The following is a 55519-nucleotide window of genomic DNA, read 5'->3' on the forward strand; positions in this document are numbered from 1 at the left end:
AGCGGGAGCTGGATTTGAACCAACGACCTTCGGGTTATGAGCCCGACGAGCTACCAGACTGCTCCATCCCGCATCAAAAAACTGCTTGCACTCAACTTTCTGGTTCAAAGTTGGTGCGGAAGGGGGGACTTGAACCCCCACGCCCGAAGGCACTACCACCTCAAGGTAGCGTGTCTACCAATTCCACCACCACCGCAGCTTGTGGGACGCATTCTAGTCCTTCCCACTGCAAAAGGAAAGCCCTATTTCGAATTATTGACTCGATTTCGGTGCATTTGGTGAAGTTTCAGGCGATGTCGTTTGAACTGGCGCTGTCGTTTGTACAGTTTTCAAACTATATGCCTCAGTCGTCTGTTTTTTTGCGAAAACAGCGAGAGTTAAACTCGTCACAAAAAACAACGCTGTTAAGATAGCAGTAAGTCGAGTAAGGAAGTTCCCTGAACCTGAAGCACCGAATACAGTTGCTGCTCCGCCACCGCCGAAAGAAGCACCGGCATCAGCACCTTTACCGTGTTGCACTAGAATTAAGGCAATCATCAGTACCGCTAAAATAATATGTACGATCAGTACAAAAGAGTGCATACCCTATCCTCGTTATTTACTTTGTGCAAAGGCTTGTACAATTTGATAAAAAGATGCTGCATTTAACGAAGCACCGCCTACCAACGCACCATTAATATCTGGACATGCCGCTAATTCAACCGCATTTTCAGCTTTTACACTACCGCCATATAAAATCGCAATGTCTGAACCCGCTGAGGTAATCTGACTTAAACCTTCACGAATCTTAGCATGCATTGCCTGTGCATCTTGTGGAGAAGCAGTTTTACCTGTCCCAATTGCCCAGATTGGCTCATAAGCAATTACAATTTGCTTTTGCCACTGCTCAACAGTTACTACAGGAGCAATATCACAAATTTGTTGCAATACAACTTGTTCTGCCAAACCCTGTTCACGTTGTTCAAGACTTTCACCAACACAATAAATGACAGTCAAGCCCGCATTTAATGCATTTTGGAGTTTAGCTTTCAAAATTTCAACGTTATCGCCAAAAATATCGCGACGCTCAGAATGTCCAACAAGTACAAAATTAATTTGGCTATCTTTTAATAGTTCTGCGCTGACTTCGCCAGTATACGCGCCAGTACCCGCTACACGCGATACATCTTGTGCAACTGTATATACTGTTCTTGCAGCATCTTGCAATTGTGTTTGTACCATTGCAAGTGCAATAGAAACCGGAGCAACCCCTACATGACAGCTTTCATCTGCAATTTGGTTTTGTTGCAATAGTTGTTTAAATTCTTCTATAAGTTGTTTGGCATTGGCACGCATTGGGTTCATTTTCCAGTTGCCAACTACCCAAGGCGTAATCGTCGAACCCGACATACGGCTCACCTTTCATCAAAAATGCAGCACATTCTACACGCATTTATACAAATTTCAGATACTTTTCTTTAACGGCTTTGCCCATATCTTTTCTACTAATTGAAAACAGTTATAAAACTTTATTGAATCTAAAGAATCGTCTTTCAAAAATTAATGAATAAAAACTTCGACTAGTTCAAGCTTTGGCGAGTGGATCAAGACCAGAGCATCATTTTCTCAGGTAGTAATTTTAGATAACAAAAGTATAATTTTTTATATACCAATTATAAACATATGAGCACAGGTAGGCAGATGTCAGTCTTAAATACATCTCCAAAATTTTCGGGGTTTTTTCGGCGATTAGTCGAAGAAAAACATGTGTCGGCAGCGACCATGCAAACAGCATTAGATGCAGCAAAAAGAGCTAAACGGGATACGGTTGCGTACCTGATTGAAGAGGTTCATCTCTCCCCTTCTTTATTAGCAGAAACAATTTCTATTGAATTTGCTGAACCATATTTTGATCTGGATGTTTACGACACAAGCCAAATTCCCAAAGATTTGGTTGATCAGAAACTGATTTTAAAACATCGGGTCTTACCTCTTATACAAAGAGGACAGATTTTATATGTCGCGACCAGCAATCCAAGTAATATTGAAGCGATTGATGCCATTCGCTTTAATAGCAAGCTCATGGTTGAACCAGTTATTGTCGAGCACCATAAGCTTGAGAAAATTCTGGCGCAGCAATTTACCGAAGAAAGTAGCTTCGAATTTAGTGATGAAGAGTTTGATCTTGATGTAGATCTAGAAGCTCCACCCTCACAAGAGGATGAGGAAGAAACGCCTCAAGGCGATGAAGCACCTATTGTTAAATATATTAATAAATTACTCATCGATGCAATTCGTATGGGGGCTTCAGACTTACATTTTGAACCCTATGAGAAATCATATCGGGTCCGTTACCGAGTCGACGGCGTGTTGCGTCAGATTGCAAATCCGCCTTTGCAATTGGCTAACCGTTTAGCTTCTCGTTTAAAAGTCATGTCTCAAATGGATATTTCCGAAAAACGAGTGCCTCAAGATGGTCGTATCAAGCTTAAGTTATCAAAAACTAAAGCCATCGATTTTCGTGTGAACTCACTTCCAACTTTGTTTGGTGAAAAATTGGTTCTGCGTATTCTCGATCCATCTAGCGCAATGCTCGGCATTGATGCTCTAGGATATGAAGAAGATCAGAAAGCTCTTTTTTTAGAAGCACTCGATAAACCACAAGGTATGCTTTTAATTACAGGCCCTACAGGTTCTGGTAAAACGGTATCTTTATATACAGGCTTAAATATTTTAAATACTGAAAGCTCTAATATTTCCACTGCCGAAGATCCAGTCGAAATCAACCTTGAAGGTATTAATCAGGTTAACGTTAACCCAAAAGTAGGTCTTACTTTTTCGGCCGCACTGAAATCTTTTTTACGTCAGGATCCTGACATTATTATGGTCGGTGAGATTCGCGACTTAGAAACGGCTGAGATTGCGATTAAAGCTGCACAAACCGGTCACATGGTTATGTCCACACTGCATACCAATAGTGCTCCAGAAACACTTACACGCCTACGTAATATGGGTGTTCCATCCTTTAATATCGCAACGTCTGTCAATCTGGTGATTGCGCAACGTTTGGCGCGTCGGTTATGCCCGCAGTGTAAAATACCTGCCGACATTCCTAAACAGAGCCTAATAGAAATGGGCTTTACCGACCAAGATTTAACCCATCCCGATTTTCAAGTTTTTCAACCAGTAGGTTGTACTGAGTGTCGTGAAGGCTACAAAGGTCGAGTAGGTATTTACGAGGTGATGAAAGTTACACCTGAAATTTCCAAGATTATTATGGAAGATGGCAATGCTTTAGAAATCGCTGCTGCTTCTGAAAAACTGGGGTTTAATAATCTGCGTCGTTCAGGGTTAAAGAAAGTCATGCAAGGCGTCACTTCCTTACAAGAAGTCAACCGCGTGACTAGTGAATAAAAGACAATTTAAAATAAGGATAATTCATGACTGTCAAAAAGGCACAAATGATGCCGACTTTTGCTTATGAAGGGGTTGACCGTAAGGGCGTAAAAATTAAGGGCGAACTTCCAGCTAAGAATATGGCCTTAGCAAAAGTCACCCTACGCAAACAAGGTGTAACTATCCGTAACATTCGGGAAAAGCGTAAAAATATTCTTGAGGGTTTATTCAAGAAGAAAGTATCAACACTCGATATCACAATTTTTACTAGGCAACTTGCAACGATGATGAAAGCAGGTGTGCCACTGGTACAAGGCTTTGAAATTGTAGCGGAGGGTCTAGAAAACCCAGCCATGCGCGAGGTGGTACTCGGGATTAAAGGTGAAGTTGAAGGTGGTAGTACCTTTGCTTCAGCTTTAAGAAAGTATCCTCAACACTTCGATAACTTGTTTTGTTCTCTCGTAGAGTCTGGCGAACAATCTGGTGCGCTTGAAACCATGTTGGACCGTGTGGCAATTTACAAAGAAAAAAGTGAATTACTTAAGCAGAAAATTAAGAAGGCTATGAAATATCCAGCAACGGTTATCGTGGTTGCTGTGGTTGTTACCATTATTTTGATGGTTAAAGTAGTGCCTGTTTTCCAAGACCTATTTTCTTCTTTTGGTGCTGATTTACCAGCATTCACCCAAATGGTCGTGAACATGTCGAAATGGATGCAGGAATACTGGTTCATTATGATTATTGTGATTGGGGCAATTATTGCCGCATTTCTGGAAGCCAAGAAGCGTAGTAAAAAATTCCGTGATGGTTTAGACAAACTCACACTGAAACTACCTATCTTTGGTGATCTGGTTTATAAGGCGATTATTGCCCGTTATAGCCGTACTTTAGCCACTACGTTTGCGGCTGGTGTTCCGCTCATTGATGCGCTTGAGTCAACGGCTGGTGCAACCAATAATGTAATTTATGAAGAAGCCGTTATGAAAATTCGTGAAGATGTTGCTACTGGTCAACAACTCCAATTTGCAATGCGTGTTTCAAATCGTTTTCCATCTATGGCTATACAAATGGTCGCAATTGGTGAAGAATCTGGTGCACTAGACAGCATGCTCTATAAAGTTGCCACTTATTATGAAAATGAAGTTGATAATGCCGTTGATGGTTTAACTTCAATGATGGAACCTTTAATCATGGCAATTTTAGGGGTGCTCGTAGGCGGTCTAGTGATTGCGATGTACCTTCCAATTTTCCAAATGGGCTCAGTCATATAATGCAAGAAATTATTGCTTATTTTATTCAAAACTTAACTGCACTTTATATTGCAGTTGCACTATTGAGCCTATGTATTGGTAGTTTTTTGAATGTAGTGATTTATCGCACCCCGAAAATGATGGAACAAGATTGGCAGCAGGAATGTCAAATGTTGCTTAATCCCGAACAACCCATCATTGAGCATAAAAAGCTGACATTAAGTAAACCTGCTTCATCATGTCCAGAGTGTCATCAACCTATTCGTTGGTATCAAAATATTCCTGTCATAAGTTGGTTGATGTTAAGAGGAAAATGTGGCCATTGCCAACATCCTATTAGTATTCGTTATCCAGCGATTGAATTACTCACCATGCTATGTTCACTAGTCGTGGTTATGGTATTTGGCCCAACCCTACAAATGCTTTGGGGACTAGTGCTCACTTGGGTTCTGATTGCTTTGACATTTATAGACTTTGATACTCAGCTGCTACCCGACCGTTTCACTCTACCTTTGGCTGCTCTCGGTTTAGGTATTAATACCTTTAATATTTACACCTCGCCTAACTCAGCTATTTGGGGATATTTAATCGGCTTTTTATGTCTTTGGATTGTGTATTACTTATTTAAAGTGATTACAGGCAAAGAGGGTATGGGGTACGGCGACTTTAAATTACTTGCCGCATTAGGCGCGTGGATGGGGCCATTGATGCTGCCATTAATTGTGCTATTGTCATCTTTACTTGGTGCAATTATTGGCATCATTTTACTAAAATTACGTAATGATAATCAGCCTTTTGCCTTTGGACCATATATTGCCATTGCGGGTTGGGTTGCCTTTTTATGGGGTGATCAGATTATGAAAATTTATTTGGGAGGTTAAGATGGCTTTTATTCTGGGAGTCACAGGTGGTATTGGCAGTGGAAAATCTGCTGCAACACAATGGTTTGAATCCCAAGGAATCCAAGTCGTCGATGCCGATATTGTTGCTCGCGAAGTGGTTGAAAAAGGCCAACCCGCCCTCCAAAAAATCCAACAAACTTTTGGAGATTGGGTGCTTCAACCCGATGGCAATCTAGATCGTCGTGCCCTACGTGAATATATTTTTCAAAACCCTGAAGCAAGACAAACACTTGAGAAAATCACGCATCCAGCCATTCGCCAATCCATTATTCAACAGCTACAAAACCCAAAAAGTCCTTATGTGATTTTAGTTTCACCACTACTTTTTGAAACCAACCAGCATGAATTGGTTAATCACACTCTATTAGTTGATGCGAGTGAACAAACTCAAATTCAACGTGCAAGCCAACGTGATGGGCAAAATCAAGAACAAATCCAGAAAATTATTGCAGCTCAAATGCCGCGCGAGCGTAAACGTGAACTTGCCAATGACATTGTATTTAATGACGGATTACTCGAACATTTATATCAGCAATTAGAGCCTTTACATCAAAGCTATTTGAAGCGCGCCAACTAGTTTTGCTTATTTTGCTGCTGAATCTTTTGTGCCAAGCTATCTTGTCGAAACCAGCGCCAAGGTTGTAAGGCACCGATTCCCATTCCAACCAAGCCCACAACAATTGATGGACTTAATAACTCGCCAAGTAAAGGTACAGCTAAAATGGCAGCAATAAACGGCGCCAAAGTGACAATACTTCCCGTTTTAAAAGCACCAAGTCGCTGAATGGCTGCCACATAAGTCAAAGTTGCGATAATAACGACAAACACACCGTGGAAAATGCCCTGTATCGCTAAATGAACAGGACTCACTTCCATGAAGTGTTTAGGCAAAAATAACGCATAGATGGGTAAATAAATAATTGCAGACCAAATCGCAACACTTGCCATAGAGTGCCATGCAGAAAGTTTCCACTGTTTAAGTAATACAGTGAAAATGCCCCACCAAATCGCACTAATAAAAAGAAGCAAATCCCCCACACCAAAGGCCGAAGCATTACCTTGCAACATCAACACACTCATGAGAGCCAAGGCAGTAATCATAATTGCCAGACTCACCCATGTATGCTTATCAAATGGTTGTCTAAATAAAATGTATGCTGCAATTGCAGTACAAATTGGAATACAACCATTTAAAAAAATGGCAGCATGCGCAGCGGGAGCATAGAGAAATGCGGTGTAGACGGTAAGACAATAAATGACTCCACCAATAAGCGCCAAAATAACAGCGTGCTTACTCCACAAAAAAGCGAGATCTTTCTTATAGATCAGAATCGGCATCAAAATCAGGAAGGCGATAGCAAAGCGCAGTGCAGCAATGTCCCAAGCACTGATGTGCCACTGTGCATTTAAACGGGCAAAAAGTGTAAACCCGCCCCAAATGCACATGGTCACTAATACAAAAAAATAACCTTGCTTACGGGGAGACATATGAAGACTGCTTACAAAACTAGAAAGGCAGCTAGATTATACCTCAGAACGCTGACGACAAGCCTCATAAAGTGCCATACCCGTTGCCACACTCACATTTAGGCTTTGTAAATTTCCAGACATCGGAATATAAACTTTATGATCACACTGTGCCTGTGTAATTGGGCGTAAACCCGTATCTTCTGCTCCCATTACGATCACGACTGGACCAGAGAAATCACATTTTTGAATTGGCATTGCACTTTCATCAAGCATAGTGCCAATAACACGTGTATGAGTTGTCTCTTTGAGATGGGCTAATGTACGAGCCAAATTTGTTACTTGAATGAATTTAACTTTCTCAGCTCCACCCGCTGCAACTTTACGAGCTGTTGGGGTTAAACTTGCCGAACGATCACGAGGCACAATCACCGCTTGCACGCCCATTGCAGCAGCGGTACGAATGCAGGCTCCTAAGTTATGCGGGTCTGTTACCTGATCTAATGCCAGCAATAAAGAATCTGGAGTTTCAGCCAAAATCTGATCTAGATCTTTTTCATTTAAAGTCGGATGCGGACGTACTGCTGCAACCACGCCTTGATGAAACGGTAGACCTGCAAGCTTTTCGAGACTATCACGGCTTGCTTTTTGTACACTAATTCCAAAAGGCTCTGCCAATTGCAAAATCTTTTGCAAACGCTGGTCATCCCGTCCTTTTAAAGTAAACAGGGTTAGCACACGTTCCGGCTCAAGTTCTAACAATGACTCCACTGAATGAACGCCATAATAATATTCCGGTTTTGCCATGCATGACCTCTAACAACGTTTGAGCAAAAAAATAAAAATCCTGCAAAGCCAACTTCACAGGATTTCTTTGGGCATAGTGTACCCGATTTGAATAGGAATTTCTTAGCCTTCTAAATGGCACACGTAATCGAGCACTTCATCAGTTTCGATTTTAAAAAGACTATTACCAGGCACATAAAATGATTGGCCTGCACGGAACAACTCACTTTCATTACTGTCCGCAATTGTTACACGGCATTCACCTGAAATAATTTCCATACGCTCAGGAACATGAGTTTCAAAAGTTAAAGCTTGCTCAGTCGGCAAAATAACACCTAGTGTTTTCTTCGTTCCATCTTCAAATTGCACGGTATGGCTGATACATGCTCCACCAAAATAAACGTTTGATTTTTTGATGACCGTTACATGATCAAATTGGGTTGAACTCATGCACACTCTCCAGATAATGCCGTATTTATATAAATTATGATGAATGTAGTTTAATTGTGCCTAAATAACTAATCAATCAGTTTTCATACGGATAGACTTGTAATTTCCACTGCTGTGCCTGAATTTTTTTGGCAAAAGCATAAGGTAAGTTAATCTCAATATTTCGACTACTCGACACAATTGCATCGTATCTGCAAACTTCGACCTGATTTTCATCTAGGAGTATCCAACATACTCTTTGTGCAGTTGGATGGGCAACTGCTGTAGCAATTATTGGTGAACCGTCATTCATTCCTACATGAAAATTTTCACTGTCGTTTTGCATTAACGCCAGATCATAAGCAGGAAAATCGATAGCATCTGAATCAAATTGCTGACTATCGTGTATAAGCACACTTTGTTTTAAAGTCGGCCAAATACAATAGCGCAAATAATGTTGATCCATCACCCGATTATCCAGATAACGTCCGGTGGCAACATAATCCCTGATATGTGCTTCAATATTATGAAAAATCCCTGTACACCCGCCCCACATTCCAGCCAAAATTAACTCAGTATGAGAATAATTATCACGCATTAAGTGAAACCATTTATCACTCTTGAGCCACGCATCTACAGCTGCTTTTTCGCGGTGCGAGACAATGGAGTCGGCATCACGTATCAGAAAACGCTTAATTGTCGGATCATCCATTACCAAAAAGCGCCAGAACAGACCAGATAGCTGTTTTTGAGAATCTGTAACCTGAATAACTTGCGCACCCTTCTCTTTTAAACGCTGTTGCACCAGTACTGGCACCGTATCATCGACATAAAAGCGACACGTCCATTCAGGATAAATTTGTTTGGCTAACTGAATATTTAAAATAGAGGTTTCACAATAGCGAGGGTTTGCCCCAAACAAAGAAAAAGCAATAATATTTTCTTGAGGGTTTGCACTAAAGGTTGGTGGTACCTGATCTGGAATTGCCAAAACAGGTTCGCTCTTCGCTAGTTCTTTTTTGGTTGCAATTGCCAAACGTCCAAATTTGATTGTTTCTTCTTTTTTCTTTAAATGATGACAAACTTCTGTGAGTCCATCATATAAATTTGTATTTACGTTAGCTCCACTTGCTTGAATCGCTTGTAAATAATGTTGATGGGCATCGTTATAACGGCCTAAGCGCAATTCGGTATAAGCTAAATCTGATAAGGCACCAGCATGCTTGGGAACTAAATTAACAGCTTGTTTAACATGTTGATAAGCTTTGGCATAATCCCCTTGTGCTGCTGCCTGTTTAAATGCATTAAAATGCTGATTTAAAATTTTATTCATTTCCGCAGGATTATTTTTTTTATGGCGGTTGATCATCCCTATTGGTGGTTTCGGTAAGCTTAATGTTTTTTTCATTGTAAATATCCGCAATCTTGCTGTTCTATAATTTCAGTTAGAATAATAGATCACTTGTAGCAAATTCAAAACTTCTCTATCTTTAACCCATAATTTGGCGCGTTGGATGCGTTTATGCTCACACATTTAACTTTAATTAATTTTGCATTAGCTGATCATTTGGCTATTGATATAGAACAAGGATTTAATGTTCTAACAGGCGAAACAGGTGCCGGAAAATCATTATTACTGGATGCACTCTCTGCCTGCCTAGGGGAACGTACAGATACAAATTATGTCCGTTATGGTTCGGACAAAGCGGATATCACCGCTGTTTTTACCTATCAGAATAATAGTCCTGAAGCAAAATGGCTCCAAGACCACGAGCTAGATGATGATTCTGGGGAAATTCATTTACGTCGTGTGATTTTCGCAACTGGACGCAGCAAAGCATGGGTTAATGGTCGCCCGAGCAGTCTCTCTGAACTCAAAGAGTTAGGCCGTTTGCTGGTTCAACTCTATAGTCAGCACAGCCAGCAGCAGCTGCTTGAACCGCCTTATCCAAAGCATTGGCTAGACCGTTATAACAATTTTTATGCTGAAGCGAACGATGTACGTGAAGCCTATAGCACATGGCAACGTACCATCCGTTTGCATCAAGCAGCCTTAGATGCACAGGCAACCCGACTGCAACGTATTGGTACTTTAGAGCATCAAATTGAAGAACTCGAAGAGGTCATTCAAACTGACTATAAAGAAATTGAGCAAGAGTTCGATCGCCTCAGTCATCATGAACATATCATGCAAGACTGTAGCTACAGCTTAAATGTGTTAGATGAAGCTGAGCAAAACATTACTCAAGAAATGTCTTCGATTATTCGCAGATTAGAATCCCACGCGGGCCGCAGCGAACAACTTTCCGAGATTTATAATTCTTTATTGAATGCTCAAAGTGAAATAGATGATGCCACATCAAATTTACGTCAATTTATTGACCGTCAGAGTTTCGATCCTGAACGGATGGAAGAACTGAACTCCAAGCTAGAGGTTTTCCATCGACTTGCTCGTAAATACCGTACTCAACCAGAAACACTTAAAGAAGAGTACGAAACTTGGCAAAGTGAGCTTGAGCAATTACATAAGTTAGAAGACCCTGAAACTCTGGCTGAACAAGTAGAAAAGTCACATCAAGAATTTTTAGAAAAAGCCCAGCATTTAGACCATATTCGTCGTGAAGCTGCTGCCCCACTTGCTAAACAATTAACCGAACAAGTTAAACCTTTAGCGCTGCCAGAGGCACATTTCGAGTTTAAGTTTGAACCACTAGAGCAACCTACCGCTGAAGGCTTAAGCTTTATTCAACTATTATTTACTGCCAATAAGGGTATTCCTCCACAACCATTAGCACGAGTAGCTTCAGGTGGTGAACTTTCACGTATTGCACTTGTCATGCAAGTCATGAACGCTGAAAAAACAGAAGCAGAAGTTTTGGTATTTGACGAGATTGATGTCGGGATTAGTGGTGGAACCGCAGAAGTTGTGGGACGTTTACTTGCTGACCTAGCCCAACATGTTCAACTTTTATGTATTACTCACCAAGCACAAGTTGCTGCTCAGTCAGATCAGCATTTATTAGTGAAGAAACAACAAACTGATCCAGCCAGCAGTACCATTGTACAACTTGATGAAAATCAAATTATTTCTGAGTTAGCACGCATGTCAGGCGGTGTTGAAATTAATGAAACAACCTTGCAACACGCTAAACAATTACGCCAACTTAAATTTCAGGCTTCTTCAAATTAATAAAGAAAATGAGAGAAAAAGATTGGCGAAAACCGATTAACTCTTGTATGTTGATAAAAAGAACCTATATAGATAAAAGGGTCGAGAGACCCTCTAGTGACATTTTTTGAGGGAGAACCGCTTAGGTGACCAAACAATATCTGACTCACCGTTGTCTGATTGCCCCGCCAGAAATGGCAGATGACTTTTTCGCAAACACTGTAATTTATCTTGCCCGTCATGATGAAGAAGGTGCTCAAGGCATTATTATTAACCGCCCTTCCGGCATTCAAATTAAAGAATTACTCAATGATCTCGACATTGAAGCAGACAATGTAAATCCACATGTGGTTTTACAAGGTGGGCCATTACGTCCCGAGGCTGGATTCGTTCTTCATACTGGACAACCGACATGGCATTCATCTATCGCTGTAGGTGAAAATGTTTGTATTACCACCAGTAAAGATATTCTTGATGCGATTGCCCATAATGAAGGTGTTGGTCGATATCAAATTGCTTTAGGATATGCGAGCTGGGGTAAAAACCAGCTAGAAGATGAAATTACACGCGGTGACTGGCTCATTTGTGATGCCGATATGGATCTGATTTTTAACCTGCCTTATGACGATCGTTGGGATGCAGCTTATAAAAAGATCGGTGTAGATCGTGCATGGTTAGCATCTGAAATCGGACATGCTTAATGACCGAAACACAATCAAACTCGATTATGGCTTTTGACTTTGGTACTCAAAAAATGGGAATGGCGATTGGCCAGTCTTCAATTGAAAGTGCCAATCCTCTCCCTCTATTTGTGATGAAAGATGGTATTCCAAACTGGGATCAACTCTTAAAAATCGTGAAAGAATGGCAACCTGATCTATTTTTGGTTGGTTTGCCTTTGAATATGGATGATAGCGAGTCAGAACTTTCTACACGTGCTCGCAAATTTGCGAGACGTTTACGCCATCAAACCAATATTGAAACATTAATGGTAGATGAGCGTTTAACTACACGTGAAGCACGAGAAGAACTCGGTTTCTACCAAGAGCAAGGTCGAGCAAAAAAACTTTCTGCAGATAGTTTTGCAGCCGCCTTACTCATTCAGAGTTGGTATCGAAATCCGGTCGGTTTAACCCCTTAATATTAAAAAGGAAGGCTAAAGCCTTCCTTTTTTATTTTTCGATAATATGCACAGTTGCCGTACGTCCAGAAACAAAAGCAAGCTGGTTCTTTGGTGTTTCATCTAATACGATTTTCACAGGCACACGCTGCGCTAAACGAACCCAACTAAACGTTGGATTTACATTGGCAAGAAGTTTAGAGCTGCTTGAGCGTTCACGATCTTCAATACCCGATGCAATACCTTGTACATGGCCTTTAATTTTCTGGCTATCACCCATTAACTGTACACTGGCCTGATCACCAACATGAATACGGTTTAACTTCGTCTCTTCAAAATAGCCCACAACATAGAGTTGTTTACGGTCAAGTAGTGCTGCAACAGCCTGACCAACTTGAACATAGTTACCTGGGCGCATATCAAAGTTAGATAAAGTACCATCAGCTGGGGCAATTACCGCAGCACGATGCATATTAAGCTCAGCCAAATGCAAATTACTCGTTGCCGCCTCAATCAGAGCCTGTTGTTGCTTAACAGTTGCTTCCGCTTGTTGAATAGCAGCTTGGAGTTGCTCATGTTCAGCATGAGATTGATCACGAGTTGCGAAAACTTGATCTTGTTCTTGCTTAGAGATAGCGCCATCCATAAGGTTTGAATAGCGGCTTGCGTTTTTCTCGGCTAACTTAATATTCGTATCTGATTTAATCAGGTTCGCTTTTGCTTGTGCTAAACCAGCTTGCGCTTGGGCAAAAGCTGCATTTGCTTTTGCTAAATCAGATTTTGCCTGCTCTACATCTAAAGCTCGGCGAGAAACATCAATTTTAAAGAGCACCTGACCTTTTTTCACAGTCTGGTTATCTTGAACCAATACTTCTGTCACAAGCCCCGCAACATCCGAAGATACTTGAATAACGTCACCACGAACTCGACCGTCGCGTGTCCACGGCGCCGCATTATAGTAATTCCATAAATGCACAATGGTATAGACTGCCACCATTAATGCGACAATCAAAATTACTGGACGGATGACTTTTTTCAAATCCACCTGATTCATTTCACTCACCTAACTCAATCTTTAATTTCGCAAACATCTCTACGCACCGACCCCAACAAAAATTTGATGTATTACCAAAAGTAATAAGAGGTAAAAACACAAATTAAAAATACTAGGTAATGCAATCCAGCCTTGTGCAATCAACTTATTTGTTAAAGGACTTAACCCACGGAAACAGATATATGCCAAGAGTGCTTGAACGAGCAAAGAAGGCACATAAATACCATAAACATTAAACTCACCCATTTGCTGTGGCTCCTCTCAGGGTGCTGTTTTCATTCATTTGCTCTGATGAAACGTGGCACATGCTATAAGCAATATTGTTCAGTGAAATGAGTAGTCTTTGTCGCATAGTCATATCTTCAACATTTGAAGCAAGCTGTTTTAATTCAAATAACGCTCGGTAGATTCGCTCTACTAAAGCTGTCATATCATTTTCATCGTTTTCTTTAGCTCTAAACAACTCATCCAGATTTTGTTGCAAATCGCCAATATGCTGAGTGAGTTCGGATGTTTGAGGAAACTGATTGGCTAACTCTTGCAATCGGCTTAAATCAACAATACTACTCGACTCAATCAGAGCCTGATGAATTGAAGTTTTAATCTCGTCTGATTGCACCATTTTGCTGTTTAGAATCCCAATCCGATCTAGCATACTGCGTAGATGAACTTTAAAATCAAGACCATATGGCAGATAGATCGCTTGTCGCATGGCGCGATAATGCAAGGCTAAAATACGGCTTGCACTTGTATCTGGTGACATGGCGCGAACAACGTCAATGACAATCAAAGACACTAAAACACCTAAGATCATGGCAAATGAACTATCAAGATAAGACACTGCATCCATGCTATAAGCATTGTGCAGGTTTAGTCCCATCATGGTATTAATACCCAAAACCATACCTACTGGCATCAGCATCTGGTTAGCCATCATAGACACTGCGAATAAGAACATCGGTAATAAAACCAGTCCAAGTTCCCAAAAGGTGGTGACATGCGGGAAAATACCAAATGCATAAACAAAGACTAAAACTGCTGAAGCTATACTGCCCCAGATAAAAATACGCAGAACCGGAACAGGGTTGTCTAAGGCTGTTAAAATACAGGCGGTTACTGCGCCCATCTGTGCCATCATAAATCCAGCTTTCCACCCCGAAACAATCCAGACTCCAGTCACAATAAATGTAATAAGAACTGCACTAATACCGCCTCGTATCGCCACACCATGGTCACGGTGCAAACTTGGATATTTGGTCGTCATTGGGGTAATGTTGTCAGGAATTTCTTTATTACCTTGCTGAATTCGCTGCCACAAGACTTTAACGGCCAACACATTGCTAATGAAATGGCGCACATCCATTTTCATAGCTGCAACCAAAACTTGTTGATGTGTAGAAGCCGACTCCATCAAACTTGCAAAATCACTTTCAAACTCATCAGGCAACTGCAAAATATTTTCATCAATAATCAGATCTTTTTGCTCTAAAAACTGTACAACATGAGCTGAAAGCTGTTGCAGTTTTTCTGCATGAGTCTCGATGAATCGCAGTTCTTGGAGTTGCTTGATACGCTCAGATAAAGCGACTAGATTAGCGACCACCATTGAGATTTGATGAAGCATTTCCTGCAAGGGTTTGGTCATGCCATGCAGTTCACCCTTTTCATAACTCAAATGTACTGCCAAGGCATGAATATCTGTGGTGTCGCGAGTAATGGCAGCCAAGAGCTGAGTATTGTTCTGCTGCGAATCTGTATTTAATAAATTAGCAAACAGATTTTCTGTATCTTTTAGGGCTTTTATCACCCGCTGTTTAATTGCTGAGCCAATATGCATTGGAAGAATCGTGGCAGAAACCACTGCACTTGAAATCACGCCAATCGAAATTTCTATAACCCGAGCTAAAGCAATATCGAATATATTGTATTGATCAATATAGGTAATCGCATTGAAGACGATCATGGCTGTCGAGTAACCCGCCAGCATAAAAGCATAACTACGTGGAGTACGATCAAGTAACGACACATAAAGCGCAAAACCCACCCACAACGATAACACCACGGTAAATATCCAAGGTGTATTAATTAAATGTGGTGTTAGAGTTAAGGCAATCACAGCTCCACCAATTGTCCCTACCACCCGATAGACACATTTAGAGGACACCATTCCTGAATATGGATTGGCAATAATCAGGACCGTACCAATCGACCACATCGGATTAATCAGATCTAATTCAAATGAAACAAATAGTGCCAACATTCCGGCAATAAATGTTTTTAAGGCAAAGATCAGATCAAGCCTACTCGGGCGGAACGCCAGTATTTGCTTTAATAACATGAACTCATCTCAAATACAGATTTGAACTGATGAGCATGCCCTTCAATATTTGATTGTCTTTCTAAAGACAACACAACTTTGCCATTTGCCTCAAAGCAAATGATATGAGGAGCATCCTTCAATACAATGATTTTTCCACATCTCGCCTGATTGGCCGAGATGATTTCAGTTTGGGCGCCATTTAAACGGCCAAGCTTTGGAAAGAAGAGGTATCAAGAAATCAATTTGGAACCAACCAATTTCTCGATTAGATATTTTGTTTGCCAATTTTTTCAAAATAAAGCGATTTAGTCAACTAAAATATCTCTATTTGATAATTTGATATATTTTTTAATTATCGTATATGATGTATAAGCCAAGAGAAGTTTTCTCTTTGTCAGAGTAAAATACTCAAATCAGGCATTTATTTTAGAATTGAGACAAACCTTCTTTTTTTCTGTTATAAAAACTCAAAGATGACTCGTTGTTAAAGGATACGAACAAGACATTATGGCAATTTCAAGTTTTGGCAAAATTTTAACCGTACTGGATCTATTTTCAGTTTCGCGTCCAATCATTAATGTCGATATTATTTGCGAAGAACTTGGCTTGTCCAAACCAACGAGTTACCGTTACCTCAAAGAACTAGTATCGGCTGATCTATTAAAGCGTATTAATGGAACCTCTGGCGATTATACCTTAGGCTCAAAAATTGCTGTTCTTGACTATATATCCAGAACAACCGATCCATTAGTTCAGATCAGCACACCGTTTATGCGAAATATTGTAGAACGTACCGAACTGTGCTGTTTGCTTACCTATTTAAATGATGACTATTGCATTGACATACATCATGAAATATTTAAAGACACTGAGCTACTTTCATATGGCCGAGGCTGCCCAAGACCGATTTACGTTGGATCATCTCCAAAAACAATGGTTTCGCATTTAAGTAAACAACGCATGCAAGACTACTACCACCGTTACCAGCAAGAATTAAAACAATCAGGTTTTGCTGAAGATGAACCAAGCTTTATTCAGCGTATGCGTAAAATTAAAAAACAAGGGTTCTATTTCTCACAAGGTGAGATTGACCCAAATGTTTCAGGTCTAGCGGTTCCTGTTCGTTTTTCAAACAAAGAAGTACCTTTGGCTTTGACCTTAGTTGCCTCTAAAAATCGTTTTGATTTTTTAAATGTTGAAAAGCTCATCGAAATTTTGCAAGAAAATGCAGCACTTATTGAACAACGTTTTATGGAATTATCTGAAAAAGGGGAAATCTAAACCCCCACCTTATGATAATTTAAACTTTTCTTACACTTTAAAACATTGAATATATCACAATATTCTCATATTATGATTTTAGCTCCTATTGATGATTGTTTTCATCAGCAGCTCATTAGTAGAAGCATCCCCCTCAGAGGAATAAGCTCATGCTACCATCATGAGCTTTTTTCTTGCCCTATTTTTATAACAACTTAAATTGCCGAAAAGTAAGATTAATACGTGGTTGTAAAATCTTTGTTGAGCGATTTAAACGGTGTTGCCAATATTGTTGGGTCTCACCACGCATCACAATGAGTTGGCCTGGCTGTAGCCACAATTCAACTTTCTCTTTACTTTGAATATGCCTAAAAGAAAATTTACGGGTAGCACCAAAGCTTAAAGAAGCGATTGTTGTCGTTCTTGCCAAAGAAACATCCGAGTCACTGTGCCAAGCCATACCTTGAGTTCCATCTTCATAAAGATTTGCCAAACAAGAATTAAATTTTTCTGAAAGTATTTGCTCTACCTGTTGTTTTAGTTTGGCGAGTGCTTTGTCCCAAGGTAAAGAATCACGTGCGACACCCGAATATTTATATTGATAGTAGTCATCTCCATACCATGCAACTTTTCGAGCTGTAATAAAGTGCTTGCCATACAACTTAGCCTCGTCATGTTTCCATGCGAGGTGTTGGTAAAGATAATCAAAATATTGTTCAGCTTCTTCTGGGCTTAAAATACAACCATAGTCCTGAACTTCACCATCGTAGGGTAATAAATTCTCACAAGGCTCTGGAGAAAATAAATCCAAGGTCATACAGTTTCTCCGTGTTGCTTTGACATCTCCCAAGCTAACAATGCCAATTTACGCCCCTTTTGCCAATGATATTCTCCAACCATCCCTGTGGCACGGATCACTCGATGACAGGGAATCAGATATGCAATCGGATTTTGTCCAATTGCTGTAGCAACGGCTCTAACTGCTTTAGGCTTCCCGATTTGCTCTGCAATGTCTTGATAAGTACGCAATTGCCCTTCCGGAATGGTGAGCAAGGCCTCCCATACTTGTAGCTGAAATGGAGTTCCAGCCAAATTAAGAGGAAGTTTTTGCTGTAAATGTTCTGAAAAATCCTGTTCAAACCACTTTGCAATTTGTTGATGCCAAATCGGCGATTGATTTTTTAATTGAGCTTTAGGGAACTGCTGTTTAATTATTTCTTCGATATTCTCACGAGTATCGAGAAAGCGAACAGAACATATTCCCTTTTCGCTGCTTATAACCAACAACTCACCAAATGGGCTTGCCTCAATCGAATAATTAAGTGTAACCCCTTCACCTTGCAGTTTATATTCACCAGGCGTCATGCCTTCAAGCTGAATAAACAGATCGTGTAAACGTCCTGTGCCAGATAAACCCGTATTTAAAGCAGTTTCCAATAAACTCCGTTGTTGCAACAGATGATATTTGGCCTGTTGCAAACTCATATATTGCACAAATTTTTTGGGGCTAATCCCTACCCATTCCTGAAACTGGCGTTGAATATAGCTTGGGCTTAAATTCATATGACTAGCAACATCGTCCAGACTGGGTTGCTGATCTAGATGTTCATATAAATATTCAATCACAGTGGCAATTACAGCAAATTGCCGAGAAGAAAGCATTTGCATGTGTCACCTCCTTAGCACTTATATCTTACATTAAAGTAGCCAAAGCCCTATGACGACCCAATTCTTGCACTCTTTAAAAATAAAAAAAGCCTTTCATTGTAGAAAGGCTTAATCATTCAATATGCAGCACTTAAGGTTGCTTTAAATAAGGCCAAGCTGCTTTAAGATAAATAAACATTGACCATAAAGTTAAAATGACTGCCGTATATAACAAAGCATATGCGAGCATTTCTAAAGGCTGCCAATTGAGTAAGAACACACTAATGGCAATCATCTGAAAGGCTGTTTTATATTTACCTACAGTCGATACTGCCACACTGGTTCGTGCGCCAAGTTCCGCCATCCATTCACGTAAAGCAGAAACTGTAATTTCGCGTGAAATAATCACAATTGCTGCAAAAGCCATTGAGATCGTTGGATTCCACTGTACTAAAACGATCAGTGCAGCCGCCACCATGAGCTTATCTGCAACTGGATCTAAAAAACGGCCAAATGCTGAAGTTTGGTTTAAAGTTCGTGCCAAATAGCCATCAAACCAATCGGTAATAGCAGCAAACACAAAAATAGCCGTCAAGATAATATGACGACTCATACTTCCTTCATGCTCACCAATACCCATTGCAGGCGGCCAATACGCGATCACCAAAAATACAGGAATAAGCGCGATACGCGCTAATGTTAGGATATTTGGGATATTCAGGATTCGCCCTGTGGTCATAAACACCGCCAATTAAGTCTTCATGCATCTTGTAACAGACAAAAATACTTTCTTCAATATTGTATCTATCTGTAACAGCCACTTTATACGAAATATATGAATCGAGGAAGTGGACTGCTTAGGTAAATACCGTAACAGTTTGCCGTAAAATTGCAATTAAATGATCATTTTGGTCCCAAAGATGGGCATATTCTGTGGAATAACCTTCACCTGCATATTCAGTTACCACTTTATATTTAAACCAGTCACACAATTGATGTGGAAACGGATGTACATAGGTAATGTGCCAAGTTAAAGAGCTCGCAGGAGCAACTTGCTTAAACATTGGCAATACACCAGGTGGCCAAATATCCATCAAAACAATTAAATCTGGCAAAGTCATTTGACGATTTTCATGCTTATCGGGATTAAACCTTGACCATCCTCCAAAGTCAGCATACTGACTTCCTGTAACAGGATAATGACCTTCTGCCCAACATACATCAAAATGTTGATAGCATTCTGGCATTTGTCTAGCAAAAGGAATAGGTTGCAACTCTTCAGGTTGCCTATAAACTGGAACGATAGGCTCATGTCGCACTTCAATATTCGATGCACGAGGCACACCAAAGCTTGCGACCAAAATCGTTTGTACCGCCCCATCTTGCCACAAACGTGTTTCAAGTGTAGTGACCGACTTTCCTTCTCTTAAAATTTCAATAGTCAATTGGGCAGGTCCCTGCTGTACAGGGCCCACGAAAGTAACACTACAACTTAATAATCTTTTATTTGGATCTTGAATATTGCAGCAAGCTTTTTGCATAAGTAGTCCAGCAACAAGACCACCAAAAACAGTTCGTCCTTGTAACCACCCTTCAGGTATTTCAATCGATTCCTTTTGTTTTATTTCTTCAAATAATTGCAGTAATGACATTCACTTCCCTAAAGCACTCTGACTCTTGATGAAACATCTTTCATCATTTTAAAGAGAATGTGAATGATCATTCTTCTACTTATATGCCAACTATTTGGTCACTCAGTATAAAAACACATCTTATTCATGCAGAATTTTATAAATCGTTCTCGCCATCATCTCACCAAAACCAGGCACAAGAGTAAGCTCTTTTTCAGATGCTTTTAAAACACCTTGGATCCCACCAAAATGAGTTAATAAATCTCGACGGCGCTTTGGTCCCAGCCCCGGAATTGCTTCCAAAACTGAGGTACTTCGGCGTTTATCACGTTTAGCACGATGTTTGGTAATCGCAAAACGATGGGCTTCATCACGCACCTGCTGAATCAAATGCAATGCCTTATGGTCTTCCGGTAACTGGATTTTTGTGCCATCGGTAAAATGCAGGGTTTCAAGTCCGGGTTTACGCCCTTCACCTTTAGATACACCCACCATAAAAGCGTCTAATCCAAGCTCTTGCATGACCTCCATCGCCATATGGAGCTGGCCTTTACCACCATCAATCAACAGCAAATCAGGCAATATGGCCTTTTTATAACGGCGTGTTAAGGCTTGTCGCATAGCAGCATAGTCATCGCCTGCAGTAATGTCTTGAATCGCAAATTGACGATAGTCACGCTTACGAGCTCCGCCTTGGTCAAACACAACACATGAGGCAATTGGAGCTTCCCCCATAGTGTGACTAATATCAAAACATTCAATACGATCGACAGGTCTTCCCACCACTTGCTCTAACTGATGGAAACGTTCATTAAGTTCTAAATGATTACTCAACTGCCCCTTAATGGCATGTTGAACATTCATTTCGGCTAACTCTAGCCACTCGGCACGAGTTTCACGAACATTACTCTTAATCTGAACTTTTTTGCCAAACTGTTGTGCCAATGCTTCTTCTAATTCTTTACAGTCAGGCAAAGCAATATTTACAATGAGCTCATTGGGAACTTCATCTGCAACCTGAAAGTAAAAGTTCGCCATAAAGTCACTGAGCATTTGCCCAAGATCATCACCGAGCATGTCTGGGAAATAACTTTTTCCACCCAGCATTCGCCCATTACGTACATACATAATTTGCACGCATGTCACACCTGCCTGATATGCGATTGCCAGAATATCCGCTTCGCCTTTGACTTTAAACACGGCTTGTTGCGCTTGAACTTCACGCAGTAAAGATAAACGATCACGGTAAAAAACAGCTTTTTCAAATTCAAGCTCAGCCGCTGCTTGTTCCATTTTGGCAATGAGCTCTTGGTTAAGCTCTTTGGTATCACCTTGCAAAAAGCGGATACTATTATTAACATCTTCTTTATAATCTTCGGGCGAAATCAGACCTACACAAGGGGCCGAACAACGCTTGATTTGATATTGCAGACATGGACGCTTGCGCTGTGAAAAATAGCTATTTTCACACTGACGCACATTAAAAAGTTTTTGTAAAACCAGTAACGTATCGCGTGCACTATAAGCACTTGGGTACGGGCCAAAAAACTTACCAATTTGGTGTTTACCTTTACCACGCCCACTGGCAAGCCGAGGATAAGGCTTATCAGCCGAAACAAAAATATAGACATAAGACTTATCGTCCCGCAGCATAATGTTATAAGGCGGACGATGTTGTTTAATTAAATTTTGTTCTAAGAGTAAAGCTTCAGTTTCTGAACGAGTAACCAAAGTTTCAATATCATAAATTCGCGCAACTAAAGCTTGCGTTTTAGGATGCTCAATGGTTTTAACAAAATAACTCGACACCCGATTTTTTAGGTTTTTTGCTTTGCCGACATATAATAATTCGCCCTCTTTCCCTAGCATTTTATAAACACCTGGAAGTTGGGTCATGTTGGCTAAAATTTTTTCAATATGGGGACGAGCGTTTTGATTCACTATTGGCATGCATGGCTTAATACTGAATACCTAATGTGATGTTTTCACCCTTACTTTTCAAGTGCTTTACTGTGCTAGAACATAAATTTGGGAACAGTTCTGAATATGGCCCGACAGACTGTGTCGTACTTGCTTAAGAGTCTAGACGATAGTAACTATATTTAACGTCTTTTTCTTTGTAGACCGCATAGGTTTTTTGACGAAAATCTGAGAACCAACCATTGCCTGTATAGCCCGCAATATGACCATAGGTATGACCACTTGTTCGCTCAATAATGTAAATGTCACCTTCTTGTGGACGGTTGAAAGCAGGTTTAATTTTCTTATAACCATTCTTTTCTAACGTTTGCCCCCAATCAGAAGCAGCTACAGGATGCTTTGACACATCTGCTCCAGCCGCTTGTAGAGCAATACGGATATTTTTGGCGCATTTCTCTTTACTATGGTTGGCAGAGATACTTTCGAGCTTACTTGAAAACTTATGCAGGTTAATATTTTGATCTTCAGTTTTATGATTTTTAGTTCTAGATCGTTTAGATTTTTCAGTCGTCGAAGCGGCTTGTCTTAACATCACTTTTGTTTTTAAATCGTCTTGAGAACTGTCTTCTTTTCTCTCTTCGATATGATGAACATGTGCATGAGCTGCGTGATGAGCATGAGCCATTTTAAAACCTACTTCCGCTGACCAGTCTTCGAAAAAACCGCGCCATTGTAGAATCAAAATTACCTATTGGCTTTTAATAGTTGTAACAAATTACCAGCACTGTGAAATAGATCACAAAATTTAATAAAGGTTAATTTCTATGAATAATAAAGAATTTGTCAAAGAACTTATAAATACTGTTTCAGATGAATATATCGATACTTATCAACAGATTTATTCATCTACCTTAATAGATAATAAAATTAAAAAAGATCCCTACTGGTTTGATGCTCTCACTTTTTATCAATCTTTATCTCAAAAAGATAAGGAAACCTTATTTAAAATCATTAAACAGACGACTATTGATACTACAAGTACAATTTTAGGGATTATTGATGGTCCTGTGAACTTAAATCAGATCTCTGGTGACTTTACACTGACATATACAGAAAATAAGAAGACAGTAATTTTAAATGGAGATCTACAAGATGAATTCCTTACCCAAATAACAGAAAGAAACAGATCACAATGATATATAAGGAATTATAACGAGGGAGATATAGTTATGAGATTAAAACAAAAGATTATTTATAAAAACTCAAAAAACGAGAAAATAAAATTAATACTAGAACCTTGGGCAGAAGAATATAATATTGAATCAAATTCTGAAGTGAGATTATTGTTGAAGGCGATATAGAAAAAGGATATTTAATGATTGAATCAGAGATAGATCATGTTGTCATCTATGGTTGGCAAGGAAGTCTTATTCAAGTTTTCAAAAATGGTCAACTTATTGACTAATCATTTTATTAATAATCTATTCCTTATAACAGGCTATTTTAGCTCAAAATAAAAAACGCCCTTTCAGGCGCTTTAATTAAAACACGTATGGTCGAACAAAAATCAGGAAGAAAATCCCAAGCATCAAGAACCATTTTAAGAAGTAATACAACTTACGGTTTTTAGCTTTTAAAGCCTTAGCTTTAATACGAATTTGATAGACATAACCAAAAGCTTTATTTAGACCACCTGTTTGGTCGCCTGTTTCATTCGGTGAGCTTGCAGCAGTCATCACATTACGACCAAACCAATGGTTGAAACGCTCCATCCATTTTACTTTCATTGGACGTTCAACGTCTGCAAAGAAAATAATACGGTTTTGATCAGTCTTATTTTCAGCATAGTGAATATAAGTTTCATCAAACACGACACTTTGACCATCACGCCAAGAATATCTTTCGCCATCGACATCAATAAAACAACGGTCATCATTTGGTGTAATTAGACCTAAGTGATAACGCAAAGAACCTGCATATGGATCACGGTGTCTTACCAAACGGCTATCTGGTGCAAGTTCAGTAAACATGGCTGCTTTAATTGTCGGTAATGTTTTAAGAAGTGCTGTGGTTTTTGGACAAAGCTCAGCAGCAGATGGATGACTAGATTCATACCATTTGAGGTAAAAACGCTTCCAACCTGTTTTAAAGAATGAGTTAAAACCTAAGTCGTTATAGGTACTTGAAGCTTTAATTCCGCCTTGGTCATATAAAGCTTTCGCTTCATCACGAATCATTTCCCAATTTTCATCCAGCACTTTTAAATCTTTAAAATGCTGTGTGTCGATATAAGGCTGATTCGGCACCTTTGAAAAGATGTACATTAAAAAGTTAATCGGTGCGAGTAAGGTTGAATGGTCAAAAAATTGACGATAAAACGAGTGACGCACTTTGCCGCGATGTTGGATATACAATGCTGATATCACAAAAATCGCTAATATGATCCACTTAATCATATTGCTACTCTTTCAAAAGATTAGGGGCAACTTCACCTTATATTTAAGGAGAGAGAAACCGGAAGTTTATTTAATTGGCGCAAATTTTAACAAAATTGACTTAGAAAAAGCGAATGTAAAAAAATTAAGTCAAATAATAGACAATACTGTTGTAATAAAAATTTTAAATATAGTGTATTTTTCCATAACTTTAAGGAAGTGAAAATTTATCACTATTGCTACTGTTATTTACAGATGACCCTACTAACAATTGACATTTTTGACAAAAAATTAACTTTTAAAAGTTACTCGTTTTTATATAAAAATTTGATAATTGCGATGCGTTATAAAGAAAAAATTAAATTAAAACAAATGTGTTGGACTAGTACCTATCTTTATGATTTCTTTTATGCATTTCATATAGATGAATTGAATAGTAAATAAGATGACCCTTGCGTCACGGCTTGATACAACTTGTCAGGTTTTTTTTAGATATAGTTATCGTAAGATTAGCGAAGCATAAATGTGTACCTAAGATGTGCACACGCTTCATAACATCAACTTAGAAGTCCTCCAAAACTAAGGAGATCAGGCATGATCCACGCTGGCAATGCCATTACCGTCCAAATGCTTTCGGACGGAATTGCAGAATTCCGCTTTGACTTACAAGGTGAGTCGGTCAATAAATTTAACCGTGCAACAATTGAAGATTTCCAAGCTGCTATTGCTGCGGTAAAAGCAAATAATGATATTAAAGGCTTAGTTGTTACCTCAGGCAAATCGACATTTATTGTTGGGGCAGACATTACCGAGTTTGGTGAAAACTTCGCACAAGGCGAAAAAGCGATTGTTGACTGGCTTATGCCTGTTCATGAAATCTTCAATAGTTTTGAAGATTTAGAGATTCCAAAAGTAGTTGCTATTAACGGTATGGCGTTAGGTGGCGGTTTTGAAATGTGTTTAGTTTGTGACTATCGTGTGATGTCAGAAGCTGCACAAGTGGGCTTACCGGAAATTAAACTTGGTATTTACCCAGGTTTCGGCGGTAGCGTACGTTTAAGCCGTCTGATCGGTATCGACAACGCGGTTGAATGGATGGCGATGGCTGCTCCTAAAAAACCGGCTGCTGCCCTAAAAGATGGTGCGGTAGATGCGGTTGTAGCTGCTGATAAATTACTTGAAGCTGCAACTGACTTAGTTAAGCAAGCAATTTCTGGTCGTTTAAACTGGAAAGCAAAACGTCAAGAAAAGCTTGAAGCTGTAAAATTGAACCCACTTGAACAAATGATGGCGTTCAATACTGCAAAAGGTGCAGTGCTTGCTAAAGCAAACCCTGCTCAATACCCAGCTCCAAAATTATTACTTGATTCATTACAAGCTGGTGCAAGCCTTGCGCGTGACGAAGCATTAAAAGCTGAAGCTGAAGGCTTTGCAAAAGCTGCGATTACTCCACAAGCTGGTGCATTGATTGGTTTATTCCTCAATGACCAAGTTGTTAAGAAAACTGCTAAAAAATATGAAAAAGGTGCACACCCTGTAAACCAAGCAGCTGTACTTGGCGCTGGTATCATGGGTGGTGGTATTGCTTACCAAGCGGCAAGCAAAGGTACACCAATTATCATGAAAGATATTGGTAATCCACAACTTGCCCTAGGTATGAAAGAAGCAAACAGCTTGTTAACTAAACAAGTTGAACGCAAGAAAATGAAACCTGCGCAAATGGGTGAAACCCTTGCACGTATCCGTCCTACTTTAAGCTACGATGAGTTTAAAGAAGTTGATATCGTGATCGAAGCAGTTACAGAAAATCCAAAAGTAAAAGAAATGGTACTTGCGGATACTGAGAAGAATGTTCGTGAAAATACGATTATTGCTTCTAATACTTCTACGATTTCAATCACACGTTTAGCAAAAGCATTACAACGTCCTGAAAACTTTGTAGGTATGCACTTCTTCAACCCAGTTCACATGATGCCGCTTGTAGAAGTGATTCGTGGTGAAAAGACTTCTGAAGAAGCGATTGCAACTACTGTTGTTCTTGCTCAAAAAATGGGTAAAACACCGATCGTTGTAAACGACTGCCCAGGATTCTTGGTTAACCGTGTATTGTTCCCTTACTTTGGTGCGTTCGACCTTCTTGTAAAAGACGGCGCAGACTTCCAACAAGTTGACAATGTAATGTCGAAATTTGGCTGGCCAATGGGTCCTGCTTACCTCATCGACGTTGTAGGTATCGACACAGGTGTACATGGTGCAGAAGTCATGGCTGAAGGTTTCCCAGACCGTATGAAGCCAGACTACAAAGGTTCAATCCAAGCAATGTATGAAGCTAAACGTCTTGGTCAAAAGAATGACGTTGGTTTCTACAAATACGAACTCGATAAGAAAGGCAAAAAAGCAAAAACTGTTGATCCAACAGCGTATGAAATCATTGCTCCTTTCGTAACGGGTGAGAAACGCGAGTTTGATAACCAAGAAATCATTGACCGCATGATGCTTGCTTTCTGTAACGAAACAGTTCGTTGCTTAGAAGACAACATCGTTGCAACTGCTGCTGAAGCAGACATGGCAATGATTATGGGTGTAGGTTTCCCTCCATTCCGTGGTGGTCCATGTCGTTATATCGACCAGACTGGTGTTGCTGAATACGTTGCACTTTGCGACAAATATGCACACTTAGGTAAGGCTTATGAAGCGCCACAAATGTTGCGCGACATGGCTGCTAACAACAAAAAATTCTACGGTTAAGGAGCAACGTGAATGGCTACTTTAAATCCACGTGACGTTGTCATCGTTGATGGCGTACGTTCTGCAATGGGTAAAACCAAAAACGGTATGTTCCGTAATGTACGTGCTGACAGCTTATCTGCTGAATTGGTTCGTGCACTCGTTGCTCGTAACCAGTTTGATGTAAACGAAGTTGAAGACCTGATCTGGGGTTGTGTAAACCAGACTCTAGAACAAGGTATGAATATTGGCCGTAACATCGGCCTATTGGCTGACTTACCAAAAACTGTTGCTGGTCAAACAGTAAACCGTCTTTGTGGTTCTTCTATGCAAGCGCTTCATACTGCTGCTGCACAGATTGCAACAAACCAAGGTGATATTTTCATTATTGGTGGTGTAGAGCACATGGGCCACGTAGGTATGATGCATGGCATCGACCTAAACCCAGAAGCATCTAAACACTATGCAAAAGCATCTAACATGATGGGCTTAACTGCTGAAATGTTAGGTCGCATGAATGGCATTAGCCGTGAAGAACAAGATGCTTTTGGTGTTGAATCTCACCGCCGTGCTTGGGCTGCGACTCAAGAAGGTCGTTTCAAAAACGAAATCGTTGGTGTTGAAGGCCACGATGCAAATGGCTTTAAAATCCTTTGCGACATCGACGAAGTAATTCGTCCAGATGCAAACCTTGAAGCGTTCAAAGCATTACGTCCTGTATTTGACCCGAAAGGCGGTACTGTAACTGCGGCTACATCTTCAGCTTTATCTGACGGTGCTTCTGCAATGTTACTTATGTCTGCTGAACGCGCACAAGCATTAGGTTTAAAACCACGCGCTGTGATTCGTTCTATGGCAGTTGCAGGTTGTGACGCAGCAATCATGGGTTACGGTCCAGTTCCAGCAACTCAAAAAGCGCTTAAACGTGCTGGTTTAACGATGGCTGATATTCAAACTATCGAGTTAAACGAAGCATTTGCTGCTCAAGGCTTATCAGTAATGAAAGGCTTAGGTATTTATGACAAGCAAGACATCATTAACTTAAATGGTGGTGCGATTGCTTTGGGTCACCCACTAGGCTGTTCTGGTGCGCGTATCACCACTACATTGTTAAACGTAATGGAACAACAAGATACTCAAATCGGCCTTGCGACCATGTGTATCGGCCTTGGTCAAGGTATTGCAACAGTGATCGAACGTGTTTAATTAACACCAAGATAAAAAAATCCCCGCTATGTGCGGGGATTTTTTTATCGACCTTTTAAACCATCTTGAATTTGCTGCTGTAATTTCAAAATATCATCTAAATTTACTTTCATCGTACCTTCACGATAAGCATCGACATTACTTCGGTTAATTTGCAGAGGCTTTAACATTTCAAAAAGACCATTGGTTGGGTCAGAAGATTGGATTCCACCCGCTACAGCTAGAATATATTCTCGTAAAAATGGAGAAAGCTGAGACAAGTCTGGCTGTGCCATGACAGGTTGATAGTCTACTGTCGTCATACCTTCAGGGACTAAAGCATTCTGTATATCGTTATGAGTTTTATACTCACGATGTTGTAGAGCCTGACGCACTTTTTTATCTTCTTGAAATGGGACAAAGCCTACTTCTTCACGTAGCTCAGATTCGGCCATAACGCGAATTGTAGGTAAAGTAGCCACTTCTTCTGCTTGAACAGTTGGTAAACCCATAAAAGCAAATACAGCAATGAAGGCTGATTGTTTTAGAAAGTTCATAACTTGCTCCCAAAATCAGTCACCCTACGCGAACTCAAAATGATGACTAAATAAAATGTTCTATAAATAGGCTACAACAAAGTCATTTTTGATTCAGTAATGCTCAGATAAACGGTAAATATAATTAAAATTTTTAATGTAATAGTCAGGGATTTTTATCCATAGAAAACTGAATATATAGAATCACCCTATAAATTAAATATAACCATTTATAGGGTGGGGTTTATCTTATAAGTTTTATTCACTCTCTAACATTTCTTTTAAAGAATCGACTAATTGCGGAAATTCCGTATAACCTTCCCGACCTAAAAAGTGCCCACCATTAGGAACGGTAATATAAGGCGCATCAATATCCTTAGCCAATTGAATCGTTAGTTGTGGTGGAACCAAATCATCATTATCAGACAAATAAACCAGCTTTTTCTCTATGTCACGGAAATAATTAGTATCGACTTTACTCTTTGTTATATAAGGACTAAGAGGTGAAGAGTCTGAAATTGGACCAGAGAATCCAGATACTAAAATCATTCCTCCAATATTTTGATAATCATGTCTTTGTAAAAAGTGTAGCAAGGTAATTACCCCTAAACTGTGGGCAACAAAATAAGTATTTTCATTAACTGCAGGAATCTGCTCATCTAATACTTTCTGCCAAGCATCGACGTCCGGATGCTCAGGATCTGGAAATGGTATTAAAGTAACAGTTGTATTTTCGTCTTCTATTTGGTGTTTTAGGTCCAAGAACCAATGATCATTGATAGAAGCTGAGTAACCGTGAAGCACAAATATTTGACGCATGTTCTTCTCCTGTAATTCAAGGGTTTTGGCATTTGTAACAAATGACATGAAGCCGAATATCACCAATAAAATGAGTTTTCTAATCATTGAACAAGTACCATTTTGAAATATAAAAACATGCTAAACTATGACACCACTGTTAAGGTCAACCCATATTTTATGAACTTAGCTAAAGTTTCCGAGCTCACAAAAGTAAGCCCACGTATGCTGCGGTATTATGAAAATTTAGGGCTTATACAGCCTCATCGAGCGAGTAATAATTATCGAAGTTATACGCAAAAAGATATTGAAAATATTAAGAAAATTAAAATATTAAATGACGCAGGTATGAACCTGAAAGACATTCATGTTTTATTGCCATGTTTTGATTTAGATGAACGGGTATTTACGCTGTGTCCAGTGGTTCAAGAAAAACTGCAAACAGAACTTAAGCATGTGTCCGATCAGTTAAACAAACTGCAAACTTCTCAAAGTTTATTACAATCTTTTTTAACTAAAGGAAAAGCCGAAAGCACCAAACCATAATTTTTGATGCTCATGCTTTGCTTATTCTTTTAAATCTCCTTCGAGAGCGGCCACATTCTTTTTCTTAATTTTTTCAATTTTTGCATTTAGTTTTAGAACATCTTGATAAAGCCCATTAAACTGTTTGACCTGAGCATTTTCATGAAAAAGAATCATCTGATCTTTCTTTTGCCATTCATAATTTTTTAGAAGCTTAAACATTTGTTCAGCTTTATCTAAAATTTCTAGTTCAATCATAAAAATTGCATGATCTTGATCGGCTTTTTGCTGTGTTCCCAATTTCATTTCAAGGAGTTGTCTCATCTCTGCATCAACAGATAATTCCTGAACCTTTGCTAAGAAAGTTTTATGAATCTTTTCATATTCAGTCTGGTACTGATCTGATGCTTTACGGACATCGGCTAGCATCTTTTCGGTTTCTACAAATTTTTGTTTTTTATCAATATCTAAACGGTCCACATTTAAGAAAGTATCCCATTTGGCTGCTTTAAGTTCTCTCAAGTATGCGTTTCGTGCATTTATATTTTGAATCCAATAACTTAAAAGGAATTCTGAAATTTGCTTATAGTGTCCTGCCAAACGCTTATCATGAATATCGAGCTGGACGGGCTTAGACCAGTCTTGTGCTTGGTCATAAAGCTGGTTCATTTTTTCAGTCATGACCACATCAAACATTTGACTACTGTCTTTGGCCTGCTGCTGTTTGATATGTTGATAGGTGAAAAAAATAATACTTGTGATAACAACCAGACTTGCAATCGCAATCAAAACTCGGCGCATACACACCTCCTATTTCCATTCTTATAGTTTTGCTCTTTATAGTTATAAAATAGAGCTTATTCTTCTTTATATGCCATTTATTTCACAATACGCAACACTGTATTCGCTACTCAAAGCTTTAAATCCTTGTGCATCATCCCTATTATGATGGGTAATTAAAATTTATGAGATTCTCCCATGCGTGTTGATGTCTGGTCTGATGTAGTTTGCCCTTTCTGTTATATCGGCAAAAAACGCCTTGAACATGTCGCTGCGGAAGCAGGTATTGATCTTGAAATTCACTGGCATAGTTTTGAATTAGATCCTGATGCGCCAGCAAAACATGACACTTCAAATACTGAGCGTTTAGCTAAAAAATATGGCCGTACCTATGAAGAGATGGAAGAAATGGAGCGCAATATTGCGGCCATGGCTGCCTCTGAAGGTATTGATTTTCAATGGCAAAAAGCCAACTCTGGCAATAGTTTTAATGCACACCGTATTATTCACCTTGCACAAAGCAAAGGTTTAGGTAATGAAGCTAAAGAAGCCTTTTTCCATGCTTATATGACCGAAGGTCTCGCAATTGGCGAACGTGAAGTCGTAGAAGAAATTGCATCTCGTATTGGTTTAGATAATGCTGAAGTTGAATATGTATTAGATACCAATGAACTATCTGACTTTGTCCGCCATGATGAAAAAATTGCCCAAGAGCAGCTCAATGTAACTGGTGTGCCATTTTTTGTATTCGACCAAAGAATCGCGCTTGCTGGTGCTCAACCTCGTGAAGTCTTTTTACAAGTTTTAGAAAAAGCGCAAATCAAAGCAAATACTGAAGAAGTCGAGCAAGATGATGCAGCTGTTTGTACTGATGAATCATGTGATATTCCACAGAAATAGATCAACACAATTAAAATGTGATCAAATCGTATGTTTTATCACCATTTTAGCAATAGAGCGTTCTAAAAAAAGAACTATCTAATTGCTAAAAATCAGTTTATTATTGCCGCTTAGAATATTCGCGCTGTAATGTTCTGTTTTTTATGTGTTTAATGATCGGAATTTAAAGTTTCCTTGATCTATCGTCCCCCTTCACTGGGGGATTTTTTTTGGCTAAAAATAACCGCTACTAGCTTAAACTTTTTCATTTATTTCAAATATGTAAAAAAAGTTAAATTTACTTAACTTTTGTGTCTCCCTCTTGATTTTATTAGAAAAATCAACAAAAGTGGAAACAACAACAAAACATAAAGATAGATATGAAAACATTTCATGTAATGCCATATCGGCAGCTTTTTGCACTTTTAACTATTGGATTTGGTTCAGTATGCATCGCTCATGCAGAGACTGCCTCTTCTTCTACAAACCAACAAGTAGGAAGTACATCATCTGGAGTACAAACCGAAGTTAACTCAGATGAAAATCTGTTAGATCAAATTCCGCGCTGGGTGGACGCGACTCCAACCATTTTTCCAGAGCAGTCTAATCAACCTATTGTTCCACCTACCGAACAAACAGAAGATCAAACCTGGGTTGACCGTAAGCAAAAGAAAATTCGTAATTGGGCCGATCGTACTTCTGAAAAAATTGATAATTGGTTTGGTGAAGTCGATCCACAAAAGCCAGCTACCGCAACCATTCGTGTCATGGTCGATAACTATTGGAATGAATACGATAACTATGAAATCAAACCCAGAATTCGTGGTAAGATTAAATTACCTACTCTAGAGAAACGCATTAGCGTGGTATTTGGTGATGACTCTTTAGATGACGAATTTAATAATAGCCCAGCCAATGTCAATCAGAATCCCAATCAAGATCCAAATAAAAAGTTAGATGGTAAACGAACTCGAGATGACAACAGCTCAATCGCTTTACGTTGGTCAAATTTCTCGAAAAAGTTACCTTTTGAAACAGATGCTGACTTAGGTATTCGTTCTGGAGACGATATTTATGTTCGTTTAAAAGCATCAAGAGACTGGCAACTTCGTAATGATTTTAAGTTTTATGCAGAGCAAATTTATCGTTACGGCATAGATAGCGAAAACTATCTGCGTACCAATCTTGAACTTACACATGCTAGGCCAAATCAACCGTTTTTATCGAATCAGTTCAGCCTGACCTATGCTGATGATCAAGACGATGATCTAGCTTGGGAAAACCGAACTTTCCGTGAGCACAGTTTCTTTGCAAACAATCGTTTTAACTATGGTATTTATACAAGTGGTTATTACAACGACAATGACTTACGTTTAAACAGTTGGGGACCGTTTGTTTCATGGCGCCAACCCGTTTTACGGGAATGGTTCTTTGTACAAGGCGATGTAAATTACTTTAATGACCACCGTGAAGATCGTAATCATTTTGTTAGTACCTTCTTACGCTTAGAAGCACTCTTTTAAGCTAAATAGCATCACCTTGGAACCTTATCCAAGGTGATGAAGAATAAAATACTTTTAAATAAAATTTTAAGATTAGCCTTTTAAAGTTTTGTTCTAATTTTATTTTTGATTCCTTATCTTTAAAAATGAATCAATTTTCTTCTTCTCCACTTCAAAATAAATCGACAGTCTTCATTTGTATTTATAATTTAGGTCTATTAGCTTTACTTCCACATACTCAATTTTTTTATAACTCTTTAAAACACCAACGGTCACGGCGTTACCCCTATTCTTCTACAAGCTTCGCTAAAGTAAAAAGACAATCACTTTCACACTCACCTTGTGAAGTAGAAGCACACAATGCTTTATCTGATGCTGGTTTAATTCAAGAACTTATGGCTGTATTTGGAAATGATACGTTATGGAAACGTGCGACTCAGCCTGAACAAACTTATAAAACCTTTGGTAAGAAAAAGAAGAAGACCTCATCAGTACAGGTTTCGGCTACTAATCCACTGAGTGCAAGCTGGGCCACCATTTCAACATGGATGCCTTTTGAAAATGACCTTGATTTAGGATCTAACTCTGAGAGTGATGTGTATGTCCAGTTTCTGGCAAAAAAGAAATGGAATTTGAGACATAACATTAGCTTTGATACAGAGCAGATATTTCGCTATGGCTCTACTAGCCGAAACTACACTGAAACCACGCTAAACCTAACGCAAAAAATGCAAGATAACACATTATTTTCTAATAAATTTAATTTGAACAAGAGCGAAAATGAAGATTACAACTGGGGCAATTGGACTTTTCAACAATTTGAGTTTGTAAAAGATAATAGTCTGACTTACGGTATTTATAGCGGTGGTGTATATACCAAAAATGATATGCGACTAAATAGCTGGGGTCCTTATATTTCATGGCGTCAGCCTATATGGCGAGATTGGATTTTTATGCAAAATGATCTTAATTTTTTTAATCATATTGATGATGATCCTAAGCATCAACTTAGTGTGCAAATGAATCTTGAAGTTAATTTTTAACCAAAAATCATCAAGTTGTGGATAACTCTTTCTTTATCCACAAAAAAGCCCCTGACAGTTCAGAGGCTTTTTTATATCAAAAAATTATTTCAACAATAAGCTATTAATACGCTTCACATAAGCTGCAGGGTCTTCTGGTAAACCACCTTCTGCAATCACAGCCTGATCAAAAATCACGTTTGCCAAATCATCAAACTGTTCTGAACCTTCAAGTTTTTTCACCAAAGGATGCTCAGGGTTAATTTCTAAAATTGGCTTGATTTCAGGTACAGCTTGCCCCGCTTGTTTAAGCATACGAATAAGTTGAGGAGACAACTCACCCTCACTTGTTACTAAACATGCAGGAGAATCTACCAAACGAGTTGTTACACGTACTTCTTTAGTTTTAGCCTTCAACGAATCACTTAATTTCTCAACCACAGGCTTAAACTGTTCAGCCGCTTGCTCAAGTGCCTTTTTCTCTTCGGCATCTTGCAAATCACCTAAATCAACCGCGCCTTTAGATACATTCTTTAATGGCGTACCGTCAAACTCTTGGACAAAATTCATTGCCCATTCGTCAACACGCTCTGCCATTAATAACACTTCAATACCTTTTTTCTTAAACAACTCAAGCTGCGGCGAGTTTTTCGCTGCTGCTAGACTGTCAGCAGTCACATAATAGATGGCTTTTTGGCCCTCTTTCATACGTGCCTTATAATCAGCAAAAGAAGTCGTTACTTCATCATTTGTTGAAGTCGCATAACGTAATAATTTTAAAATACGTTCACGGTTACCAAAGTCTTCGCCCAAGCCTTCTTTAAGTACTGAACCAAATTCACTGTAGAAAGTCTTGAATTTTTCTTGGTCTTTTTCATCTTCCGATTTAGCCAAACCATCAAGTACAGTTAATACACGGCGTGCATTACCTTCACGAATCGTTTTGACATCACGGCTTTCTTGCAACAACTCACGGCTAACATTAAGCGGCAAATCAGCACTGTCCACTACACCTTGAACAAAGCGTAAATAGTTCGGAATTAAATTATCCGCATCATCCATAATAAAGACGCGTTTTACATATAGTTTAATTCCCGCTTTTGCTTCACGAGTAAAAATGTCATGTGGAGCTTTACTTGGAATATAGAGTAATTGGGTATATTCCGTACTACCTTCAACACGGTTATGTGCCCAAGCCAGTGGTGCTTCAAAGTCATGAGTTAAGTTTTTATAAAACTCAATATATTGCTCTTCAGTCACTTCACTCTTGTTACGTGTCCATAAAGCACTTGCCGAGTTAATCGCTTCCCACTCGTCAGTTTTGACCATTCGGCCGCCTTTAGGCTCTTCACCTTCAGCAACCTCTTCTTCCTGCCAAACTTCTTTTTGCATTTCAATTGGCAAGCTAATGTGGTCAGAGTATTTATTAACGATTTGCTTAACTTTGTAAGATTCTAAATAATCAAGCGCATCATCACGTAAGTGAAGAATAATGTCAGTACCACGTGAGGCCTTATCAATTTGCTGAACTTCAAACTCGCCTGTACCACCACTAATCCAGCGCACCCCTTCAGATGCATCTAAGCCTGCACGGCGTGATTCAACCGTAATTTTGTCGGCAACAATAAAACCAGAATAGAAACCCACACCGAATTGACCAATCAACTGAGCATCTGCTTTTTGATCGCCAGTCAATTTTGACATGAAATCTTTAGTGCCTGACTTAGCAATTGTACCCAAGTTATCAATTGCTTCTTGTTGGCTTAAACCAATACCGTTATCAGAAATCGTTAACGTTTTATCTTCTTTATTTAAGCTGATTCGTACATGTAAGTCTGGATCATTTTCATAATATTCAGGATGATTAATTCCTTCAAAACGTAACTTATCACATGCATCTGATGCATTAGAGATAAGCTCACGTAAGAAAATCTCAGGGTTAGAATAGAGAGAATGCGTCACTAAATGTAAAAGCTGAGCTACTTCTGCTTGGAAACTATAATTTTGTGATGCTTGTTCACTCATAAATCACTCCTTAAATTTTGAAGCTGTTTGTTCTCGAATGCTTTATGAATGGAGTACTTCTAGAATTTTTCAATCCTGAATATTAAAAATTTTTACTCTAGTTAAAATGGGCCTTGGCTTAACACTCTATCTTGCAATATCGTATCTAACTGCTTTTGACGTTGTTGGTAAGCTTTGCTAATACAACTGACATTGGCAGCACAGGCATTTCTTTTTTTCAGCCATTGCTGCTGAGTATCTTTCTGATTATCTCGCCCACCCATAGGTAAAGCATGCAGAACGATTTGATACGTCGTTGCCATTTTTACATCTGCATCATTTAAAGAACGGTTTTTACAAATACTTTTTTCCGTTTTCGTTTTTGCAGCATCGCAAGAAAAACTTGCAGCTTGTAAATTTTGAGTAAAAGCAATACCGCTCAAGAGTGCTAAACAAATCGCTAATTTGTTATTCATGTTTTTATTCCCATGCTTGTAATGAATAGAAATTAGTTTAGAAAAAAACTTGCAGAAAATATGTGTAAAACTGTCTGTTTTATGCTTTTTTAGTGCAAATAAAATCCATAAAAAAACCTCACATAAAATATATGTGAGGTGCCTGAGTCTAGGTTTATTATTATATTTTTCTATTTATTATTATGCTTAAAATTTATAGCTATAACCCAAAGTGTAAACAAAAGGATTAATATCTAGATCAAACTTGTAGTTAGCAATTGATGGATCAATTGTTACTTCAGGACTAATATCAGCATAACGTACATCTACAAATACACCCCAGTTTTTAGCATCAGCAGGTTGGAAATTAAAGCCAACTTGACCTGCCACGCCAAAATCTTCTTTAACTTTTACTGCCGCCCCTTCTTCATCCCAAGGAATAAATGCTGTAGCACCAATACCAATATACGGTGTGAAACGAGTCGAATTTTTAAAATGATATTTTGCAGTAATTGTTGGTGGTAATTGTTTTATACGTGCTGCATTTTTACCATCTAGCAATACATCATGATTAATAGGTGTTGCTAATAATAATTCTGCAGAAAATGGAGATTGACCAAAAAAGTATTCTACAGATGGTGTAAATGCATATTCATGATCTGCTTTTACTACACCTAAATCCGTTGTTGTATCTTCTGATGGAGCAATAACACTACCACCAAATTTCACTTGCCAGTTACCAGCAAAAGTAAAAGAAGACATCCCCATTAATGCAATAACCAAAGCTTTTTTAAACACTTTAATATCTCCAACCTTATTTATATTTATAATAAACATTTATTTTAAATCCATGCAATACTCATTATAAAATTATTTTATAGTTTATTTTTAAACTACTGTTTTAAATAAAATTATATATTATCCAACCATTTTAATAGGTTTTTATTCCAACCTCATTAATCAAGATTATTTTATATCACCAACCATTTTAATATACTTTAAAATTCCGAGTGTTTTAATATAATTTATTTTGAATACATGTTTTATTTAAAAAATAAAAAACCTTCTTAATTTAAATCTAAAGATCATTATTAAGAAGGTTTCTACTTTAATATTTTATAAAAACTTTATAAAACCATTGCAGCAATCCAGCCAAAAATTAATAGCGGAATATTAAAGTGAATAAAGGTAGGTACGACTGTATCCCAAATATGGTCATGTTGCCCATCTACACCTAAACCAGCTGTTGGCCCTAAGGTTGAGTCAGAGGCTGGCGATCCAGCATCACCTAATGCTGCTGCTGTACCAATAAGTGCAATCGTTGCTAATGGTGAGAAACCAAACTGCACGCATAAAGGCACGTAAATAACAGCTAATACAGGAACACTTGAGAAAGATGAACCAATACCAATTGTCACAAATAAGCCAATACAAAGCATTAGGAAAGCAGCAAGCGCGCGGTTATCTCCAATAATCTCGACTACACCATTTACTAGCTGATTAATATCACCAGTATGAGTCATTACTGAGGCGAAACCGGCAGCAGAAATCATGATGAAGCCCACTAAAGCCATCATTCGCATGCCTTGTACAAAGACATCATCTGCATCTTGCCATTTAAAAATTCCGGCAGTAGATAGAACAGCAAAACCGACTAAACCACCCAAAATCATCGAACCTGAATACAGCTGTGCAGCAAGTGTCAAGCCAATTGCGAGCAGTGCCATCAAGATCGTTTTCTTTGCAATAACTGGTGCTTGCTCTGCTTCATGCTTTAACTCTTCAGCATCTGCTTTTAAGTCGGCTGTTTCAACTTGAGTAGTTGCACGAATAGGTTTATCTAAATCAATCGTAGTCACAGGCGTAATCGCACGATCAGCATAAATTCTTGGTTTACGATAGCTAATAAATACAGCAACCAAGGTGCCTAACACCATACCTAAAACAGGAATAGCCATGCCAATTGGCATCATTGCTCGATCAACATGTAAACCGTACGCTGCCCCAATTTTGTTGATATTTCCCATCAGAATCTGTTCAAGGAAAATTGCACCAAATCCAACCGGAAGAAAAATATAAGTACCAACCAAACCTAGCGTAAGTACACAGGCTGCGGCGCGGCGGTCTAATTTTAAATGGTTCATTACCCGTAGTAGTGGCGGAACCAGTACAGGAATAAAGGCAATATGAACTGGAATAAGGTTTTGAGAGAAAATAGCAGAAATTAATAAAATACCTAAGAGGAGATACTTCACTTTAGTCTGACGGCTTTTCCCAGCTTCCATTCCCAATAAACCAATCAGCTTATGGGCAAGTAAATCAGGTAAACCAGATTTTGATAGAGCCAGAGCAAATGCCCCTAACACTGCATAGGCAAGTGCAACTTCAGCACCATCGCCAAGACCAGCGTTAAAAGCTTCAACGGTTTGAGAAAGGCTTAAACCTGCTACGAGGCCGCCCACAATGGCAGAAACCACTAAAGTCAGTACGACAGAAACGCGCGCCAGTGATAATAAGAACATCACTGCAATCGCAATAACGACAGCATTCATGAATAAGTTCAGAGCAAAACAAAAGGCGATATTCTAGCAGATTCATATCTATGAAGCCGAAAATATCGCCGAATTAACAGTTTTATGCAGTTATTTAACTGTTACGCTTGAGCTTTAATAAACTCACGAATATGAGTTGCTATTTTCTCTGGCTCACTCAGAATGGCCCAGTGATTTGCATTAAGCTCTACATATTCAAATTTTTCAACCCACTTTGGCATGGCCTCAGTGATGTATTCTGGGCTTACAAAAGTATCATATTTTAAAATAACAGCTTTTACTGGGCACTGTGCATAACGTTGACGTGGGCCAGTTAAGCGAGGAATAAAATTGGCACGATATAAATTAATGCCATATTTACCATCAGCATTAATATTATTATTTAAAGGTAAATTACTTTTCCTTTCCAACTGAGTAAGAACTTTACCCCATTTTTCTGGACTAAAAAGAGACCATACAGTGGGTGCTAATAACGGAAGATGGAATGCCCCGATATACCAAGATTTAGTTAAAATTTTTAAGATTTGAGCTGGTGAAGATTTAAATTTATCACGTAAAAATAAAGCAGCATGATCAAGACATGGTCCAGAAATGGTGGTGTATGATAATAAACGACCTTTGAACTTAGGCTCAGTGACCGACTCCCAAGACTGAATCGAACCCCAATCATGTGCAGCCATATGGAATTGACGATTTGGCAATAACTCATCAATAACTTCTTGGAGATCTAGAGATAAACGCTCTAAACGGTAATCACGTATACGTTTTGGTATAGATGACAAACCAGCTCCACGTACATCGTAAGTAACAATATAGAAGTCATTGATTAAATGCTCAATGATTGATTCCCATACTTCTTGATTGTCTGGATAGCCATGCACTAAAACCAAGGGAGTATTTTTTTCGTCACCCCATGTTTTAGCACAAAGCGTTTGTTGATCACTTGTTGTTACTGTATGAACTTTTGGCTGCATAATCATTTCCTATCTTGTTTTTCAATCGATCATGTCGTTAGTCGGATAGAGCATTGCCATCAATATAAAAAAGATGATACTTATCTAGTATGAATACTGTTGCAATAAAAAAAATTGACTATTATGGCTATTTTAAGAAGACTTCAGAACAATCCTACGATTTCAAAATTTCTATTTAATCACTACCCCCCTTATCGTGGCGCAGGGATTTATATTGAAATCATGAATTTAGAACTTTGCCATGTGCGTGTAAAGATGCCGCTGACTTGGAAAAACCAAAATTTAGTCGGTACACATTTTGGTGGAAGTCTTTATTCAATGGTTGACCCGTTTTATATGATGATTCTGATGCATCATCTCGGATCAAAATATATTGTTTGGGACAAAGCAGCTGAAATTAATTTTCTGTCCCCTGGCCGAAGTACAGTACATGCAGATATACGAGTCGATTTAGCTGAAATTGAACAAATCCGTGAACTCGCCGAAAACTATGAACCTGTTTTAAGAACCTATCATCTAAACATTTTTGATGAATCTGGAGTAAGAATTGCAGAGGTTCAAAAAACGCTTTATATCAGACGTAAAAAAGCAAAACCTTTCCCTCAATAAAAAAATAAGCGCTAAAAGCGCTTATTTTTTTATTTGCTAAATTTTTATCTTTTTTCTTCAATCGCAGCACCAGCACCACCACCGATCGCACCACCAATTGCAGCACCAGAGTCACCACCGATCAGTGCTTTACCTACGACTGAACCGATACCAGCACCAATCGCACTCTTAGTCGTTGTCTGTTTACTACCACCTTGGCTATTTGAACCAACACCAGCACCTACTGCTGCACCTAAGCCTGCACCAACACCACCGCCTACATGGTTACCTAAGCCACCACCTAGTGCACCACCTGCTGCTGCAGCACCAATACGCTGGTCAGATGGACTCATATTTTGGCAGCCCGTAAACACAAGTGTAGACAACATTAAAGCAGAAACTAATCCAATTGTTTTTTTCATGGCCATACTCCCAATACCTGTTCTAATAAAAAGAATAATCCTCTTTTATGAGGAATTTAGTCAGATTGTGTTATCCGTCTGTCCTAATCGATTGATATTTTGTAAAGCTCTTCTATTCATAATTATCAATCAAAATTTTAATTATAAAAAAGAAGTCCTTAACAAGTTAAAGACTTCTAGGTTTAGATATTATTAGAAATAGTTTTAGTACTTCCCTTTCTTCTCTTCATAAGCTGCACCCGCACTACCACCAAGTGCTCCTCCAGCTGCAGCGCCAGTGTCACCACCAATGATTGCACCACCCAAGACAGCACCAACACCAGCACCAATTGCACTATTACGTACTGTTTTACTGCTAGATCCTTTTGCATTAGCAGCAACACCTGCACCGAGTGCCGCTCCTAGACCTGCCCCGATATTACCGCCCACGTGTTTTCCTACGGCACCACCGGCACCACCACCAATCGCTGCTGATCCAATACGTTTACTTTCTGGGCTTGCATTCTGGCAACCAACAAACAAAGTTGTAGACATCAGGCCAACACTAACAATCATCATCATTTTTTTCATTAGAAATACTCCAGTCCTCAGAAATATGTAGCCTAATATGTTTATGTGGAGTCTTTATCCCGCTTAAGTAATAAATTAATGGATCTTTAATATATTTATGTAATTACAACTCTTAATTGTTAAAAATAACTATAAATAAAAAAGGCACCCTGAGGTGCCTTTTTCAGTGCTAGTTTAAACTTAGAATTGTTCTGAGTTTAATGCTTGGCTAAATGCTTGGTCTACTTCACTGAAGTCATTATGAAGCTCATGCTCTGCAGCTTCTGCTTCTTGACGACGACGTTCTAAGTGGTATGCAAGACCAGTACCTGCTGGAATTAAGCGACCAACTACAACGTTTTCTTTCAAGCCACGTAAATCATCTTCTTTACCTGTTACAGCAGCTTCAGTTAACACACGAGTTGTTTCCTGGAACGATGCAGCAGAGATGAACGAGTCAGTAGAAAGCGACGCTTTAGTAATACCCATCAATTGACGTTCAAACTTCGCAGGGAACTTGTTCTGAGCCAAGACAGCTTGGTTCTCTTGAACAACACGGATGTAATCCACTTGCTCGCCTTTGATGAAGCTTGTATCACCGCCATCAGTGATATCAACTTTACGCAACATTTGACGTACGATAACTTCAATGTGCTTATCGTTGATTTTTACACCTTGGAGACGGTAAACGTCTTGAACTTCGTTCACGATGTAGTTAGTTAATGCAACTTCGCCCTTCAAACGCAAGATGTCATGTGGGTTTTGTGGACCATCAGAAATAGTCTCACCACGGTTTACATGCTCGCCTTCGAATACGTTGATTTGACGCCATTTTGGAATCAATTCTTCGTAAATCTCAGAACCATCATCCGGAGTAATTATCAAACGGTTTTTACCCTTAGTCTCTTTACCGAAGCTTACAACACCTGATACTTCAGCAAGAATCGCATGCTCTTTTGGCTTACGCGCTTCGAACAAGTCAGCTACACGCGGAAGACCACCGGTAATATCACGAGTACGTGATGTTTCTTGTGGTACACGACCAATAACGTCACCCACACCAATCGTTTCGCCATCACGGACAGTTACGATTGTGTTTTGTGGTAAGAAGTAGAACTGTTCGCCGCCATCTGTTGTATCCAACACAATTGCAGGACGTAGATCTTTACCAGAAGCAGGACGAGCTGTTACAGGCAAGATTTCAACAGTAGTCATACCAGTTGCATCATCAGTTTTCGATGTTGCAGTTACGCCATCAGCGATTTGGCTGAAACGCGCTTTACCAGCAACTTCTGTTACCAATGGATGTGTATGCGGATCCCAAGTCGCTACGATACCGCCAGCTTCTACAGCTTCACCATCTTTCAACAAGATGCTTGCACCGTAAGGAAGTTTGTAACGCTCACGCTCACGACCTAAATCATCGGCAATACCAATTTCACCTGAACGTGAAACTGAAACCAAGTGGCCTTTTGCATGTTGTACAGTTTTCACGTTATGGAAACGTACAGTACCTTTGTTACGTACTTGAACACTGTTCGCAGCAGAAGTTCGGCTCGCAGCACCACCTACGTGGAACGTACGCATCGTTAACTGTGTACCTGGCTCACCGATTGATTGTGCAGCCATTACACCTACTGATTCACCTGGGTTTACCAAGTGACCGCGTGCAAGGTCACGACCATAACAACGAGCACACACACCGAATGTTGATTCACATGCGATTACAGAGCGTACTTTAACTTCATCGACACCAGCCTCTTCAAGCTGAGCTGCGATTTTCTCGTCAATTAACGTACCACGAGGTAATACAACTTCATCATCAGATGCACGACGTACGTCTTCAGCAGTTACACGACCTAATACGCGGTCACGTAATGGCTCGATGACATCACCACCCTGAATGAATGGAGTCATTACTAAACCACCCGCTGTACCACAATCAGGTTCAGTAATTACCAAGTCTTGCGCTACGTCTACAAGACGACGAGTCAAGTAACCAGAGTTCGCAGTTTTCAATGCTGTATCGGCCAAACCTTTACGAGCACCGTGTGTTGAAATAAAGTACTGAAGTACTGTTAAACCTTCACGGAAGTTCGCTTTAATCGGAGTCTCAATAATCGAGCCATCCGGTTTTGCCATCAAACCACGCATACCAGCAAGCTGACGAATCTGTGCCGCACTACCACGGGCACCAGAGTCAGACATCATATAGATGCTGTTGAATGATTTTTGTTTCTCGTCTTCACCTTGTTTGTTTTTAACAAGTGTATAAGACAAGTTATCCATCATTGCTTTAGCAACTTGGTCGTTTGTACGCGCCCAGATATCGACAACTTTGTTATAACGCTCACCAGCAGTTACGAAACCTTGTTCGAACTGTTGTTCGATTTCACGAACTTCTGTTTCTGCTTTATCAATAATCGTGTGCTTAGTAGGTGGAATGAGCATGTCTTCCATACCTACAGATACACCTGAACGAGTCGCTTGACGGAAGCCCAAGTACATTAATTGGTCAGCAAAGATAACTGTATCTTTCAAACCAAGTTTACGATAGCAAGAGTTGATCAATTTAGAGATGTTCTTTTTAGTCATCTCAAGGTTGATCATGTCAAAGCTTAAGCCTTGTGGAACAATTTCCCAAAGCAAACAACGACCAGGTGTTGTATCAACAATAATAGTTTGGTGTTCACGTTCACCATTTTCATTGATAACAGTTTGGTGTACACGTACTTTAACACGCGCATGGATTGCAACTTGACCAGTAGCAAGTGCACGGTTTACTTCATGAGTATCCGCGAACACCATGCCTTCACCTTTAGCATTTACGGCATCACGTGTGATGTAGTAAAGACCCAAGACAACGTCCTGAGAAGGAACGATGATTGGCTCACCGTTTGCTGGTGACAAGATGTTGTTTGTTGACATCATCAATGCACGAGCTTCTAACTGTGCTTCGAGTGTCAATGGAACGTGTACCGCCATTTGGTCACCATCGAAGTCGGCGTTAAACGCAGCACAAACGAGTGGGTGAAGACGGATTGCCTTACCTTCAATAAGAATAGGTTCAAATGCTTGAAGACCTAAACGGTGAAGTGTTGGCGCACGGTTCAACATGACTGGATGTTGACGAATTACAGAAGCAAGAACGTCCCAAACTTCCGGAGTCTCACGCTCAACCATTTTCTTCGCAGCTTTAATGGTAGTCGCCTGACCTGAAGCTTGTAGCTTCGCGAAAATGAATGGCTTGAATAATTCAAGTGCCATTTTCTTCGGAAGACCACATTGGTGAAGACGTAAAGTAGGGCCTACAGTAATTACCGAACGACCAGAATAGTCAACACGCTTACCTAATAAGTTCTGACGGAAACGACCTTGTTTACCTTTGATCATATCTGCCAAAGATTTTAATGGACGTTTGTTAGAACCAGTAATCGCACGACCACGACGACCGTTATCAAGCAATGCATCTACAGACTCTTGTAACATACGTTTTTCGTTACGTACGATGATATCTGGAGCAGCAAGGTCAAGAAGACGCTTCAAACGGTTGTTACGGTTAATGACACGACGATATAAATCGTTCAAGTCAGAAGTCGCGAAACGACCACCTTCAAGTGGAACTAATGGACGTAAATCAGGTGGAAGTACAGGAAGTACATTCATCACCATCCATTCTGGCTTGTTGTTTGAATCTTTGAATGCTTCCATCAATTTCAAGCGCTTAGACGCTTTTTTCAACTTCGTTTCAGAAGTTGTTTGAGGGATTTCTTCACGTAAACGTGCGATTTCAGCTTCAAGATCGATATCTTTCAACAAGTCCTGAACCGCTTCTGCACCCATTTTCGCAGTGAATTCATCACCGTGTTCTTCAAGTGCATTGAAGTATTCTTCGTCTGTTAAAAGTTGATACTTTTCAAACGGAGTCATACCAGGGTCAGTTACAACGTATGATTCAAAATACAATACGCGTTCGATATCACGAAGTGTCATATCAAGTAATAAACCGATACGACTCGGTAACGATTTTAAGAACCAGATATGTGCAACTGGAGAAGCAAGTTCAATGTGACCCATACGTTCACGACGAACTTTCGCTGTAGTTACTTCAACGCCACATTTTTCACAAATGACGCCTTTGTATTTCATACGCTTGTATTTACCACACAAGCATTCGTAATCTTTTACTGGACCAAAAATTTTGGCACAGAACAAACCATCACGTTCTGGTTTAAAGGTACGGTAGTTAATTGTCTCAGGTTTTTTAACTTCACCATGAGACCATGACTTAATCATTTCTGGTGACGCAAGACCAATACGGATACGGTCAAACTCAATTGGTGCATGACCATCTGAGTCCGTTTTCTTACGCATGATATCGAGCAAGTCTTTCAATTTTTTTCTCCGTGTGTCGGGAAGCAACGCTTACCCGACTGGGTCACAAATATTGTTTTTACCTAAAAAATCGTGAGTCTTACGACTTAGTCACCATTTTTCAGTTCAATGTTGATACCTAAAGAACGGATCTCTTTGGTCAATACGTTGAACGATTCAGGCATACCCGGATCCATATAATGGTTACCATCTACAATATTCTTGTAGATACGTGTACGACCTTCAACGTCATCCGACTTAACAGTTAACATCTCTTGGAGTGTATATGCAGCACCGTAAGCTTCAAGTGCCCAGACTTCCATCTCACCGAAACGCTGACCACCGAATTGTGCTTTACCACCAAGCGGTTGCTGTGTAACAAGAGAGTAAGAACCTGTTGAACGAGCATGCATCTTGTCATCAACCAAGTGGTTCAATTTGAGCATGTACATGTAACCTACAGTTACAGGACGGTCAAACTGTTCACCAGTACGGCCATCATACAATACTGTTTGACCTGTACGAGAGATACCAGCTAACTCAAGTAAGTCTTTAATTTGACTTTCTTCAGCACCATCAAATACAGGCGTAGCCAAAGGCACACCAGCACGTAAGTTGCCTGAAAGAGCTAAGACTTCAGCATCAGTTAAGCTATCAAGATCTTCTTGCTCACCACCGACTTTGTTATAAATCTTGTCTAAGAATTCACGCAGTTCTAAAACTGTACGCTGTTCTTTCAACATTTTCTCGATTTTATCGCCAAGCCCTTTAGCCGCCATACCCAAGTGAGTCTCAAGAATCTGACCCACGTTCATACGAGATGGTACGCCCAACGGGTTCAATACGATATCTACTGGTACACCGTTAGCATCGTGTGGCATATCTTCAACAGGTAAGATGTTAGATACAACACCCTTGTTACCGTGACGACCAGCCATCTTATCACCAGGCTGAATACGACGTTTAACAGCTAAGTAAACTTTAACAACTTTCAATACGCCAGTTGTTAATTCATCACCTGTAGCAAGCTTACGTTTCTTCTCAGCGAATTTCTCGTCAATTTCTGCGCTCTTTTCTTTTAAGAACACTTGAATTTGAGTTAAACGCTCAGCGATTGCTTCATCTGCCGGTTGAATTTCAAGTAAATCAACAAGCTCTAAACCAGATAACACCTCTTCAACGAGTTTGTCACCACGTTTAGTTGAACCACCGCCATTAGACTCTTGGCCTTTAAGCAAACGAATTACACGCTCACGAGCTGCTTCTTCAAAGATCTTGTATTCTTCTTTCAAGTCTTTACGGTAAGCATCAAGTTGTGCTTTTTCGATCGCCAATGCACGGTCATCTTTCTCTAAGCCATCACGAGTGAAGACTTGAACATCGATAACTGTACCTTTTGTACCAGATGGAACACGTAAAGATGAATCCTTAACATCAGCTGCTTTCTCACCAAAGATTGCACGAAGCAATTTTTCTTCAGGAGTTAACTGAGTTTCACCTTTAGGCGTTACTTTACCAACAAGGATGTCACCTGCTGTAACTTCAGCACCGATATAAACGATACCTGATTCATCAAGCTTAGAAAGTGCAGCTTCACCAACGTTAGGAATATCGGCAGTAATTTCTTCTGCACCTAACTTAGTATCACGCGCTACACAAGATAATTCTTGAATATGAATAGAAGTTAAACGGTCTTCTTGAAGTACACGCTCAGATAATAAGATCGAGTCTTCGTAGTTGTAACCGTTCCAAGTCATGAACGCAACGCGCATGTTTTGACCAAGCGCAAGCTCACCCATATCTGTAGACGGACCGTCTGCCAAGATATCACCGCGAGCAACTTTGTCGCCCAAATTCACGATAATATTTTGGTTGATACAAGTGTTCTGGTTAGAACGCGTATATTTAATGAGGTTATAGATGTCTACACCAGCCTCACCAGCAATCATTTCATCTTCGTTTACACGAATAACGATACGTGAAGCATCTACGTATTCAATTGCACCACCACGGTTTGCGATTACACACACACCTGAGTCACGTGCAACGTTCGCTTCCATACCTGTACCTACAAGCGGTTTATCCGCACGTAGAGTAGGAACTGCCTGACGTTGCATGTTTGAACCCATAAGCGCACGGTTCGCGTCATCGTGTTCAAGGAATGGAATAAGTGATGCAGCAACAGATACAACCTGCTGAGCAGAAACGTCCATATGCGTCACTTTTTCTGGTGGCATACGTACGAATTCACCTTGATGACGAACAGAAACAAACTCTTCTGTTAAGTTGCCATCTTTATCTACTGCAGAGTCGGCCTGTGCAATAACAGTACCTACTTCCTCAATAGCAGAAAGGTATTCAACTGCATCAGTTACACGACCATCTACTACTTTACGGTAAGGTGTTTCCAAGAAACCGAAGTCATTTGCTTTTGCATATACAGAAAGCGAGTTGATCAAACCAATGTTTGGACCTTCAGGTGTTTCAATTGGACATACACGACCATAGTGAGTTTGATGTACGTCACGCACCTCAAAGCCCGCACGCTCACGTGTTAAACCACCAGGCCCAAGCGCTGATACACGACGCTTATGCGTAATCTCAGATAATGGGTTGTTTTGGTCCATGAACTGAGATAATTGGCTTGAACCAAAGAATTCTTTGATTGCAGCAGCAACTGGTTTCGCGTTAATTAGATCTTGTGGAGACAAGTTATCTGTTTCTGCTTGGCTTAAACGTTCTTTAACTGCACGTTCAACACGTACCAAACCAACACGGAATTGGTTTTCAGTCATTTCACCAACAGAACGTACACGACGGTTACCTAAGTGATCGATATCGTCGACTTCACCTTTACCGTTACGGATTTCAACCAATGTACGTAATACATCAATGATATCTTCGTGCGATAAAATACCTTCTACTTCACGTGACTTCTGGTCAGTACCAACTTCGTATGGACGACCCAAACGACGGTTGAACTTCATACGACCTACTGGAGATAAGTCATAACGCTCAGAAGAGAAGAATAAGTTATTGAATAAGTTTTCAGCAGCTTCTTTTGTTGGCGGCTCACCCGGACGCATTACTTTATAAATTTCAACTAAAGCTTCTTCACGGCCAGCTGTTGTGTCTGCTCGTAATGTATCAGCAACAAACGAACCACGATCAATATCGTTCGTAAACAAGATATTGAACTGTTTAACACCACCTTCTGCCAGTTTCACCATAACTTCATGGCTTAACAACGTATTAGCAGCAATTACTTCACCATCACGTAAAGTAATATTTTCAGCAATGATACGTTCATATAAGTATTCATCAGGAACTGAAAGTTTTGTTAAACCAGCAGCTTCCATTTGACGTACATGACGAGCATTGATACGTTTACCTTGCTCAACAATAACTTTACCGTCATTATCAGCAATATCAAATTGTGCCATTTCCCCACGTAAACGTTCAGGTACTAGGTCAATTTGGTAACTGCCCATGTCAAGATACACAGGTACTTTTTCATAGAACAAGTTCAAGATTTGTTCGTTGTTATAACCTAATGCACGTAACACAACAGTAGCAAGTAATTTACGACGACGGTCAATACGTACGTAAACCAAGTCTTTTGCATCAAATTCGAAGTCTAACCATGAACCACGGTAAGGAATGATACGTGCTGAATACAACACTTTACCACTTGAGTGAGTTTTACCTTTATCGTGATCAAAGAAAACGCCTGGTGAACGATGTAATTGAGATACGATTACACGCTCAGTACCATTAATAACGAATGTACCGTTTTCAGTCATGAGTGGAATTTCACCCATATAGACTTCTTGTTCTCGTACATCTTTAATTGATTTAGTTTCGCGATCTTTAATAATCAAACGAATTTTAACGCGCATTGGTGCCGCATAAGTCGAACCACGAAGAATACATTCGCGTACATCGAACTCAGGTTTACCAAGGCTATACTCAACAAATTCTAAAGCAGCATTGCCAGAATAACTTTCGATAGGAAAAACTGAACGAAATGCGGCTTGGAGACCGATATCTTCGCGGTTTTTTGGAGTTTTGCCATCTTGCAAGAATGTTCTGTACGAATCGACCTGAATCGAAAGTAAGTACGGTGCATCCATTACTTGGGGCAATTTACCAAAATTCTTACGGATCCGTTTCTTTTCGGTATATGAGTATGCCATCTGGAGTCCTCGGAAAGTAAACTAAGCCCGCCTGCAGAACGGGCTCAGAAGGAATTACGCAGGCCGATATGGCCACCACTGTTTACAAATGCTGCAATTTTTAGTGGTATAAAAACGCTTAACAATATTTTTAAAAAAGAAAAATATTGGTAAACATTTGAAATTACTTGTCTTATTTTGATTTTCTCAAAAATCAAACAAAACTAACAAAAATCGAGCCGATTATTGTAACGCAAAAAGGCTGATGACCCAAGAGCCATCAGCCATTTTATGGAGCCGATTTAAAAACCGACTCCTTTTACAATTACTTAAGTGTAACTGTAGCACCAGCTTCTTCAAGTTTCTTCTTAAGTTCTTCGCCTTCTTCTTTAGAAACGCCTTCTTTAAGAACTTGAGGAGCACCTTCAACTAGGTCTTTAGCTTCTTTAAGACCAAGGCCAGTTGCTTCACGAACTGCTTTAATTACAGCTACTTTGTTAGCACCGAAAGAAGTCAACTCAACGTTGAATTCAGATTGTTCTTCAGCAGCAGCAGCAGCGCCACCAGCTGGAGCAGCAACAGCAACAGCTGCAGCTGAAACGTTGAATTTCTCTTCGAAAGCAGAAATTAATTCAACAAGTTCAAGAACAGTTTTTTCAGCAACTGCGTTTAAGATTTCTTCGTTAGTTAAAGCCATGAGAATAACTCCAAATGGATATTGAATGGTGTGTAAAATTGATTAAGCAGCTTCTGACTCGTTTTTCTCTTTGAGCGCTGTAATAAGGCGACCCAATTTCGAAATAGGAGCTTGAAGGACAGAGGCAAGCATAGTAAGAGCTTTCTCTTGGTTCGGAAGGTTTGCAATTACGCTAACGTCAGCACCTTGATAAACTTTGCCGTCAAATGCAGCAGCTTTTAATTCAAATGCTTTGTTAGTTTTAGCAAAATCTTCGAACAAACGTGCAGCTGCACCCATGTCATCTTCAGAAGTTGAAAAACCTAGAATTGTTGGACCAACAAGGTTGTCGTTCAAGATATTGAATTGAGTATCTTGAAGTGCGCGTTTAGCCAAAGTGTTACGTACAATACGTGTAGAAACACCTAACTTACGAGCTTCAACACGAAGTGTTGTTAATTGCTCTACGCTTAAGCCTTGGTAGTCAGCAACAACGGCTGCAAACGCCTTAGAAGCAACTTCACTTACTTCCGCAACGATCTGTTTTTTGTCTTCAATAAGAAGAGCCATTGTAAAACCTCCTAAGGTGATTTATGTACCCAATGGGCACACTCCCAATTCGTAAGCCTTTCGACTTACACGCGGAGGAGGAACAAATCACACCACCGCGTCTACGCAGGCTGGTTTATTAAGAAAAGTGCTATTCGAAAATGACATCTTTTCGCCTGAGGTCTTTGACGCTGATAAATTCTCATTTATCAATTCAAAGTCCGCCTGATGAGTAAGGGATAAAGCTTTGCCTTACCCAACCAAATAGAAAAATATTTCTATTTAAGTTCTGTCCCCAATCAGGACTTTAAAATTCTTTACTAAGTCTAAACTTAGTTAGAAACGTTGTTTACATCAACAGTAAGACCAGGACCCATAGTTGAGCTCAAAGTGATCTTTTTGATGTATACACCTTTAGAAGTTGCAGGTTTTAACTTTTTCAAGTCAGCAACTAAAGTTTCAACGTTTTGACGGATAGCAGCAGCATCAAAGCCTACTTGACCGATCGCAGCATGGATAATACCCGCTTTGTCTACACGGTAACGAGCCTGACCAGATTTAGCGTTTTTAACAGCATTCGCTACGTCAGGAGTTACAGTACCAACTTTAGGGTTTGGCATTAAACCACGTGGACCAAGAATTGTACCGAGCTTACCAACAACACGCATAGCGTCAGGAGCAGCGATTACAACATCAAAGTCAAGGTTTCCACCTTGGATGCTTTCAGCAAGGTCATCAAAACCTACAACATCAGCACCAGCTTCTTTAGCGGCTTCTGCTTGCGCGCCTTGAGCAAATACAGCTACACGTACAGTTTTACCAGTACCTGCAGGTAATGTAGTTGCACCACGAACAACCTGGTCAGATTTACGTGGGTCTACACCAAGATTTACAGCTACATCCAAAGATTCTTTGAACTTTGCAGCAGGTAGGCTGTTAAGAACTTGTACTGCTTCTTCCAAAGTGTAAACTTTGTTTGCTTCAACAGCAGCAGCAATGGCTTTTTGACGTTTAGTTAACTTTGCCATGTCTTATAGCTCCACTTCCAAGCCCATAGAACGTGCAGAACCAGCGATGGTACGAACACGTGCGTCTAAATCAGCACCAGTTAAATCCGGTTCTTTAGTAGTCGCAATTTCTTCTAACTGAGCACGAGTCAACTTACCAACTTTAGTTTTGTTTGGTACAGATGAACCCTTTTGAATACCAGCAGCTTTCTTAAGAAGAATAGAAGCTGGAGGAGTTTTCATGATGAATGTGAACGACTTGTCGTTGTACACAGTAATCACTACAGGAATTGGAAGACCTGGTTCAACTTTTTGTGTAGCAGCATTGAATTCTTTACAGAATGCCATGATGTTTACACCACGTTGACCTAATGCAGGACCAATTGGTGGAGATGGATTTGCTTTACCAGCTGGAACTTGCAGCTTGATATAGCCGTCAATCTTCTTAGCCATTTTAAAATACCTCTGGGTACAAACGCCGCTAGGCTCCCCAATCTTTACGCAACATTACTGTTACAACAACAATGCCCGATAAAATCGGGCGCTTTTCAACCAATTGAGATTAAATCGTTTTTTCGACTTGGCGAAACTCGAGTTCAACCTGAGTTGGTCGATTAAATACATTAATCGTCAACGTTAAACGTGACTTATCGTATTGAACCTCTTCCACCACACCTTTAAAGTCTGTGAATGGACCGTCAATAACAAGTAATTCTTCACCTGGTTCAAACATCGTTTTAGGACGTGGCGCTTCACCAGTATTACGTACACGCGCAAGAATCGCATCTGCTTCACGTTGAGTGATTGGTGCTGGTTTTTCAGGTGTGCCACCAATAAAACCTAGAACCTTTGGACATTCTTTAACGATATGCCAAGTATCATCATTCATTTCCATTTCGACTAACACATAGCCAGGAAAGAATTTACGCTCAGATTTACGTTTCTTACCATCCTTCATTTCTACCACTTCTTCGGTAGGAACAAGGACATCACCAAAGCTATCGGCAACAGCGCTACGCTGGATTCGTTCTGTAAGTGAACGCATCACTTGTTTTTCATAGCCAGAGTAGGCATGAATAATGTACCAACGTTTCATAGCTCTTTTACCCGATAATCAACTTAATTAACCAACCCAAACCATAGTCAAAGCACCATAAAACCAATGATGCGACAACTACAACCAATAGAACCTGCCACGATGTAGTGACTGTTTCTTGTTTTGTTGGCCAAGTTACTCGACGCAATTCGACTCGTGCATCTTTTAGCAAGCGAACGAAGCCTTTACCTTGATGGGTGGCGTATAATAAACCTAAAGCCACAACGATACAAGCAAAAATTGCCCCAACGCGCACCCAAACATTATTTGCAGGTGCCCAATACGCTGGCAAATGTTGATTCACCATGGTAGCTAAAAGCAACAATGCTATTGCAATCACCCATAGAACAATATCTAAAGGCGAACCAGAACGAACAACTTCAGCAGAATTATTTCTTTGAGGAATTGGCGCGTCGCTCAATGCGTCACGCGATTTATCATTCGACATTTTTGTACTCGTCGTAGAACTCGCGACTTATTATATGAACAACTAAGCCAGCATCAAGCTTTTTATTTCAAAATATGGCAGGTCAGGAGGGACTCGAACCCCCAACATTCGGTTTTGGAGACCGACGCTCTACCAATTGAACTACTGACCTATAATGCAAGTTGAGAGCCAAAGCCCTCAACCTGAGACGTAATCCGTCACTATAATATGCTTATGCAGTTACTTTCGCAACAACACCAGCACCTACAGTACGACCACCTTCACGAATCGCAAAACGTAGACCTGGGTCCATTGCGATTGGGTGGATTAATTCTACTGACATTTCAACGTTGTCGCCTGGCATAACCATTTCAACGCCGTCTTGTAATTGGATTGCACCAGTTACGTCAGTTGTACGGAAGTAGAACTGTGGACGGTAACCATTTAAGAATGGAGTGTGACGACCACCTTCTTCTTTAGAAAGTACGTATACTTCTGCGTCGAATTTAGTGTGTGGCTTGATTGTACCTGGTTTAGCAAGTACTTGACCACGTTGTACGTCTTCACGCTTAGTACCACGAAGTAAGATACCACAGTTCTCACCTGCACGGCCTTCGTCAAGAAGTTTACGGAACATTTCTACGCCAGTTACAGTTGTTTTAACTGTATCTTTAATACCAACGATCTCTACTTCTTCACCAACTTTAACGATACCAGCTTCTACACGGCCTGTTACTACAGTACCACGACCAGAAATTGAGAATACGTCTTCGATTGGCATTAAGAATGCTTTGTCGATAGCACGTTCTGGTTCTGGGATGTAAGAGTCAAGCGCTTCAACAAGAGCAAGAACTGAAGACTCACCATATTGACCGGCATCGCCTTCCAACGCTTTAAGCGCAGAACCACGGATAACTGGAGTGTCATCACCTGGGAAGTCATAAGTAGAAAG

53 protein-coding genes and 3 tRNA genes are annotated in these 55519 nt (G+C 39.7%); 17 read left to right on the top strand and 39 right to left on the bottom strand.

Annotated features, from left to right (window positions below; all coding sequences use genetic code 11):
* The 4 genes from KTJ10_RS16040 to tpiA all read right to left on the bottom strand — a co-directional run bounded on the left by KTJ10_RS16040 (position 1) and on the right by tpiA (position 1389).
* Positions 1-72, bottom strand: a tRNA-Met gene (locus tag KTJ10_RS16040).
* A 39-nt stretch (positions 73-111) separates the two neighbouring features.
* Positions 112-196 (bottom strand) — tRNA-Leu (locus KTJ10_RS16045).
* 56 nt (positions 197-252) lie between these two features.
* Complete coding sequence (gene secG / locus KTJ10_RS16050) at positions 253-582, bottom strand: preprotein translocase subunit SecG (RefSeq protein ID WP_032005670.1); 330 nt, start codon at positions 580-582, stop codon at positions 253-255.
* A gap of 12 nt (positions 583-594) precedes the next feature.
* Positions 595-1389, bottom strand: a complete 795-nt coding sequence (tpiA, locus tag KTJ10_RS16055) for a triose-phosphate isomerase (RefSeq protein WP_017481951.1) — start codon at positions 1387-1389, stop codon at positions 595-597.
* A 291-nt stretch (positions 1390-1680) separates the two neighbouring features.
* On the opposite strand from tpiA, the gene pilB reads away from it, so the two are divergent.
* The 4 genes from pilB to coaE are packed head-to-tail and all read left to right on the top strand — an operon-like array spanning position 1681 to position 6104.
* Positions 1681-3393 carry a type IV-A pilus assembly ATPase PilB gene (pilB, locus tag KTJ10_RS16060; protein WP_262442428.1) on the top strand — a complete coding sequence of 571 codons (1713 nt, stop codon included), beginning with the start codon at positions 1681-1683 and terminating at the stop codon, positions 3391-3393.
* Between the two features lie 26 nt (positions 3394-3419).
* Positions 3420-4646 (top strand): type II secretion system F family protein, encoded by a 1227-nt coding sequence (locus KTJ10_RS16065; protein ID WP_262442429.1) that lies wholly within the window; start codon positions 3420-3422, stop codon positions 4644-4646.
* Positions 4646-5506, top strand: coding sequence for a prepilin peptidase (locus tag KTJ10_RS16070; protein WP_262442430.1), 861 nt, complete (start codon positions 4646-4648; stop codon positions 5504-5506). The genes KTJ10_RS16065 and KTJ10_RS16070 overlap by 1 nt, the downstream gene beginning before the upstream one ends.
* Position 5507: 1 nt before the next feature.
* Positions 5508-6104: a dephospho-CoA kinase gene (coaE, locus tag KTJ10_RS16075; RefSeq protein WP_005065869.1), complete on the top strand. Its 597-nt coding sequence runs from the start codon at positions 5508-5510 to the stop codon at positions 6102-6104.
* Here coaE and KTJ10_RS16080 read toward each other — a convergent pair.
* From KTJ10_RS16080 to KTJ10_RS16095, 4 genes are all read right to left on the bottom strand, one after another.
* Complete coding sequence (locus KTJ10_RS16080; protein WP_199977305.1) at positions 6101-7015, bottom strand: DMT family transporter; 915 nt, start codon at positions 7013-7015, stop codon at positions 6101-6103. The two genes, coaE and KTJ10_RS16080, sit on opposite strands and share 4 nt — an antisense overlap.
* A 36-nt stretch (positions 7016-7051) precedes the next feature.
* Positions 7052-7801 (bottom strand): 23S rRNA (guanosine(2251)-2'-O)-methyltransferase RlmB, encoded by a 750-nt coding sequence (gene rlmB, locus KTJ10_RS16085; RefSeq protein WP_005065863.1) that lies wholly within the window; start codon positions 7799-7801, stop codon positions 7052-7054.
* 102 nt (positions 7802-7903) lie between these two features.
* Positions 7904-8230 (bottom strand): pyrimidine/purine nucleoside phosphorylase, encoded by a 327-nt coding sequence (locus tag KTJ10_RS16090; protein ID WP_002115102.1) that lies wholly within the window; start codon positions 8228-8230, stop codon positions 7904-7906.
* A gap of 76 nt (positions 8231-8306) precedes the next feature.
* On the bottom strand, positions 8307-9617 hold the full coding sequence (locus tag KTJ10_RS16095) for a tetratricopeptide repeat protein (protein ID WP_262442431.1): 1311 nt from the start codon (positions 9615-9617) through the stop codon (positions 8307-8309).
* Positions 9618-9731: 114 nt separating this feature from the next.
* Between KTJ10_RS16095 and recN the strand changes: the two genes are divergently transcribed.
* The 3 genes from recN to ruvX all read left to right on the top strand — a co-directional run bounded on the left by recN (position 9732) and on the right by ruvX (position 12519).
* Complete coding sequence (recN, locus tag KTJ10_RS16100) at positions 9732-11399, top strand: DNA repair protein RecN (RefSeq protein WP_262442432.1); 1668 nt, start codon at positions 9732-9734, stop codon at positions 11397-11399.
* A 125-nt stretch (positions 11400-11524) separates the two neighbouring features.
* Positions 11525-12079, top strand: coding sequence for a YqgE/AlgH family protein (locus KTJ10_RS16105; protein ID WP_002114753.1), 555 nt, complete (start codon positions 11525-11527; stop codon positions 12077-12079).
* Positions 12079-12519: a Holliday junction resolvase RuvX gene (ruvX, locus tag KTJ10_RS16110; RefSeq protein WP_032005685.1), complete on the top strand. Its 441-nt coding sequence runs from the start codon at positions 12079-12081 to the stop codon at positions 12517-12519. Before KTJ10_RS16105 ends, ruvX begins: the two co-directional genes overlap by 1 nt.
* A gap of 31 nt (positions 12520-12550) precedes the next feature.
* Here the strand turns inward: ruvX and KTJ10_RS16115 are convergent, their stop codons facing one another.
* The 4 genes from KTJ10_RS16115 to KTJ10_RS16130 are packed head-to-tail and all read right to left on the bottom strand — an operon-like array spanning position 12551 to position 16012.
* Positions 12551-13552 (bottom strand): HlyD family secretion protein, encoded by a 1002-nt coding sequence (locus KTJ10_RS16115; protein ID WP_002114928.1) that lies wholly within the window; start codon positions 13550-13552, stop codon positions 12551-12553.
* Positions 13553-13591: 39 nt separating this feature from the next.
* The gene (locus KTJ10_RS16120; protein WP_002115096.1) at positions 13592-13798 is read right to left on the bottom strand and encodes a DUF1656 domain-containing protein; all 207 of its coding nucleotides are present in this window, start codon (positions 13796-13798) and stop codon (positions 13592-13594) included.
* A complete protein-coding gene (locus KTJ10_RS16125; RefSeq protein ID WP_262442433.1) occupies positions 13791-15890 on the bottom strand; it encodes an FUSC family protein in 2100 nt (699 codons plus the stop codon). Before KTJ10_RS16125 ends, KTJ10_RS16120 begins: the two co-directional genes overlap by 8 nt.
* Entirely contained in the window at positions 15881-16012 is a 132-nt protein-coding gene (locus tag KTJ10_RS16130) for a hypothetical protein (protein WP_002115031.1), read from the bottom strand. Before KTJ10_RS16130 ends, KTJ10_RS16125 begins: the two co-directional genes overlap by 10 nt.
* Positions 16013-16379: 367 nt before the next feature.
* Here KTJ10_RS16130 and KTJ10_RS16135 point away from each other — a divergent pair, with 367 nt between their 5' ends.
* Entirely contained in the window at positions 16380-17153 is a 774-nt protein-coding gene (locus KTJ10_RS16135; RefSeq protein ID WP_002114686.1) for an IclR family transcriptional regulator, read from the top strand.
* 184 nt (positions 17154-17337) lie between these two features.
* On the opposite strand, the gene KTJ10_RS16140 is transcribed toward KTJ10_RS16135, so the two are convergent.
* The 6 genes from KTJ10_RS16140 to KTJ10_RS16170 all read right to left on the bottom strand — a co-directional run bounded on the left by KTJ10_RS16140 (position 17338) and on the right by KTJ10_RS16170 (position 23015).
* Positions 17338-17949: an alpha-ketoglutarate-dependent dioxygenase AlkB family protein gene (locus KTJ10_RS16140; RefSeq protein WP_262442434.1), complete on the bottom strand. Its 612-nt coding sequence runs from the start codon at positions 17947-17949 to the stop codon at positions 17338-17340.
* The gene (locus tag KTJ10_RS16145) at positions 17946-18800 is read right to left on the bottom strand and encodes a methylated-DNA--[protein]-cysteine S-methyltransferase (protein WP_410468417.1); all 855 of its coding nucleotides are present in this window, start codon (positions 18798-18800) and stop codon (positions 17946-17948) included. The genes KTJ10_RS16140 and KTJ10_RS16145 overlap by 4 nt, the downstream gene beginning before the upstream one ends.
* Before the next feature lie 130 nt (positions 18801-18930).
* A complete protein-coding gene (pgsA, locus tag KTJ10_RS16155) occupies positions 18931-19518 on the bottom strand; it encodes a CDP-diacylglycerol--glycerol-3-phosphate 3-phosphatidyltransferase (protein ID WP_002114808.1) in 588 nt (195 codons plus the stop codon).
* 118 nt (positions 19519-19636) lie between these two features.
* Entirely contained in the window at positions 19637-20431 is a 795-nt protein-coding gene (locus tag KTJ10_RS16160; protein ID WP_032053002.1) for a thioesterase family protein, read from the bottom strand.
* A gap of 120 nt (positions 20432-20551) precedes the next feature.
* Complete coding sequence (uvrC, locus tag KTJ10_RS16165) at positions 20552-22351, bottom strand: excinuclease ABC subunit UvrC (RefSeq protein ID WP_002114749.1); 1800 nt, start codon at positions 22349-22351, stop codon at positions 20552-20554.
* A gap of 133 nt (positions 22352-22484) precedes the next feature.
* A complete protein-coding gene (locus KTJ10_RS16170) occupies positions 22485-23015 on the bottom strand; it encodes a peptidoglycan hydrolase (protein ID WP_032005089.1) in 531 nt (176 codons plus the stop codon).
* Between the two features lie 139 nt (positions 23016-23154).
* On the opposite strand from KTJ10_RS16170, the gene KTJ10_RS16175 reads away from it, so the two are divergent.
* A complete protein-coding gene (locus tag KTJ10_RS16175; protein ID WP_262442436.1) occupies positions 23155-23526 on the top strand; it encodes a transposase in 372 nt (123 codons plus the stop codon).
* Between the two features lie 345 nt (positions 23527-23871).
* On the opposite strand, the gene lpxO is transcribed toward KTJ10_RS16175, so the two are convergent.
* Positions 23872-24786 carry a lipid A hydroxylase LpxO gene (gene lpxO / locus KTJ10_RS16180; protein WP_000598899.1) on the bottom strand — a complete coding sequence of 305 codons (915 nt, stop codon included), beginning with the start codon at positions 24784-24786 and terminating at the stop codon, positions 23872-23874.
* 306 nt (positions 24787-25092) lie between these two features.
* Between lpxO and KTJ10_RS16185 the strand changes: the two genes are divergently transcribed.
* From KTJ10_RS16185 to fadA, 3 genes are all read left to right on the top strand, one after another.
* Positions 25093-25209: a hypothetical protein gene (locus KTJ10_RS16185; RefSeq protein WP_086264367.1), complete on the top strand. Its 117-nt coding sequence runs from the start codon at positions 25093-25095 to the stop codon at positions 25207-25209.
* 150 nt (positions 25210-25359) lie between these two features.
* On the top strand, positions 25360-27513 hold the full coding sequence (fadB, locus tag KTJ10_RS16190) for a fatty acid oxidation complex subunit alpha FadB (protein WP_002114932.1): 2154 nt from the start codon (positions 25360-25362) through the stop codon (positions 27511-27513).
* A 12-nt stretch (positions 27514-27525) separates the two neighbouring features.
* On the top strand, positions 27526-28698 hold the full coding sequence (fadA, locus tag KTJ10_RS16195) for an acetyl-CoA C-acyltransferase FadA (RefSeq protein WP_005065826.1): 1173 nt from the start codon (positions 27526-27528) through the stop codon (positions 28696-28698).
* Positions 28699-28742: 44 nt separating this feature from the next.
* Here the strand turns inward: fadA and KTJ10_RS16200 are convergent, their stop codons facing one another.
* Entirely contained in the window at positions 28743-29234 is a 492-nt protein-coding gene (locus KTJ10_RS16200; RefSeq protein WP_001010132.1) for a hypothetical protein, read from the bottom strand.
* A gap of 237 nt (positions 29235-29471) precedes the next feature.
* A complete protein-coding gene (locus KTJ10_RS16205; RefSeq protein ID WP_262442437.1) occupies positions 29472-30119 on the bottom strand; it encodes an RBBP9/YdeN family alpha/beta hydrolase in 648 nt (215 codons plus the stop codon).
* A gap of 72 nt (positions 30120-30191) precedes the next feature.
* Between KTJ10_RS16205 and KTJ10_RS16210 the strand changes: the two genes are divergently transcribed.
* Positions 30192-30557, top strand: a complete 366-nt coding sequence (locus KTJ10_RS16210; RefSeq protein WP_262442441.1) for a MerR family transcriptional regulator — start codon at positions 30192-30194, stop codon at positions 30555-30557.
* 21 nt (positions 30558-30578) lie between these two features.
* Here the strand turns inward: KTJ10_RS16210 and KTJ10_RS16215 are convergent, their stop codons facing one another.
* Positions 30579-31337, bottom strand: coding sequence for a hypothetical protein (locus KTJ10_RS16215; RefSeq protein ID WP_130119367.1), 759 nt, complete (start codon positions 31335-31337; stop codon positions 30579-30581).
* 177 nt (positions 31338-31514) lie between these two features.
* On the opposite strand from KTJ10_RS16215, the gene KTJ10_RS16220 reads away from it, so the two are divergent.
* The 3 genes from KTJ10_RS16220 to KTJ10_RS16230 all read left to right on the top strand — a co-directional run bounded on the left by KTJ10_RS16220 (position 31515) and on the right by KTJ10_RS16230 (position 34740).
* Entirely contained in the window at positions 31515-32216 is a 702-nt protein-coding gene (locus tag KTJ10_RS16220; protein WP_075383417.1) for a DsbA family oxidoreductase, read from the top strand.
* Between the two features lie 359 nt (positions 32217-32575).
* Complete coding sequence (locus KTJ10_RS16225; RefSeq protein WP_086264354.1) at positions 32576-33718, top strand: hypothetical protein; 1143 nt, start codon at positions 32576-32578, stop codon at positions 33716-33718.
* Positions 33719-33843: 125 nt separating this feature from the next.
* The gene (locus tag KTJ10_RS16230) at positions 33844-34740 is read left to right on the top strand and encodes a selenocysteine synthase (RefSeq protein ID WP_262442438.1); all 897 of its coding nucleotides are present in this window, start codon (positions 33844-33846) and stop codon (positions 34738-34740) included.
* Positions 34741-34824: 84 nt separating this feature from the next.
* Here the strand turns inward: KTJ10_RS16230 and htpG are convergent, their stop codons facing one another.
* The 5 genes from htpG to KTJ10_RS16255 all read right to left on the bottom strand — a co-directional run bounded on the left by htpG (position 34825) and on the right by KTJ10_RS16255 (position 40710).
* Entirely contained in the window at positions 34825-36744 is a 1920-nt protein-coding gene (gene htpG, locus KTJ10_RS16235) for a molecular chaperone HtpG (protein ID WP_057084968.1), read from the bottom strand.
* Positions 36745-36845: 101 nt separating this feature from the next.
* A complete protein-coding gene (locus KTJ10_RS16240) occupies positions 36846-37199 on the bottom strand; it encodes a lysozyme inhibitor LprI family protein (RefSeq protein ID WP_057084966.1) in 354 nt (117 codons plus the stop codon).
* A gap of 186 nt (positions 37200-37385) precedes the next feature.
* Positions 37386-37976 (bottom strand): OmpW/AlkL family protein, encoded by a 591-nt coding sequence (locus tag KTJ10_RS16245; protein ID WP_199992504.1) that lies wholly within the window; start codon positions 37974-37976, stop codon positions 37386-37388.
* A 329-nt stretch (positions 37977-38305) separates the two neighbouring features.
* Positions 38306-39730, bottom strand: coding sequence for a Na+/H+ antiporter family protein (locus KTJ10_RS16250; RefSeq protein ID WP_002114813.1), 1425 nt, complete (start codon positions 39728-39730; stop codon positions 38306-38308).
* Between the two features lie 101 nt (positions 39731-39831).
* Entirely contained in the window at positions 39832-40710 is an 879-nt protein-coding gene (locus tag KTJ10_RS16255; RefSeq protein WP_080776836.1) for an alpha/beta fold hydrolase, read from the bottom strand.
* Positions 40711-40827: 117 nt separating this feature from the next.
* Between KTJ10_RS16255 and KTJ10_RS16260 the strand changes: the two genes are divergently transcribed.
* Positions 40828-41313 carry a DUF4442 domain-containing protein gene (locus KTJ10_RS16260; RefSeq protein ID WP_005079397.1) on the top strand — a complete coding sequence of 162 codons (486 nt, stop codon included), beginning with the start codon at positions 40828-40830 and terminating at the stop codon, positions 41311-41313.
* A gap of 44 nt (positions 41314-41357) precedes the next feature.
* Here KTJ10_RS16260 and KTJ10_RS16265 read toward each other — a convergent pair whose 3' ends face one another.
* The 12 genes from KTJ10_RS16265 to KTJ10_RS16320 form a co-directional block, all read right to left on the bottom strand.
* On the bottom strand, positions 41358-41714 hold the full coding sequence (locus tag KTJ10_RS16265; RefSeq protein ID WP_033849649.1) for a hypothetical protein: 357 nt from the start codon (positions 41712-41714) through the stop codon (positions 41358-41360).
* Positions 41715-41918: 204 nt separating this feature from the next.
* Positions 41919-42284, bottom strand: a complete 366-nt coding sequence (locus tag KTJ10_RS16270) for a DNA transfer protein p32 (protein WP_086264359.1) — start codon at positions 42282-42284, stop codon at positions 41919-41921.
* 180 nt (positions 42285-42464) lie between these two features.
* A complete protein-coding gene (gene rpoC / locus KTJ10_RS16275; RefSeq protein WP_262442439.1) occupies positions 42465-46658 on the bottom strand; it encodes a DNA-directed RNA polymerase subunit beta' in 4194 nt (1397 codons plus the stop codon).
* An 86-nt stretch (positions 46659-46744) separates the two neighbouring features.
* Positions 46745-50833, bottom strand: a complete 4089-nt coding sequence (rpoB, locus tag KTJ10_RS16280) for a DNA-directed RNA polymerase subunit beta (RefSeq protein WP_068529595.1) — start codon at positions 50831-50833, stop codon at positions 46745-46747.
* Between the two features lie 304 nt (positions 50834-51137).
* Entirely contained in the window at positions 51138-51509 is a 372-nt protein-coding gene (rplL, locus tag KTJ10_RS16285) for a 50S ribosomal protein L7/L12 (RefSeq protein ID WP_001229360.1), read from the bottom strand.
* A 42-nt stretch (positions 51510-51551) separates the two neighbouring features.
* The gene (gene rplJ, locus KTJ10_RS16290; RefSeq protein ID WP_002115099.1) at positions 51552-52058 is read right to left on the bottom strand and encodes a 50S ribosomal protein L10; all 507 of its coding nucleotides are present in this window, start codon (positions 52056-52058) and stop codon (positions 51552-51554) included.
* A gap of 311 nt (positions 52059-52369) precedes the next feature.
* Positions 52370-53065: a 50S ribosomal protein L1 gene (rplA, locus tag KTJ10_RS16295; protein ID WP_005804118.1), complete on the bottom strand. Its 696-nt coding sequence runs from the start codon at positions 53063-53065 to the stop codon at positions 52370-52372.
* A 3-nt stretch (positions 53066-53068) separates the two neighbouring features.
* A complete protein-coding gene (gene rplK, locus KTJ10_RS16300; protein WP_001074682.1) occupies positions 53069-53497 on the bottom strand; it encodes a 50S ribosomal protein L11 in 429 nt (142 codons plus the stop codon).
* 109 nt (positions 53498-53606) lie between these two features.
* A complete protein-coding gene (nusG, locus tag KTJ10_RS16305; RefSeq protein WP_002115092.1) occupies positions 53607-54140 on the bottom strand; it encodes a transcription termination/antitermination protein NusG in 534 nt (177 codons plus the stop codon).
* A 7-nt stretch (positions 54141-54147) separates the two neighbouring features.
* Positions 54148-54588 (bottom strand): preprotein translocase subunit SecE, encoded by a 441-nt coding sequence (gene secE / locus KTJ10_RS16310; protein ID WP_002114837.1) that lies wholly within the window; start codon positions 54586-54588, stop codon positions 54148-54150.
* Positions 54589-54663: 75 nt separating this feature from the next.
* Positions 54664-54739, bottom strand: a tRNA-Trp gene (locus tag KTJ10_RS16315).
* A 60-nt stretch (positions 54740-54799) separates the two neighbouring features.
* Positions 54800-55519 (bottom strand): EF-Tu/IF-2/RF-3 family GTPase (locus KTJ10_RS16320; RefSeq protein WP_262442440.1); only part of this gene is annotated, 720 nt, incomplete at its 5' end.

The organism is Acinetobacter sp. WU_MDCI_Abxc222 (assembly GCF_025514755.1).
Lineage (GTDB): Bacteria > Pseudomonadota > Gammaproteobacteria > Pseudomonadales > Moraxellaceae > Acinetobacter > Acinetobacter geminorum.

Coding starts and splice junctions, on each gene's coding strand:
- secG (WP_032005670.1), bottom strand. CDS start 582: ATGCACTCTTTTGTACTGATCGTACATATTATTTTAGCGGTACTGATG.
- tpiA (WP_017481951.1), bottom strand. CDS start 1,389: ATGTCGGGTTCGACGATTACGCCTTGGGTAGTTGGCAACTGGAAAATG.
- pilB (WP_262442428.1), top strand. CDS start 1,681: ATGTCAGTCTTAAATACATCTCCAAAATTTTCGGGGTTTTTTCGGCGA.
- KTJ10_RS16065 (WP_262442429.1), top strand. CDS start 3,420: ATGACTGTCAAAAAGGCACAAATGATGCCGACTTTTGCTTATGAAGGG.
- KTJ10_RS16070 (WP_262442430.1), top strand. CDS start 4,646: ATGCAAGAAATTATTGCTTATTTTATTCAAAACTTAACTGCACTTTAT.
- coaE (WP_005065869.1), top strand. CDS start 5,508: ATGGCTTTTATTCTGGGAGTCACAGGTGGTATTGGCAGTGGAAAATCT.
- KTJ10_RS16080 (WP_199977305.1), bottom strand. CDS start 7,015: ATGTCTCCCCGTAAGCAAGGTTATTTTTTTGTATTAGTGACCATGTGC.
- rlmB (WP_005065863.1), bottom strand. CDS start 7,801: ATGGCAAAACCGGAATATTATTATGGCGTTCATTCAGTGGAGTCATTG.
- KTJ10_RS16090 (WP_002115102.1), bottom strand. CDS start 8,230: ATGAGTTCAACCCAATTTGATCATGTAACGGTCATCAAAAAATCAAAC.
- KTJ10_RS16095 (WP_262442431.1), bottom strand. CDS start 9,617: ATGAAAAAAACATTAAGCTTACCGAAACCACCAATAGGGATGATCAAC.
- recN (WP_262442432.1), top strand. CDS start 9,732: ATGCTCACACATTTAACTTTAATTAATTTTGCATTAGCTGATCATTTG.
- ruvX (WP_032005685.1), top strand. CDS start 12,079: ATGACCGAAACACAATCAAACTCGATTATGGCTTTTGACTTTGGTACT.
- KTJ10_RS16115 (WP_002114928.1), bottom strand. CDS start 13,552: ATGAATCAGGTGGATTTGAAAAAAGTCATCCGTCCAGTAATTTTGATT.
- KTJ10_RS16120 (WP_002115096.1), bottom strand. CDS start 13,798: ATGGGTGAGTTTAATGTTTATGGTATTTATGTGCCTTCTTTGCTCGTT.
- KTJ10_RS16125 (WP_262442433.1), bottom strand. CDS start 15,890: ATGTTATTAAAGCAAATACTGGCGTTCCGCCCGAGTAGGCTTGATCTG.
- KTJ10_RS16135 (WP_002114686.1), top strand. CDS start 16,380: ATGGCAATTTCAAGTTTTGGCAAAATTTTAACCGTACTGGATCTATTT.
- KTJ10_RS16140 (WP_262442434.1), bottom strand. CDS start 17,949: ATGACCTTGGATTTATTTTCTCCAGAGCCTTGTGAGAATTTATTACCC.
- KTJ10_RS16145 (WP_410468417.1), bottom strand. CDS start 18,800: ATGCAAATGCTTTCTTCTCGGCAATTTGCTGTAATTGCCACTGTGATT.
- pgsA (WP_002114808.1), bottom strand. CDS start 19,518: ATGACCACAGGGCGAATCCTGAATATCCCAAATATCCTAACATTAGCG.
- KTJ10_RS16160 (WP_032053002.1), bottom strand. CDS start 20,431: ATGTCATTACTGCAATTATTTGAAGAAATAAAACAAAAGGAATCGATT.
- KTJ10_RS16170 (WP_032005089.1), bottom strand. CDS start 23,015: ATGGCTCATGCTCATCACGCAGCTCATGCACATGTTCATCATATCGAA.
- KTJ10_RS16175 (WP_262442436.1), top strand. CDS start 23,155: ATGAATAATAAAGAATTTGTCAAAGAACTTATAAATACTGTTTCAGAT.
- lpxO (WP_000598899.1), bottom strand. CDS start 24,786: ATGATTAAGTGGATCATATTAGCGATTTTTGTGATATCAGCATTGTAT.
- fadB (WP_002114932.1), top strand. CDS start 25,360: ATGATCCACGCTGGCAATGCCATTACCGTCCAAATGCTTTCGGACGGA.
- fadA (WP_005065826.1), top strand. CDS start 27,526: ATGGCTACTTTAAATCCACGTGACGTTGTCATCGTTGATGGCGTACGT.
- KTJ10_RS16200 (WP_001010132.1), bottom strand. CDS start 29,234: ATGAACTTTCTAAAACAATCAGCCTTCATTGCTGTATTTGCTTTTATG.
- KTJ10_RS16205 (WP_262442437.1), bottom strand. CDS start 30,119: ATGATTAGAAAACTCATTTTATTGGTGATATTCGGCTTCATGTCATTT.
- KTJ10_RS16210 (WP_262442441.1), top strand. CDS start 30,192: ATGAACTTAGCTAAAGTTTCCGAGCTCACAAAAGTAAGCCCACGTATG.
- KTJ10_RS16215 (WP_130119367.1), bottom strand. CDS start 31,337: ATGCGCCGAGTTTTGATTGCGATTGCAAGTCTGGTTGTTATCACAAGT.
- KTJ10_RS16220 (WP_075383417.1), top strand. CDS start 31,515: ATGCGTGTTGATGTCTGGTCTGATGTAGTTTGCCCTTTCTGTTATATC.
- KTJ10_RS16225 (WP_086264354.1), top strand. CDS start 32,576: ATGAAAACATTTCATGTAATGCCATATCGGCAGCTTTTTGCACTTTTA.
- KTJ10_RS16230 (WP_262442438.1), top strand. CDS start 33,844: ATGAATCAATTTTCTTCTTCTCCACTTCAAAATAAATCGACAGTCTTC.
- htpG (WP_057084968.1), bottom strand. CDS start 36,744: ATGAGTGAACAAGCATCACAAAATTATAGTTTCCAAGCAGAAGTAGCT.
- KTJ10_RS16240 (WP_057084966.1), bottom strand. CDS start 37,199: ATGAATAACAAATTAGCGATTTGTTTAGCACTCTTGAGCGGTATTGCT.
- KTJ10_RS16250 (WP_002114813.1), bottom strand. CDS start 39,730: ATGAATGCTGTCGTTATTGCGATTGCAGTGATGTTCTTATTATCACTG.
- KTJ10_RS16255 (WP_080776836.1), bottom strand. CDS start 40,710: ATGATTATGCAGCCAAAAGTTCATACAGTAACAACAAGTGATCAACAA.
- KTJ10_RS16260 (WP_005079397.1), top strand. CDS start 40,828: ATGGCTATTTTAAGAAGACTTCAGAACAATCCTACGATTTCAAAATTT.
- KTJ10_RS16265 (WP_033849649.1), bottom strand. CDS start 41,714: ATGAAAAAAACAATTGGATTAGTTTCTGCTTTAATGTTGTCTACACTT.
- KTJ10_RS16270 (WP_086264359.1), bottom strand. CDS start 42,284: ATGAAAAAAATGATGATGATTGTTAGTGTTGGCCTGATGTCTACAACT.
- rpoB (WP_068529595.1), bottom strand. CDS start 50,833: ATGGCATACTCATATACCGAAAAGAAACGGATCCGTAAGAATTTTGGT.
- rplL (WP_001229360.1), bottom strand. CDS start 51,509: ATGGCTTTAACTAACGAAGAAATCTTAAACGCAGTTGCTGAAAAAACT.
- rplJ (WP_002115099.1), bottom strand. CDS start 52,058: ATGGCTCTTCTTATTGAAGACAAAAAACAGATCGTTGCGGAAGTAAGT.
- rplA (WP_005804118.1), bottom strand. CDS start 53,065: ATGGCAAAGTTAACTAAACGTCAAAAAGCCATTGCTGCTGCTGTTGAA.
- rplK (WP_001074682.1), bottom strand. CDS start 53,497: ATGGCTAAGAAGATTGACGGCTATATCAAGCTGCAAGTTCCAGCTGGT.
- nusG (WP_002115092.1), bottom strand. CDS start 54,140: ATGAAACGTTGGTACATTATTCATGCCTACTCTGGCTATGAAAAACAA.
- secE (WP_002114837.1), bottom strand. CDS start 54,588: ATGTCGAATGATAAATCGCGTGACGCATTGAGCGACGCGCCAATTCCT.